The organism is Salinicoccus sp. Marseille-QA3875 (assembly GCF_054950095.1).
Map to the genome: position 1 here is coordinate 1,266,006 of NZ_CM143103.1, position 57,671 is coordinate 1,323,676.

The window sequence follows — 57,671 nt, forward strand, 5'->3', positions numbered from 1 at the left end:
GTAACACGGGTTCGAGTCCCGTACGGGTCATTTTTTTAATTTATTTATATTTAACATCATAATCATGGTCCTGTGGTGTAGCGGTTAACATGCCTGCCTGTCACGCAGGAGATCGCGGGTTCAATTCCCGTCAGGACCGTCTTTTGGAAGTCATCAACATCTCTGTTGGTGACTTTTTTGTAGTCTCTGCTTTATACGATAATGGATAATTTTTCTTAAAAATGATACATTAAGCTTGGGTTATTATATAATTTGGTTATAATTACGGACGAAAATTATACAGAATTGACGAGAAAAGTGAGGGAAGATAATGGCTAAGAAAATTGTAGTAGTCGATGATGAACGGCCGATTGCAGATATATTGGAATTTAATCTCGAAAAAGAAGGTTATGAAGTTCACAGTGCGTATGATGGCAATGATGCTCTCGAACTCATATTGGAAGTCGTGCCTGATATAGTGCTGCTGGATATCATGCTTCCGGGAATGGATGGAATGGAAGTCTGCCGGGAAGTCAGAAAGAAACATGATATGCCTATCATCATGCTGACAGCCAAAGATTCAGAAATTGATAAGGTGCTGGGGCTTGAACTGGGTGCGGACGACTATGTCACAAAACCATTTTCAACCAGAGAACTGATTGCGAGAGTAAAAGCGAATCTGCGGCGCAACACGGCTCAGGCCAAACAGGAAGCAGAACCCGAAAATAATAATATACAAATAAAAAACATCACGATTTTACCGGATTCCTATGCGATTAAAAAGAATGGTGAAAGCATCGATCTGACACATAGGGAATTTGAGTTGTTTCATTATTTGACCAAACATATTTCACAGGTGATGACGCGTGAACATCTGCTTGAAACTGTATGGGGTTATGACTATTTCGGCGATGTACGGACTGTGGATGTGACTGTACGGCGCCTGCGGGAGAAGATAGAAGATGATCCTTCTCATCCCGAATATTTAATGACACGCCGAGGAGTGGGATATTTCATCCAGGGCGACGAATAAAGGGGCATTTTATATATGAGGCAATTTTTCAGAAATCTGCAATCCCTGCATATTAAATTGGTTATTATATATGTGCTCCTGATTGTCATTGGGATGCAGATTATAGGTTTATATTTCACAAACACGCTTGAACGGGAACTCACAGTGAACTTCCAGGATAATATTGAAACCCAGGTCGATCTCATCGATACCAGGATCAAGGAACTACATACAGAATATGCCGATGATCAAGAAAGCATGGATGAGGAAGTTCAAAGTTTATTGAGTGAGTTCGGAAACCGTCCGGAAATTGAAGAGATCCGCTTTGTGAATACCGATAATATTTTGATCGGCACCAGCCGTATTTCCAATGAACCGAGCATCGGTTCACGTATCAACCAGTCACTGACCGAAGAAGCAATCACGACAGGTTCAAGGAATGAAGAGATTTTCGTAAACGTAAATCAGGATAATCAGCGGACATGGCTGCTCAATCACCCTGTAGTCAATGAAGAACAGATACTGGGTGCTATTTATGTTGCCTCGAATATTGAAACGGTCTATCAACAACTGGAAGCGATCAACAACACTTTCATTATAGCCACTATCATTTCACTGATCATCACCAGCCTTCTCGGGATTTTTATTGCGCGGACGATTACGAAACCGATCACGGATATGAGAAACCAGGCGCTGTTAATGTCCGAGGGTGACTATACTTCCAGGGTTAAAATATACAGTAATGATGAAATCGGCGAACTTGCCGGCTCATTCAACATTCTATCAAAACGTGTGCAGGAAGCTCAGGCAAATACCGAAAGTGAAAGAAAACGTCTGGATTCGGTCATTACGAACATGTCAGAAGGTGTTATCGCAACGGACCGTAAAGGGCGCATTACAGTTGTCAACGATATGGCGCTCGATATGCTGGGTATTGCCAAAGAGACGAATATTCACGGTAAAAATATGCTGGAAATATTAAGACTGGACGGCGAGATGACTTTAGAGGATATCCAGGAAATCAACGAGAGTCAGCTGTTGTTTACAGATGCTGACTATGAAGCTGCCATCCGTGTGAATTTCTCAACAATATTTAAAGATACTGGATTCATGAACGGTTATATCGCGGTGCTTCATGATGTCACAGAGCAGGAGAAGATTGACAGCGAACGCCGTGAATTCGTTGCGAATGTATCGCATGAACTGCGTACACCGCTGACTTCGATGCGGAGCTATATAGAAGCGCTTCAGGAAGGTGCCTGGGAAGATACGACACTCGCACCGCGTTTCCTCAGCGTGACAAGAGATGAGACAGACCGGATGATCCGTCTGGTGGAGGATCTGCTGCAGCTTTCAAGAATGGATAATGCAGCCGAAGAGATAAATAAAGAGATTGTCGACTTCAATCTATTTTTAAACCGTGTGATCGACCGCTTCGAAATGACCCACAAAGGTGAAGTGGAATTTATCAGAAACATACCTGAAACCGCGATTTTCTCTGAAATCGGCATGGATAAGATGAGTCAGGTGCTCGATAATGTCATTTCAAATGCCATCAAATATTCCAACAGGGAACATAAACGTGTTGAATTTCATGTGAAGCAGAATTCACTCTATAACCGCATGACCATTCGTATCAAAGATAACGGCATGGGTATACCCGGCAACAAAGTCGATCGTATATTCGAACGTTTCTACCGTGTGGACAAGGCTCGTGCGCGTAAAAAAGGAGGTACAGGTCTCGGACTTGCCATCTCCAAAGAAATTGTCGAGGCACATAACGGCCGTATATGGGCAAACAGCTTAGAAGGAGAAGGAACGACAGTATTCATCAACCTGCCTTGTGAAACGCTTGGGGAGGATGATTGGGATGAATAAAGAAAATATCAAATCCATCGCCCTCTTCCTTCTTGTGGTCACCAGCGCTGTGCTGACGATAATGGTCTGGAGCTATCAGCCGGAGTTTTCTGAAATAGATACGGATATTGAAAGAACCTCCAATATCGGCCCCGGTGAGCCTGTGTCCTTCGATTCGATCATGCGTGCCTATCAGCTCGTCTGGGTCGACGACTCAAATATTCAGGGAACGATAGAAGAAGAGGCTGTCATCGGGATACGTGAGTATATAGATGGAACGGAAATAACGGATATCAATGTCTATAACAGTATAAGCAGACTGACACCGGGCATTGACGAAGATAGTGGTGAAGAGTTTCTGATCGTTGACTATGCTTCAGACATGCCGACCAAGTCATTGTTCAAAGTGCTGGATTTCAATTACGAGGGAGACTACCCGGACTACAGCTATAACCGGATTGTCGTGGACCTTGTCGATGAGCATGTGACTTTTTATTTGATCAATGAGGATCTGGACAGAGTTGCGGTTGCAGAGACGAATCTGGAAAGTTCATACTTGAAATCACTGTTGTCGGCACATGATCATCTGTTTGAAGAATATTCTGGTGTCATCACAAATCAGCAGACTTCCAACAATAAGACTGCGATATACGGGCCGACAGATCCGGGCAGCATGCCGGTGGAAAACTTTTTATATAATGTATTCAGTGCAGATACGGTGAATAATATGCTGTTTTTAAATGACAGTTTCGAAACGGAAGTCAGCGATGAGACGTATGTCTATGAGGGTGACACGAATATTGCGACATACAACAGTGAAACATATGCTTACTCTTACAATAATCTGCGGGAGTCACTGACCGGTAACAGCAACCCGCACCAGACGATACAAAGCAGTTTTCATTTTCTGAACTCACATATCGGGCTAGATCAGAGAAATATATTATTTGATTACTTTCCTGATGAAAATAACTCTGTCTTTCGTGCTTCTATGAACGGTTATTTTGTATTCAGTGATCACATACCTTCGACGATATCTGTAAAATACGGGCAAAATGCTCTCTATGAATACAATAGGCCGCTGCTCAGAGTGACTGCACGGGTACCTGGCGGCGAAGATCAGACTTTACCGCCGCTTGAGAGTGTCAGGTATGAAATTGCATTGAACGAAAACTATGATCTGCAGGACGTCACTAAAATAACAATCGGCTATAATATGGCCTTTTCTACAGATCAGAGCGAGATAAATGTTGTGCAGTATACACCATCCTGGTATATCAAGTACGACGGAGAATGGATGAGGTTTGACGAGGGAGGTCTTGAGTAATGGATTGGAAGCTGACGAAATCCTTATACATCATCGTGTTCCTTCTGATGAACATTGCGCTCATCTATATATATTTGAATGAACAGCAGGAATCTGTAGAAGAAATCCAGGAATCGCGGGATATTTTGAGCACGACGGGAATAGATATGAGCAATATCGAAGAGTATGAAGCGGTCGAAATGAACGTTCTTACCGGGGCAGTCCAGGATTTTTCAAATGAAGACAATCGGGATGCCGATGTGGATAAAGATAATATTTCAGGGGCGAAAATTACAGAAGAATTTGAAGAAAACGGTCCGGCAATGATGGAACAGCCACTTCAAATTTATATAGACGAGAATGTTTACAGAGGTCATGATTACCAGTATGATAATGTAATGAGTACATCTGACCAGGTAGTATTCAACCAGTTATATGGAGAATTTCCGATCTTCAATCACGAAGCTGCAAGAATCATATTCAAAGGTGAAGGCAGACAGGCAACATCCATGGAGCAGACAAGATTGATGAATTTGGAAGAAAATGAATATACAATGAGTCTGACGGCAAAATCTCCGAAAGAAATCGTCGAGGAACTGTATGCACGCGATAGGATTTCTTCGACTGCTGTAATTGATGAAGCGAGACTCGGCTATTACATCATACTTACAGAAGAAAATAACGCGATTTTAAGACCGAAATGGGAAATGCATGTCACAGATCAGGATATATCCAAAACGATTTATGTAGATGCAACAACAGATTCAGGTGAAATAATTGAAAGTGAGTGAGTAGCATGAGAATGAGCGTGTTGGCCAGCGGATCTTCGGGCAACAGTACTTATATTGAAACAGAAAAAGGCAGCCTGCTCATCGATGTAGGGCTTACGTGCAAAAGAATAGAAGAAGGATTGAACCATATTGGTACATCCTTGAAAAATATTGATGCAATTTTGATCACCCATGAACATTCGGATCATATAAAAGGGTTGAAAGTCATTGCTAAAAGATATGAGATTCCAATTTTTGCGAATGAACAGACATGGCAGCAGCTGGACAGAAAAAATATAGAAGTGCCTTCAGAACAGAAATTCCACTTCAATCCTCTGGAGACGAAAGAAATCGTCGGAATGGATATCCAGTCATTCAACGTATCGCATGATGCGATCGACCCACAGTTCTACACCCTCATGAGGGATGATAAAAAGCTCTCGGTCATTACGGATACAGGTTATGTGTCAGACCAGATGAAGGGCATCATAAAGGAAAGCGACTGTTTCATCTTTGAAAGCAATCACGATGTGGATATGCTCAGAATGGGCAGATATCCATGGGTGACGAAACAGCGTATTCTCTCCGATGTCGGACACGTATCGAATGAAGATGCGGCACATGCAATGCGGGACGTGATCACTGCCAATACTAAACGCATCTATCTGAGCCACCTCAGTCTGGATAACAATATAAAAGAACTGGCAAAAATGAGTGTCGAGCAAGTATTGAATCAATACGACATCGATACGAAAAATGAAATCCAGCTTCATCATACCGATAAAAATACACCGACAGAAATATATACGATATAAGTTATACACACCTGTGGATAAGTCATGTGGATAACTGTGGAAAACATTATACAAAAGGAGCTGCATCTCTTGATTAAGATGCAGCTCCTTTTTATGTGGCCGGTTTTAAGTTGTGCGCCACAACTAGGATGTTTTCAGATGAGTTATAGCGCCGTCCTTTACACCAGGCTTCCCTACTTCACGATAATGACTGGAATATCAGCTCTTTTAGCGACTTTATGGCTGACGCTGCCGAGCACCATCTCCTGAAGACTGTTGAGCCCTCTTGTGCCGAGGATGACCGCCTGGTATTCTCCGCTGTTAGCGATTTTGACGACTGTTTCATTCGGCACACCGCGTTCCAGCCTCAATGTGTAATCGATGCCTTTTTCTTCGTATAAGCTCGTGATTTTAGAGAGTTTCTCTTTCTTTCTCGACAACATGCCGCTTGTACTGTGAAGTACATCATTTTTCGCGGCTCCTGCATCAAGTACGTTCAAAATTGTCACTCTGGATGTATGATCAATGAAATTCAAGCTCTCTTCAGCGGCTCTGAAGCTGTTTTCCGACCCGTCTGCTGCAAGCAGTATGGATTTATACATAAATGCCCTCCTATATGACTATGAAGTCAAATGTTGTTCATTCAAAGTGCTGAGTTCCTTGATGATTTTCCTGCTGTCTGAATTCAGACTTTCAACTTTCACACCAATGTCCCGTTCTTCAAATTTACGGACGATCGTATCTATTGCATCCACTGCGGAATCATCCCACAGATGAGCGTCGGAAAAATCAAGCTCGACCAATCCGACTGCCTGATTGAAGTCGATCTGGTCCATCATCGAATCGATGGACACGAAGAAAATCTGTCCTGCGATGTGGTAAGTGATTTTATCATCGTATTCTTCTTTTACAACATTCACTTTTGAAATCTTAGTTGCAAAAAATATTGCGGCGAATGCGACGCCTGCGATTACACCGACAGCCAAATTATTGGTGAACAATACCAGTATGACAGTGATGAGCATGACAAATGCATCTGTCCTCGGGGCTCTTTTCAAGAATCTGAACGAACCCCAGTCGAACGTTGTCAGAGAAACCATGATCATGATTCCTGCAAGAATCGGCATCGGGATTTGCACGACCCAGTCACCGAGCACGATGATCATGAATATCAACACTGCACCCGCAGTGAAGGTGGACAGACGTGTCGTTGCGCCCGCCCGTACGTTGATGATGGACTGTCCGATGACGGCACAGCCGCCCATCCCGCCGAAGAAGCCCGTGACGAAATTCGCTATTCCCTGCCCGCGTGATTCACGGTTCTTGCTGCTGAAAGTATCGGTCGCATTATCGACGATCCTTGCCGTGAGCAGTGTTTCAACGAGCCCGACGATGGCCATGGAGATGGAATACGGTAAAATGATCTGCAATGTTTCCATATTGAAAGGCACATCAGGTATGAGGAAGTTCGGCAATGATTTTTCTATCGTGCCGAGATTACCGACTGTCTGCAGATTGGCGCCTGTAAATATATACAGAGCGGTCAGTAAAACGACGACGATCAATGGAGCCGGCACGTTTTTAAGGAAATCTATTTTAGGCATGATATACAAGATGCCCATGGTTATCAGCAAATATATATATGTATCTATGGAGATGCCGAAAATATATTGAAGCTGGGACATGAAAATCATGATGGCAAGTGCATTGACGAAACCGATCATGACCGAATTTGGAATGAACTTCATCAAACTACCCACTTTGAGCAGCCCAAGTATGATCTGAATGACCCCCATCAAAATCGTTGCAGCGAGCAGGTAGTCGACACCATATTCACTGACCAGGGGCGTTACAAGCAGCGCTATTGCCCCGGTAGCGGCTGAAATCATTGCAGGACGCCCGCCGACAAATGAAATGATTACTGCAATCAGGAAGGAGGCATACAGCCCTACCATGGGGTCCACGCCCGCTATGATTGAGAAAGCGATGGCTTCAGGAATCAAAGCAAGTGACACGACAATACCGGCCAATATGTTTGTCCCGGGTTTGCTCAGCCATTCACTTTTAAATTTTTCCCACATTAATATTACACTCCTAAATTTATACACTAAATTACATTATACCAAAAACATGCATTATTGAATAGTTATCCACAACTTTAAAGGTTATTTGTGGATAAAGTGTATTTTATGTGAATAATTTGATAAAATTGTGGATAAGTGTTTATTTATTGAATAATCAATGGAGGAATGTAAAATGTCTGATTTACCAAACTGCCCGAGTTGTAATTCTGAATATACTTATGAGGACAGCGGCCTTCTGATCTGCCCGATGTGTGGGCATGAGTGGACGAAAGCGTCTGAAGTGGAAAAGCAGGAAGCGGCGCTGGTGAGGGATGTGAACGGCAATATTTTAAACGATGGGGATAATGTTTCTATCGTCAAAGATCTAAAAGTCAAAGGATCTTCAAATGTCATCAAGCAGGGAACTAAAATCAAAGGGATTAGAATTGTTGACCCTGAAGATGGTCATGATTTAGATTGTAAAGTACCCGGCTTCGGCAGGATGGCGTTAAAGTCATCGGTAGTAAAGAAAATCGATTAATCGACACTAATGGTACGGGGTGGTAATGTGACTAAAATATTAGTTGCGGATGATGATCCGAATATCTTGAAATTCATCACGATCAATTTGACGGATGCCGGCTATGAAGTGGTTGGTGCAACAGATGGTAGGGATGCACTCAGAAAACTTAAAAATGAAGCCTGTCAGCTTGCGGTCGTGGATATCATGATGCCGTATATGGACGGATTATCGCTGATCAAAGAGATGCGTAAAACTATGGATATACCAATCATCATATTGACTGCAAAAGGGCAGATCGATGATAAAGAAAAAGGATTTGAAGCTGGCACTGATGATTATGTGGTCAAACCATTTGAGGCGAAAGAGCTTCTTTTCAGAATCGAAGCACTGCTCAGACGCTATAATATTGATACGGACAAGCAAATGATACAAGTCGGTGATGTGCATATAGATATTGATAAATATCTGGTGACAGTAAATGAAAAGATACTGAAGCTGCCATTGAAAGAATTTGAATTATTGCATGTGCTTGCAAATCATCCGGATCAGGTGTTCACCCGTGAGCAGCTGATCGAGAGTATTTGGGGCATTGATTTTGAGGGGGACAACCGTACTGTGGATGTTCACATCAAACGGCTCCGTACCCGCTTCACCCACTTGACCGGTGCAATCAGATTCACGACTGTCAGGGGCGTCGGTTATACATTGGAGACGGTGGATCCATGAAATTAAGATCATTATATTCAAAATTTGCCGTGACAACCATCGGCATCATGATTGTGAGTTTCCTGTTTGCATTTTTCATCTCGAACACTTATTACCAGCAGTACCTGAAACCGGATAATGATGCCAAAAATACGGAGATTGCACTAAGTATTTCGACCTTTATAGAAGATAATCCGCAGATGGATATGGATGACTACCTCACCAATATGGCTGATGCCGGCTACCAGTTTTATTTGGTGGGCGCTGGTTCAGAAGGCAGTTTCTATGGGGCTGAATTCAGAGAGACGGTGCTGCCTGGAAGCACGATTGAAAGCGTCCAGAATGATAATGTGTATCATGGCATGCTGGAATTCCCGAGAGAGACCTTTGTGACAGGCTTCTTTGCAAATGAATTGGAAAATACGATTGGTGTACCTGTTGATACAGGTGACGGAGTATACGCTCTGTTTATGAGACCGGATATATCGATGCTTTTCAATGAAATGCATCTTTTATTTGGATGGCTTCTTATTTTAACCATTGTCATCAGTATCATCTTTGTTTTGATCAGCACAAAATATTTGGTGAATCCGGTGACCAGATTAAACCGGGCGACCGATACACTGGCAAAGGGTAATTACAATGTCAGCGATTTGAATACAAACAGGAATGATGAAATCGGCCAGCTGTCCAACAGTTTTGTGCATATGGCTGAAAAAATCGAACAGAACGAGGAGATGAGAAAGGATTTTATTTCTAACATCTCTCATGACATCCAGTCTCCGTTATCAAACATCAAAGGCTATAATGAGCTATTGAAAACGGCTGATCTGAGTTCGGAAGATAAGACGGAATACTATAATATCATCGACCAGGAAGTGACCCGGATCAGTACGATGACCAATCAGCTGCTGATGTTGTCGTCGTTGGACCAGGAAGCGCATGCTTTAAATATTTCAGAGTACCGGCTCGATAAACAGATCGAGCGGCTGATCCATTCATATGAATGGAAGATAAACCAAAATGACATGATGTTGTCCTATGACCTGCCTGAAGTGAGCATCTCTGCAGATGAAACGATGCTCAATATGGTATGGGACAATCTGATTTCAAATGCGGTCAAATATAACAGCGAAGCGGGCAATATCGATATCTCCCTGACTGAAGCAGACGGCACGGTCACAGTCAGAATTTCAGATACAGGCATCGGTTTGACCGAAGAGGAAAAAGATCATATATTCGACCGGTTCTACAGAGTGGACTCATCCAGAACATCAAGCGTCAAAGGTTCCGGGCTGGGACTGTCAATCGTCCACGAAATCATCCAGCGGCATGACGGTACAGTCAGAGCAGAGCCCAATGCTGCAGCGGGAACAACTTTCATCGTTGAATTGCCGCAAAATCATAAATGAATAAAAATAAATCCTCCTTGTTCATCCTGCGTTCATATTCGAAGTATAGAGTATGTAGTGCAGATGAATGAAGGAGGATTTTTTAAATGAATAAACCAGTTAAATTATTATTAGTTTTTGCAGGAATATATGGATTGATCGGCACGATCATGGGGGCACATATGGCAGGTGCGGGTTCATATGCACTCAGACCGATTCACGCCCACGTCCTTGTTGTCGGATGGCTCAGTTTATTTTCATGGTCGGTATTCTACCAGGCATTTGATGTTAAATATAATGCCTTGTCGAAGTTTCATGTATGGACGGCAATCATCGGTACCACAGGATTGATACTCGGAATGTTCATCAATAATGTTGCGTCACTCGGACTGCCCGACATCGTCACATTGATCGCATATATCGGCGGGGGTGTCATTCTGTTACTCAGCTTTGCAGCATTTTTTGTACAGACATTACTGTATAAATCTGAAAAATAAAGGACGTGTGACCATTGAAAATGGCATGGAAAGAAATGATGAAGTATAAGACGAGATATTTGATACTCGGCTCGATCATATTTCTGATCAGTTTTTTGACATTAATTATTTCAGGCCTTGCGAACGGATTGTCTTATGATAATGCCTCTTTAGTGAAAAATATGCCTGAAGGCACGTATTATATGGAAAGTGAAGCTGAAGAGGAGTATAACTTTTCAGAGATCAGCGAGAGTCAGAGAGAAGAGATAGAAGGCACCCATCCGGATGCAGTCTTCATGTCGGTCCAAATGGGGGAACTTGAAGACGAAGATGAACAAAAGCACGGTATTACGTATGTTACAGCAACAGAAAATGATATTTTTCCAAACGTGGAAAAAGGAGAAGTCATTTTAGATGAATCGATAAAAGAAGACGGCATCGAAGCGGGAGATGAATTATCTACCAATTTGATGGATGATACGTTTACTGTGAGTGACTTTGCAGAACAGGAGAAGTTCAGTCACTCGGCCGTCGCCTTCATCCATCCGGATGATTTCATGAATATGTACCAGTCAGAGACATATCAGCTGGCCTTTACAGAAGATGAGGAAGAAGATATCGATGAGATGTCAGCATTCAACCAGAACCAGTTTTTAAATACGATTCCGAGTTATTCTGCAGAAATGCTGTCACTGAATATGATCATCGCATTTCTGTTTGTAATAAGCGGTATGCTGTTTGCGATCTTCTTCTATATGATCAACGTTCAGAAACTCGGCACTTACGGCATATTGAAAGCAGTCGGCGTAAAGACGATGACGCTGCTCAGACTGATGTGGGTACAGATGATACTCGTCACTTTGATATCACTCATAATCGCCATATTCTTAAGCCAGCTGATTACACTGATACTGCCTGAAGGCATGCCGTATCAGCTGACGCTTGAAACTTCGGCAGTCATGGCAGCAGGGTTCTTTATTATCGGATTTATCGGGGCGACATTGTCCGGAGTCCAGATCAGTAAAGTGGAACCGATGGAAGCAATCAATCAGGGAGGCGCATAATATGTCATCACTACAGATCAAAGAATTGGAAAAGTCATTTAAGATCGGCAGAAATGAAGAAAAGATTTTAAAAAGCATCGATTTTGAACTTGAAGAAGGTAAAATCACCGCGCTCGTCGGCACTTCAGGCTCTGGTAAGAGCACACTTTTAACAATCGCAGCAGGCCTTCAAAAATCAAGCGGCGGTAAAATAAAATTCAATGATAAAGATTTGACTGACATGAGCAGCAACCAGGTGAGAGACGTCAGAGCAAAAGCATTCGGCTTCGTCTTCCAGCACGCCCACCTCGTGCCGTTCTTATCAGTCAAGGATCAGCTGAACCTGATGATTGATACTGCAGAATTAAAATGGCGCAAAAAAGAAAAGCAGCAGCGTATACAGGATATGCTGGAAGCGGTGGATATGTGGAAACATAGAGACAGCGACCCGGACCAGTTATCAGGCGGTGAAAAGCAGCGTGTTGCAATCGCAAGAGCAATCATCCATGAACCGAAACTCCTGTTTGCAGATGAACCGACGGCGAGTCTGGATTCAAAACGTTCAACAGAAGTCATGGAATTGCTACGCAACCTGTCAATAGAAAGAAATATCACTGTACTGATGGTGACGCATGATGAGGATATGCTGGTGTATGCAGACCGGACCGTAGAAATGAAGGACGGTAAAATTAAAGAAAAAAAAGCTCCACAGAAACATGTGCATAACCTGTTGACAACTGTGGATAACTATGAATGATCCGTGGATAAAAACATGAGTGAAAACCCGAATAATAGGGTCTTCACTCATTTTTATGTTTTAATATAAGTAATAAACATAATTGGTGATGTATATGGATGAAATAATTCAAAAAGAAGAAAAAATAAAAGATGTCGTTATGCTTGCTGCCCGCATATTACTTGAATCCGGAGCGGAAGGGACGCGTGTCGAGGATACGATGACGTACATTTCGAATGCCCTCGGTTACAGGGGCTCCAACAGCTTCGTCACGAATACGGTCGTCACCTACCTGCTGCATGATGAAACACATCCGCGCATATACAGGATACAGACAAGGGACACCAACCTGATTCGTATTTCAGAGGCGAATCGTGTTTCCCGCAATATCGTCTCGGAAAAGATCACGCTGGATGAAGCGATGGAAAGGCTGAGATATATAGACAATGAAATAAAAGACCATTCCCTGCCGTTCAAAGCAACAGCCGGCGGCATGGTGGGCCTCAGCTTTCTTTATCTGCAGGGCGGCCTTCTGATAGATATCCCGACTGCGGTCATCGCCGGTGCCGCGGGTTACTTTGTGACGGAATATATTTCACAAAAGATGGAAACACAATTCATCCCGGAATTCATCGGTGCGTTTATCATCGCTTTGCTCGCTGCAATCGGCAATATGCTGATTCCGGGCGGTGAACTCGGTGTCATCATCATTTCATCAGTCATGCCGATCGTCCCGGGCGTACTCATCACCAATGCCATCCAGGATCTGTTCGGCGGTCATATGCTGATGGCCATCACCAAACTGCTTGAAGCCCTCGTCACTGCATTCGGTATCGGTGCCGGTGTCGCGACTGTGCTGATACTTTTATAAGGAGGAGAGATTATTATGGAATGGCTGTTGCATCTGTTATTCAGTTTTACTGCGTCGTTCTTCTTCGCCGTATTATTCGACGCCCCGAAACGTCTCTTCTTCTCTGCCGGTGTTGCCGGGGCCATAGGCTGGACGGTCAGCCGCATCCTGCTTGATCTGTTCAGCATGCACGAAATCTATGCGACGATGTTCGGGACTCTCGTGCTCGGCATCGTGTGCCATCTGATGGCGCGTCTTTTGAAAGAACCGGCGACAATGTTCATGGTGCCGGGGATCATCCCCTTCGTCCCCGGCGGTCTTGCCTATGAAGCGACCAGCCTGCTCGTCCAGTTCGAATATAATCAGTCGTTGAACACGATGCTGGAAGTGATACTGATTGCAGGTGCGGTTGCTGTCGGGCTGCTGTTTGCCGACCAGCTGTCGAAGATGTTCATCCATAAGAAGCGCAACTACTCGGATCTGCGCACAAGGAAAATGCCATGAAACGAAAAAGGCCATTTACAATTATTGTAAATGGCCTTTTTGAATACATATTAGTGCCAGTCTGGACGGCCTCAATAGAGAATGACTGGGCATTCGAAATCATAAACTTCATATATACGTAATTTACCACGATAAAAGAATTTAAACCGGATTGGGTTTCCGGTATGTAATTTTATCAGTGCGCAATCCATCAAAAACCCCCGGGGTTTCATTTCAAATACCTTGATTAAATTTACATACTAAGGGGAAGAGAAGTATAAATTGAGAATGAAAGGGGGCATGGATATTATGAGCGCCGACCAAATAGGATTTGCATTACTTTACTTAGGGTTGTTTTTGCTGCTTGGAAAGTGGATCAGGATGCATTCGAAATGGATGCAGAATCTCTTCCTTCCCGCATCTGTCATCGGCGGATTCCTCGCTTTAATTTTAGGACCGGAAATTCTAGGCCGTATCATGAGTAATATCACCGGGGGAGATTCCTTCTGGGCGACAGGCCTGGCCACACCTGAAATCATGGAGGTATGGGGCACACTCCCCGGCCTGATGATCAACATTGTGTTTGCGACGCTGTTCATCGGGACGGTGCTGCCGAACCTCCAGAGGGTTTGGGATGTCGGTGGGCCTCAGCTCGCTTTCGGCTGGACGCTCGGCTGGGGTCAGTATGTGATCGGCCTGCTGCTCGCGATGCTTGTACTGGTGCCGTTTTACGATATGCCGCCGTTCATCGGGGCGTTGATTGAAATCGGGTTCGAAGGCGGACATGGTACGGCAGCCGGCCTGGAGGACACATTTGAGGAACTGGGCTTTCCGGAAGCGTATGATATCGCTGTCGGACTCGCCACCGTGGGTATTTTGACAGGGGTGATCGTCGGTATTGCACTGATCAACTGGGGCGTCAGAAGAGATAAGACGCGTGTCATCACTGATGTCAAAGGTTTATCACCGACTCAAAAAGCAGGCATCGTCGAGCCTGAAGACCGTGGAAAAGGAGCACAGAAGACTGTGAGACCCGAGTCAATCGATACCTTCACTTTCCACTTCACCATCGTCGGTCTCGCCATCCTCATCGGTTACATCATATTACAGGGCATCACGTGGCTGGAAGCGACACTATTCGGTTCTGACTTTATGACATACGTGCCCTTGTTCCCGCTTGCGATGATTGGTGGTCTTATTGTACAGATATTCGTGACTAAATTTGATACCTCGGAACTGATGGACAGAGAGACCATCACCAGCATACAGGGATTCTCACTCGATATACTGATTACAAGTGCAATTGCGACCGTCTCGATTGCGGTCATCGGTGATTACCTTGTACCGTTCCTGCTGCTCGCAGCATTCGGAATCGCCTGGAACGTATTCGGCTTTTTCGTCTTCGGGCCAAGAATGATGCCGGATTACTGGCTTGAAAGAGCTGTCGGTGACTTTGGACAATCCACAGGTGTCACTGCAACCGGTCTGATGCTGATGCGCGTGGCCGACCCTGAGATGAAATCACCTGCAGTCGAAGGTTTCGGTTATAAGCAGCTTGTCTTTGAACCATTCCTCGGCGGCGGTCTGGTTACAGCATTATCCGCCCCGCTCGTCTTCATGTGGGGGCCGTGGCCATTCCTGATCTTCGCAAGCGTCATGACAATCATCGGCATCGTCGTCGGACTGTTCTACTTCGGTAAGAGGAAACCGGATTATGACAAATGATTTTAAAACGAGTATGAACGCTCACCGTGAAATGAGTCCGGGGAGCGTTTATATTATCTTATAAAAGACGTGTTAAAATAGAAAACAAGCAGTAGTATGAACGGAAGGACGATGACAGATGAAAATCACTTTAATCACAGTGGGCAAGCTGAAAGAGAAATACTGGGTGCAGGCAGTGGATGAATATAAGAAGCGGATCAGCAAATATGCGAAAATCGAGCTCATCGAAGTGGCGGATGAAAAAGAACCGAACAATGCCGGCGGGAAGGATATTGAACAGATTAAAGATAAGGAAGCAGACAGGATACTGTCGAAGATAAAAGACAACCAGCACGTCGTGACGCTGGAGATACACGGAAAGACATATACGAGTGAAAAATTGGCGTCTGAATATCAGAGGTGGATGAACACCGGAAAAAGCGATGTAGTCTTTATTATCGGCGGCAGCAACGGCCTTGGAGAAGCGGTGAAGAAAAGAAGTGACCAGGAAATCAGCTTTGGCACCCTCACCTACCCCCATCAGATGATGAAAGTCATGCTGATGGAGCAGCTGTTCAGGGTGAATAAGATATTGAGGAATGAGAGTTACCATAAGTAGTGCCAAAAATGAAAAGTCATCTCAAAATATCCCTGAATCATTTCAACGATTTTGAGATTAACTTTTTAAAAATCTATTAATATTCATTACGTGTATTTCGCCAGTAACTGTAGGATATCCAGGTGGATACAAGTACTGTAATCCAGGCAGTGACAAGGACGATGCCATTAAAGAGAGACTGATTGACTGCGAAAGCGCCAAGAGCAACGAGCGAGATTTGTCCCGGCAGGGAAGCAATAAAGGTTGCTGACAAGAAGGAATACTGGCTGACACCCAGAGCACCTGCGCCGTAATTGACCGGCCAATACGGTAAGCCCGGCATCAGTCTTGCTGTACACATTGCTAAGAAGCCTGCGTCACCCAAATACTTTTTAACCGCTGGTCCATGACGGCCAAGGAGTTTGAATGTCAGGTCCTGACCGGTAAGTCGAGCTAACCAGTATCCAATCCAGGAGCCAATAAATATGCCTGTAAAGGAAAACAAGCTGCCGGCTATGACACCGTATAGAGAACCCGCGACTAAGGCCGGGATGGTGACAGGAATCGGGGTGATAGCAATGAGGGCTGTGATGCCGATAAAAATCAGCCAGCCAGCCCAGCCATAGCCTTGAATCATCTCTCTTAGAACTTCGGGTTCCGGGACATTTACATTAAAACTCAACCATATTAACGTGCCTATGAATACAACTAAAGTTAATAAGGAAACTATTGAACGTGGAGAAAAAACATCATTAAAATCTTTTTTTGAACTCATTATGTTTCCTCTTTCCTGAATGCTTTATTAAAAATTTAATTTTATCGGGTTATACACTCACTGTAACTTTAAACGGGTCATTAATAAAAGGGAATAGATTTTATGTTTTAAATTTGGAATTTCAAACCTTTCACCATTGATAACCGTAATGCTAGAGATTAAGTTGTGTATAATATGATTAATGAGCTGAAAACCATAAGGTGGCAGTTATTTTATGCGTTTATCTCAGGATTTGCAGAAGATCATAGTTTACATATACTTTGTTTCTGGTTCGTGATGAATCAGTATCTATCATTTCAAGTGAAACAAGTTTATTTAAATGAGTTCTGGTGGTGTTTTCACTTATATTCAGATCTATTGCGGCTTGTGACACTGTAATATTTGGGCGGTTAAAAGTATATAGCCAAATATTATTAATCATAGAACCGGACGTTGAATTTAAATTCTGAATGCCTTCGCGTGCAAGGAGGTCAACTTTTTCAAATTTATCCTTTAAATTGATGGTCATTCTCCTACACGCTTCCAAAAAGAAATGAATCCACTTATACCAATCCGGATTTTCCCCACGAATACTGTTCAACAAGTTATAATATCTTAGTCGTTCCCGCTCGAGCTCTCCACTCACAAAGAATATGGGGGAGGTAACCGCACTTTCAGCCATCATATTGAGCATAATGAGTATTCGGCCCATACGCCCTTTGCCATCTAAATAAAGATGAATAGATTCAAACTGAGCATGCATGATCGCTGTTTTGATTAATGGATCGGAAGTTTCATCAAGCAATGTATTACCTGCGGAAATATCATCATTAAAGCTTGAGTGTCCGGTTGAGATTAACTATTTATAATAAAGGAATAGAATAAATACTGACATAACAAGGTTTATAACGCTTCATTTTAAAATTCCACTATTTTTACTGACACAAAGTCTTTGTGCCAGGTCTGAGGTATCAAGTGGTTTTTATTTTATCAATTCAATTAAAAGATACAGAGCAGCGCCCCAAATAAATAGAGCAGAACTTTTATTGAAAACATTCATTAAAATACCCTGATTATCCAGTCTTTTCATAGTCGAAACTGCAATAGTCAATCCTACAAACCAAACCCGGGAGACTGTCACACAGGGAACAGTGAAAGTATAAGATCCAGCCCGATATATTTCAAAGCAACTGTAGTCGCACATGATGATTTCTTAATGAATACTGAAGATGAAATCATCCAGGCTTATCGGGATTATCAAGAAGGTAAATTCACAGATTTGGAAGATTAAAAATGACGATAAGCCCAAAGATTCTAAAACAGATTCTTTGGGCCTATTTTTTCAACTGGCTTTTGCCATTAATATTTACTTGTATGTTTTGATATTTAAAATAACAAAATTGATAAATATAACGACAGTGTAATGAAAAACATTGAGAAGGATACGCTAGAAACTACGATTGATGTAGTAAGCGGCTTTTTCAATGTGGCGTTTCTGATTAAAACAATCAGGGGGATGAGGCTGCTGATCAACCAGAGTATTGTAAGTTGTAAAGCAACATTTTCTAAGTTTGTGTTTAAAAATAAAAAGTCATTAAAGGAAAAATAGATTAATACTCCAATTGCTGCAATGAATAAAACTGTACTGTACAGGAAGGGGAAAAATGGATCTTCTTGTCTGATTGAATTTACAGCGCCTATTACTAAAAAATAAAGAGCCGCAGCTGTAATGATGAATAGAAATATGGCTAACATTTTAATCTCTCCTATATGATTTCTGGATATATCGTGAGGCTCGTACTTCAGGTTGAATGCTTATACTGAGGAGGGTATTTCTCTCTTACAGTATTTTATATGTAATCATTTTAAGGGGCTGATTAATTTGGCGGGCGGCAACTACATCTGAAGAAAAATCGTAACGTCTACGTTTTGTAATTTAACATTTAATAATTGATGATGCAATTGATAAATTGTGAACTTTTTTTCAAATCAAATAAAATTGAACTATCCGGAAAAATCGGATAGTTCAAACTCAAAATCATTCATCTTCTTTGACGCGCATCAGCCTCATACTGTTCAATGCGACAAGCACTGTTGCGCCCATATCTGAAAGTATCGCAATCCAAAGCGTCAGCCATCCGGGGATGACGAGCAGCAGTGCGATGATTTTGATGCCGATGGCGAAAACGATGTTCGCTTTAATGATGTTCAGTGTTTTGCGGCTCAGTTTTATTGTGAATGGGAGTTTATTCAGATCATCTCCCATCAATGCAACGTCTGCTGTTTCCAGTGCGGCATCCGTACCGGCACTGCCCATTGCAATTCCGACAGTAGAGGCAGCGAGAGCCGGTGCGTCATTAACGCCGTCTCCGACCATGGCTACCCGCTTGTGTCTGGATTTTAACTGTTTGATGACTTCCAACTTATTCTGAGGCAGAAGTTCGGATCTTACATCTGTCACTCCAACCTGCTCGCCAATCGCATTTGCAGTACTCTGGTTATCTCCTGTGAGCATGACAGTTTCTTTAATACCCGCATCATGCAGTCTGCGCAGTGATTCCTGACTGGTCTCACGGACTTCATCTGCAACAGCAATAATGGCTTCGATACTGTTGGATGTGCCTGCCAGCATGACAGTTTTACCCTGCTGCTGAAGTGAAACGATAATATTTTTAATTGCATCGGTCAAATGAATTTCCGGCAACTTTGAAAATAGTCTGGAGTTGCCGATATAATAATGAGTGCCATCTATTATTCCGCTGATCCCCAGTCCCATAATAGAAGAAAAGTCTTCTACGGGCACATCTGAATAAGAAATATTTTCATCACTTGCCCTGCTCATAATTGCAGAAGCAAGTGGGTGCTGAGAACGGTATTCAAGTGCAGTAATGATCGACATCATTTTATTTTCATCCGTCTGATCATTAATCATTTCAAAATCAGTCATCACAGGTACGCCTTTAGTCAGAGTACCTGTCTTATCAAATGCGATTGCATCAAGTGCACCGATTTCTTCAAGGTATATGCCGCCTTTGACAAGCACACCTTTCTTCGCCGCATTACCAATCGCAGATACAATTGATATCGGTGTCGAGATGACAAGTGCGCACGGACAGCCGACGACAAGGACAGCGAGGCCCTGATAGACCCATGTGCCCCATTCAGCTCCAAAGAACAGCGGAGGAACGACAACAACAAGCGCTGCCACTGCCATGATGGCCGGTGTATAGTATCTTGCGAATTTATCGACGAATGCCTGTGCAGGCGCACGTTCGCCCTGTGCTTCTTCAACAAGATGTATGATTTTTGCAATCGTCGTATCTTCAACAAGTTTGGTGATCTTTATTTCCAGGAAGCCTTCCTCGTTGAGTGTTCCCGCAAATACTTCATCTTCTTCATGTTTTTCAACAGGTACCGACTCGCCGGTAATTGCTGCCTGGTTGATGGATGAAGAACCATCGACAATGACGCCATCCATCGCAATCTTCTGACCGGGTTTGACGAGCATGATATCACCGATTGCAATATCATCCACATGCACAGTCATTTCCTGGTTATTGCGTCTGATCAAAGCTTCGTTCGGTGCAATATCCATCAATGAGGTGATGGACTCCCTTGCCCGGTCCATGGAGAAACGTTCGAGTGACTCACTGATGGCAAAGAGAATCACAACTACCGACACCTCTGCCCATTCACCTATGAGCACACCGCCGATGACAGCAATCGTCATCAGTGTTCTCATATCAAACTCGAGACGGACGAGATTCTGCAGCCCAGTTTTCATCAATGAAGTGCCACCGACGATCATTGATGTAATGAACAGAGCAGCTGTCACTATATTCTCATTACCGTTGACAGCCATGGAAAGAAAACCGAGGGCCATAAACAGCGCAGAATAAAGTAATATACTATGCTTTTTGTAAAATGGGATTTTATCTTCTTTTGGCTCGTTTTCAGCCCCGGGTGCACGGTTCGGTTTTTCCGGTATGACTTCCAAGTTTTCAAATGCCCCGGCTTTCTCGAGTTCTTCAATGCTCGCTTCGCCATACACTGAAATTTTGGAGGCACCGAAATTGACCTTGGCATCGTGCACATTGGATAGCTTTTTAACATTGTTCTCAAACTTTCCTGCACAGTTCGCACATGAAAAGCCGTTTACATGATATACGTTTTTATCTTTAATGATTTCCGGCTCCTGTCGTTTCGGTTTCTCCGGCATCACTTTAAGATTTTCAAACGCGCCGGCCTTTTCCAGTTCTTCAATCGATGCTGCACCCTCTACTGAAATTTTGGACGCACCGAAATTGACTTTGGCATCTTGAACATCGGGTAAACTCCTGACGTTGTTTTCAAATTTTCCTGCACAGTTGGCACATGAAAAGCCCTCGACCCGATAAGTGGTCTTCTGTTCATCCAATTCTTTCAACTGCTGTTCAGACATTGGCCATCACTTCTTCCCTGTGGGTTAATGCGATCATCATGATCTGTCTGATATGGTCATCATCCAGTGAATAAAAAGCGAGTTTGCCCTCTTTTCTGAACTTGACGATACCCTGTCTATTGAGTGTGCGGAGATGATGGGAAGTATTCGCAATCGAAGCATCGATAATATTCGCGATATCACAGACACAGAGTTCCTCTTCCTGGCACAAGGCATATGTAATTTTGGCTCTCGTTTCGTCAGCAACTGCTTTCAGGAGCTGGGAAACTCCGCTGATATCCGCTTTTTCCATATCATCCTGTATTCTATTGACCTTCTCTTCGTCATAGCAGAAAATTTCACAAGTATCTTGTTTATTCATGACAATCAGCACCTCATTCAAATATTGATTTGAATATAGTATAACTGTTGAGAATCCATTATTCAAGTTTCTGCTTGAATGAGGAATGTCCATATAGACAGCAGGTTTTGCCATTCAATGTGCGTTAAATAAAACTCGAACGACCCGGTAAATCGAATCGTTCGAAATGAATAACTTACAGCTGCCCGTATTTTATTTTTCATTCAATTTCTCATTGATTCTTCTGCTGTCGAGAACAGAAATGATATAGAACACGAGAAATATGAGGAGCATGATAACAAATGTTGCACCAGCATAGAAGATGATATCTGCCGGATTGAGTGTTATCCATCCATTGAAGACTGCAATGGTGGTAAACGCGATGATGCCTGTTCCGAACTGGACGACAGTTACGAGGGTGCTTTCCATTTTTGTATAGTACAACGCCGATGCAACACCAATCAGCGCCGAAGCGATCCATACTGAAATTATTTCTTGCGGCGTCACTTCTACAACAGCACCGGTCACACCGTTCAACAGATAGATGAAACTTCCGAGACCTATGGATATTGCTATACTTTTCAATAGATTTTTTAACATCATATTCCCAGCCTTTCTTTTAATGATAGTACGTAACGTCTTGAAATATTTACTTTTACACCGTTCTTCATGCGTGCGGTCAGGTTACCGGAAAAAGATGGCTCCACACGTTCAATCATCTGGATATTCAGCATCCCGGATTTTGATACTTTCAAAAATGTTTCAGACTTTATTTCTTCCATCAGCGCACTCAAAGTTTTCGTTGTAACAATCTCATCGGCTGACGTATAAATCGTTAATGTCTTATCCTGCACTTCGGCACAGATGATATCCGACCGCTGAATCATCAGAAATTCTTCATCTGATCGGATGGCCAGATTTTCACGGTCAGTCGTGAAATGATCTATGAAAGACAAAATACGTGCGCCGGCCGTGGTCGTCTTTGCATGAATTATTATTTCATCATCATTTAATTTTTCGTCTATAATTAATTCCGTCTTCATGGAAATCCCCCTTACCTGTTAACTTATTCTGCATAGAAGCCCGCTAATTTTGCAAGGGGCTTAATATGATAGATGCGATGAACGTACTTTTATAATTGTCACCACAGCCTGCATCTCCTTTGTTTGCTGCTCACAGTATATAATGGAAAAACTGACTGTTGGTTGGTTTTTCCGCAAGCGGTATGAAATCGTCCGTAACCGGTAAGTATATTTTATTCGGTGTGATGCTCCCCTTAGGTTTTCTGTGTTTTCTAAGGTTTTTAAAATGGTATATGTATTATGAAGATATTTTTATCAGAGGGTGAATCTATGATGGATGCCGAGTCACTTGAATTTAAATTGAACACTATTAAGGAGGATGTGTCATGAATATACTAAGAAACGATCAATATTTTCGTTATGGTGGCAATGAGTTCCAGGTGTATACGAAACGACCAGGTTTAATCTTTCAGGACTTTGACCGGGAAGATTATGCATTCGGCCCTCTCAGCCGTATTGACCATGTGAATCTGACACAGGACTATTGCATTGATATGCATCTGCATCATAACGATGAAATTTTGAGCTATCTGTATAAAGGAGAGATGCTCCACCGAGATACAGCTGACAATAAAGTGCTGCTCACACCTGACAAGTTAATGGTCATGAATGCTGGACATGAATTTTATCATGAAGAATCGACACCGAACGAAGGCAATGAAATGCTGCAAATACTAATCCGTCCTGAAAAAGCAGATTTGGCAGCCGATGTGCAGTTTTGGGATAGGGAAATCGAGTTTGATTCCGAGTGGAATCTGATTGCGGGACCTGCATCAATGGACCCGCCGATGGTCGTGAGGAATGACGTTGCGGTAATGGATGTACATGGGCGTGCCGGTGACGAGCTCCGGGTGCCGGCTGAGAAAGGCATGACGCCCTGGATGTATGTGATGGATGGGAGTATTGAAACTCTGGGAGAAACGTTTTATAAAGGAGATGCAGTTACGAGTGACGCTGAACGATTGACAACCTTGAAGCTAAGGGAAGATTCAACGCTCGTCCTTTTTCTCGTCAATCTGAATGCACCGATGACTCTTAAAGGGAATTTCAGCGGACATAAACGAAATAATATGAAGCGATATCAGAAGTAAATATAAAAAAGGCATCCATAAAATTTCAATGGATGCTTTTTACTGTGTGATTGTTTTTATTTATTGACCTGGTGATCCAAGGCTTCGCCTGTCAGAGCTTTTACAGCCTGATCAGCCGCGGTTTCTGCCATTTGATCTCTCGCTTCATAAGTATCGTTACCGATGTGAGGTGTCAAAATCACATTATCGAGTTTGGCGAGCTTTTCATTGATATGGGGTTCTTTTTCATGCACATCAAGCGCTGCAGCCTGAATCTCTTTATTTTCCAAAGCTTCAAACAGAGCTTCTTCATCCACTACTCCGCCGCGTGCAGTATTGATGAAATATGCGGTATTTTTCATCTGTTCAAATTCCTTTTTACCGAACAAATGATGGGATGTTTCATTATAGTTCACTTGAGTAACGACATAATCGGACTCTTTCAAAGCTTTTTCAAGTGTCACTTTTTCAGCATTGATTTCCGTTTCTTTTTCTTCGTGGTCTACATATAGGATCTTCATATCAAACGCTTGGGCGAGTTTGCCGATGTACTGTCCGATCTGGCCGAATCCGACAATCGCAAGTGTTTTACCGATGACTTGGTTGCCGCCGAGGTAACCCATGACCTGCCAGCCTTCAAACTCATTTTTCTCCGCCATTTTCTGCCCCGGGAGGACACGGCGTGATAATGCGAGCATTAATGTAATTGCGAGTTCCGCCGTGGATGCGACAGATTTATGGACAGGTGTATTCGTTACAGCGATGTTGTGCTTCTTCGCTTCTTCAATATCGATATTATTGAAGCCCGCACCTACGGTTGCGATTACTTTCATGTCCGGATTTGCATTGATGACTTCAGCCGGTGCCTGAACGTTCACTCCTGTAATCAGACCGTCCACATCTTTAATATTTTCGATAATCTGCTCCTGTTCCGGAGTGGTCAATTCATCGTGCATATTCAATTCAATATTTTGATCTTTAATAATTTTTACTGCTGACTCAGGCAGTTTAACTGCGCTATAAATTTTTGACATCATTCAACCAGCTTTCTTTTTAATTAATTTAGTTTTATTATAACTATTTAAAATTTGAATAACATTTCAGATAAATTAGAGTTATTAACTTGATAATATATCAAGAGAAGCCACATAGTTGAACGCACTTCAACCTTTGTATTGGGAAAAGCACTTGAAATTAAAAGAATATTTTGGGTTTATGCTAATTAGTATAATATGTTTAACTATTATGTTAACATATTTCATTGATGTAATTTATGAATATTAATTAGAAAGCTGGATAGTATGTCAAATTCTGAATCATTTGATTTTAAAAAGAACCTGCCTCTCCTGATAGTTTTACTGTCAGGTGCTTTCGTTACAATTTTAAATCAGACACTTCTCGGTACCGCGCTCCCACCTATTATGAAAGATCTTAATTTAAGCGGGAGTACTGCACAGTGGCTGCAATCTGTATTTATGCTGGTTAATGGGATTATGATTCCTGTGACCGCTTTTTTAATTGATAAATTTACTACACGCAAACTGTTTTTAACTGCGATGGGTTTATTTACACTTGGTACTTTCATATGTGCCATAGCACCCAGCTTCTCTATACTAATGGCCGGGCGTGTGCTGCAGGCTTCAGGTGCGGGCATCATGATGCCTTTGATGCAAACTATTCTTTTCTTGTCCTTTCCTATACATAAAAGAGGAACGGCCATGGGTCTGTTTGGTCTGATTATCGCTTTTGCTCCGGCAATCGGGCCGAGCCTTTCAGGATTTCTGGTCGACCAGTTCCCTTGGCGCAGCGTGTTCATCGTTGTGCTGCCTATCGCGGTCATCGATATCATCGCTGCATATTTTCTGCTTAAAAACGTTACGGAACTTAAAAATCCGAAAGTGGATGTTGTGTCCATCATACTTTCTACCCTCGGATTTGGTGGTATCTTATATGGATTCAGTGTTGCCGGTGATACCGGCTGGCTGAGTTACCAGGTATTGTTGCCAGTAATCGGCGGCGGATTGATTCTTTACTTCTTTATCTCCAGACAGTTGAAGTTAAAAGAACCACTGCTCGAGTTTAAGGTATTTCAGAATAGGACATTCAGTCTGGCGACTGCACTTGGTATGATCGTCTTTGCTGCGATGATCGGTACGAATGTGATACTTCCGCTGTATATGCAGAATATGGTCGGTTTTTCAGCATTGGAATCAGGGCTTGTCCTTTTACCGGGTGCAATTATAATGGGCTTTTCAAGCCCGATTACCGGGTATCTTTTCGACAGGTTCGGGGGTAAATGGCTTGCAAGAGCCGGAATGTTCGTACTTGCAATAACCACCTTTGGATTCACAGACTTAAGTACAGAGACCAGCTTTGGTTATTTGGCAATCATGCATGCACTGCGTATGATGTCTATATCCATGGTCATGATGCCGATGACGACACTGGCACTCAATCAGTTGCCAAATGATCTGATATCACATGGTACGGCTGTAAATAACACTTTCCGTCAAGTATCCGGTGCGATTGGTACTGCGATTCTTGTAACAGTCATGAGCACTGCCGCCCTTCCTGCAGAAGGTGTGGGAGGATCGGTCCATGGTGTGAATGTGTCCTTCATCGTTGCAGGTATCGCATCACTCCTTGGCTGTATTCTGTCATTCAGATTGAAGGAAGATGTAAAACCTGGAGATGCAATAAGAGAAAAATAAAAGTCTATTAAAAACAATCTGTCATATCTTCCAAATGGACGCCGACTTTTAAAATTTTGGTTACAATGTCACATGCACTGGAAATCTCACCGGCAATCACTCCAATTGCCAGATTGTTGAATCATTTGATGAGTAAAAAAGGATGGTCCAGATATCTGGACCATCCTTTCGTATTTTATATGATAATTTCTGACCATATCTTTACTGCAGTTGCCAAAATGAGCAGTGCGAGCATCCATCGAAGCACTTTTGTATTCATCTTCTGACCGGCTTTGGCACCAAGTGGTGCAGCAATCAGACTGGCAATAATCATTATCACTGCTGGTCCGTACAGCACCTGATCTGTGAAGACTTTCCCTATTGTCGTACCGATTGATGATATGAATGTCACTGCAAGACTGGTGGCAATCGTCACCCGAGTAGGTATTTTAAGGACGACCAGCATGATCGGCACCAGTATGAATGCACCAGCTGCACCGACCACCCCGGCAGCAACACCTGTGATGAAAGCAAGAATTGCTGAGAGAGCGGCGTTGAAGTTCAATTCTTCACCTGGAGAAAAAGCGATTTCTTTTTTAGGCAAGAACATCATCACTGCAGCAATTGTTGCAAGTATTGCATAAACAGCATCGACCTGACCTTCCGTTAAAAACTCAGAACCGTACCCGCCTGCAAGACTGCCTACTAAAATCGCACTTCCCATATAGATAATCAATTTCTTATTGAGATAACCACTGTTTTTATAAGCCCAGACGCCGCTTATGGTGGCGAAAAAAACCTGTACTGCACTGATGCCAGCCACTTCGTGTGAAGTGAATGCTGCGACACCTAGCAGTGCAGGGATATAGAGCAGCATGGGGTATTTGATGATGGAACCGCCAATCCCCACCATGCCGGAAACAAAAGAACCAATGAAACCGATTAGAAATATGACGATAATGAATGTTACATCCATTATTTCATCGCTTCTTTAATGCCTGCATACCCTTTTTCGATATTGACGATATCATCAAAACCATTGGCTTTGAGTACACTTGCTGCAATGGCAGAACGCACGCCGGACTGGCAATGGACATAGATTGTATCTTCTTTATCGAACGGTACATCTTTTTTATCCAATTGTCCAAAATGAAGATGTCTTGCATTTTCCAAGTTTTCCGAATTATATTCGGAAAGAGAGCGCACATCAAGTATATTATTATCTTTATGGTTATTGACGAGGTCTTCCGGTGAGATATTTTCATAAGAATCATTAAAATACCTCTCGGCCTGATCAGCCGGTACAATAAGTTCAATATTGTCAAAGCCGATGGAGGCAAGATCTTCCTGAAGTTCTCTGCTGTCTTTCGGATCGGCAATCATTGTCATCGGCTGATCATAATCGATATACCACCCTGCAAACTGCAGGAATTTTCGGTTATAAGGAATATTGATTGCTCCTTTTTTAAATCCTTTTTTAAAGTCTTCTTTACTTCTCAAGTCGAAAATCTGCCCGGGAAGTGTATCCGGTGTTCCGACTGGCACTTCTCTGACTTTGAATTCCGGCAGTCCTTCTTTGTTGACCTTCTTCATCTGTGCAAAGTAAGTCGGCGGTTCGGGCTGGTCACTGGTCAGTTCTTTGATGAATGCATCTTTGTCATCATATTTAAATACCCAGTTATTTTTAAGTTCGTATCCGAGAGTGGATAAAGGTACTGCGCCTAGAGATTTACCACAAGCACTGCCTGCGCCGTGTCCAGGCCAAACTTGCATGAAATCAGGATAACCTTCCATTTTCTTTAAAGAATCGAACATGGCATTGGCACCTTCTTCAGTCGTACCTTTCATATTTGCAGCTTCTTCGAGCAGGTCCGGACGACCGATATCACCGACGAATAAAAAGTCTCCGGTGAAAACGCCCATCGGTTCATCACTGCCTCCGCCGCGGTCGGTCAGTACAAATGAAATACTTTCCGGTGTATGTCCCGGAGTGTGGATGACTTTGAGTTCAACATGTCCGACGTTGATGATATCTCCTTCTTTAAGGAAGACTGTATTCTCTGGGACGTTCTGATACTTCCAACCCTCATCGCCTTCATCTGAAACATACAGTTTTGCGTCAAAGCGTCTTGCTGCATCACGCAGTCCTGATGCAAAATCTGCATGTATATGGGTTTCAGTTGCCTGGACTATATTGAAGCCTTCAGTCTCTGCGACCTCTTCATAATCATCAAGTACACGTTTTGGATCAATGATGATTGCTTCATTTGTCTGCTGACACGCTACCATATAGGAAGTCTGTGAAAGTTTGTAATCATAAAATTGTTTAAAAAACATTATATACACTCCTTAATTTCAATTTTTGAGCTTGATGTGGTTTAGATAAAAAGGTTGAGATTGGCATTTTCAGTATCACCGAGATACGTTCCGACTCCGCCAAAATTAACATTCGACAGCAGTTCGTCGCTCTCAATGGCCATAATGTCCATGCTCATAGTGCAGGCGACCATTTTAACGCCGAGTGCATCCGCTTTTTGAATCATTTCTGACAAAGCATCCACCTTTTTCTTCTGCATGACATATTTGATCATTTTCGCACCCAGTCCAAACATGTTCATATTTGAAATCGGAAGTTTGGAAGCCGACTTCGGCATCATCATGCTGAACGCTTTATCCAGGCCCCTTTTATTCCTTACGGGTGCATTTGGATCTTTAATTACATTCAGCCCCCAGAATGTGAAGAACATCGTGACTTCTTTCCCCATACTTTTTGCACCGGTCGCAATGATGAATGAGGCAAGTGCCTTATCCATGTCACCACTGAAAACGACCATTGTCGTCCCATCTTTCGTTTCAACCATCTGATGTCCTTCTGACGAAGATTTTTCCAGTGGTGCTTCTTTCTGAAGAACTACAATGAGTTTTTTGTCTGTCTGTTTATTTGTCAGTATTGTATTCCCCGTCTTTTTCGCCCAGGCTTCGATATCGGTTTTGAAGCCGAAATCAGTCACGGTGATTTCCAACTGCTGTCCGGGTCTCAACTGTTCCATGGCACTGTTGACTTTGATTAGCGGACCAGGGCATTGGAGACCGCTGGCTTCAATTTTCATCCTATCAGGATTTAGATTGGTTGTTGAGTTGTCACTCCCGGATACTTCAGATGCTTGACTGTAGTCTGCAAATCCTCCTTCAAGATTCACCGGGTCAAAGCCGTGCTGTTTTATTATATCTGTCGCCTCAGCACTGCGTTTCCCCCGCTGACAGTATACGTATATCTTCTTATCTTTCGGTAATTCTTCCAGACGACTTTCGAGTTCACCCAAAGGGATGTTTTTTGCAGAAGAGATATGGCTTGTTTCATATTCGAGAGATTCCCTTACATCCAACAGAAACTTACCCTGCTGTGCTAATACATCCGCATCATTAATATGGTGTACTTTTTTACTGTTTGTCATAATTATAAATCATCCTCCAATTTCATATACCATACAGGGTATATTACAGGCTCATTTACAAATTGTCAAATACGGGTGGGGGTATTTATTAAAGGAAATAAAAACAGATGAAGTCATCTGCTTTTATTGAGCAGTTCAACAGCTTCTTTTACTAAAACATCTGTATCTTCATCTGAACTGTCCATACTTTCTTTCACACATTGAACGAGATTTTCACTGACAATGATATTCATAGTACGATTAAGGGCACTTTTTGCCGCACTCAGCTGCATGACGACTTCTCTGCATCCTTTACCTTCTTCAATCATTTTCAAAGCGCCATTGATTTGTCCCTGCAGACGGTTTATACGATTGATAATTGCTTTATCATATAATTTTTCATTTTCCATAATCATCTATATCACCTTCCATACTCATTATATTTGATATTTTCTCTGAGGTCAAATACCCCAGTAGGTATACTATGTGCAGAAATGGAGGACCTTCGTTAAAATGATGATTAGAAACCATTTTAAAGGAGAATTAAAATAATCATGAATCATTGGGATGAAAAATTTAAGTCGGTAGAATATATATATGGTGTTGAACCCAACGAATGGGTCCGTTCAGTTTTTAATGATGAAGAGAGCTTGGAAATAGCTCTGCTTGCGGAAGGTGAGGGAAGGAACGCTGCCTATTTGGCTGACCTTGGACACCAGGTCACTACATATGACTATTCGAAAGAAGGCATTGAGAAAACGAAGCTGCTGGCCGTTTCCAAAGGGGTGGATATTAACACAAACCTCCAGGATATTACTGTGAGAGATGCACTTCCATTTGAAAACTTCGATGCAAGTGTCAACGTTTTTGGTCACGTGCCAAAAGAAGGAAAAGAGATTATGTTTTCCAATTTGGTGAATTGTGTCAAACCTGGAGGGGTGATCGTGTTTGAACTTTATTCAAAACAGCAGCTGGAATTCAAAACAGGTGGACCTCCGAATACAGACATGCTATTCAGTATTGATGAAATTAAAGGATATCTTGAAAAGTTTTCAGTTGATATTATTAAACTGGAAGAAATAATCACTACTAGACATGAGGGCAAGATGCATAATGGTAAAAGTGCTGTCATTCAAGGTGAAATCAGGAAAAGATGAGTATTACTAAAGGGAAGGTTTTCAATAAATAAAAAACCTGCAGTGTCTGAAATTATACAGACACTGCAGGTTTTAGTATTAGATGATGAAATCTTACCACCAGTTATTTGCTTCACGGAATTCAATTGCTTCTGAAACTGAACCATAACGTTCGTTTGCATAGTCAATCATGCCTTCAGTCTGTGTTTCAACTGATCCTGTACCCCAATGCTCTTTAGTCTGTCCAAGGCCTTGGTAACCAAGAGGATTGACTGCATTCGGATCACCGCTTGATTCAGGAATAACGATTGAGTTCCACATCGCTTCACTGCCGCCGGCTGCTAGGAACTGCTCTTTAGTAGAACCGTCAGCTGTGGGTTCTGACTGCTGAGTGTTTTGTTCCGGTTGTTCAACGTTCTGAACAGGCGCTGCAGGCTGCTCTTCTACAGGCTGTGCTTCCTGAGTTTCTTCAGTTACTTGAGGTTCAATTTGTTCCTGCTGTACATTTTCTTCTGCAACTGGCTGTTCTTCCTGAACATAGTTTTCAGTTACTTCAGGTGCAGTCTGCTCTGGAGCTTCTGTATTTTCAGCTGTTTGGTTATTGTAACCATTGTATGCCCATGAGTAGTTCACGCCATCTGACTGAAAATCATAATTTACCTGATCAAGATTGAAATTATAGTGATACTCGCCTTCATGAAGTGGCGCATTGTTTAACTCTTCTGATTCAGCCTGAGCCATTTCAGAAAGTTCTTGTTTATCAATATTCTGCTCAGAAGCTTCTGCATCATCAGTTACTGCTAATCCGCCGACACCCAGGCCAAGAGCAAGAGTTGTAGTTAGTATTGTTTTTTTCATAAAATAATTCCTCCAAAAAGCTAACATTATTATCAGTGATTTTATATTAATCCCTAAAGATTAAGAAATCACTGTGAGTCTTAAATTCCAAGACAAGACCCAATGTAACACAGAATTATTCTTTGCAGGTTACAGTCGGATAATAATGAGGTTACAATTATAATTTTGAATGTAATACTGAAATCTGACTGTATTATTTCTGAATACTGCCATAGGGAGGACATAATTTATCTTCATATCTTATTATGACTGGTAGGCAGGTGGTTAATGTTAACGGTATTTACAAATCCTCTTCATCAATACCTGCATCTTTTCGTTTCTGGTACTCTGCTTCTTCTTTAGTGAGGTACTCTTTCATCCGGTGTTTATTTGGAGTAAGCGTGAGTCCTAAATATTTCCGTTCTTCGTTCGCATCTTTATAGAATGATAATATCATCATGATAATTACAAAGCTGAACGGCAAGGCAGCGATGATTGCAGCAGACTGAAGGGCTTCAAGCCCCGTCTCGCCTCCAGACAGAAGCAGCACATATGCGATGGATGACAGTGCAATCCCCCATACAATTTTAATTTTTGCAGATGGACGTAATGAGCCATGGGATGTCTGCATTCCTAAAACGAATGTTGCTGAGTCGGCAGATGTAATAAAGAATGAAGCAACGAGAATGACTGCTAAAATTGACAGCGGTACACTGATCGGCATTTCATTAAATATGGCAAAAAGTTGTGTTTCCGGTCCGAGATCAACTATTTCAGGCACTTTGCTGGCTATTTCAATGCCGGTGACTCCAAATACCGTAAACCAGATGATTCCGATTGTAGTTGGTACCAAAAGAAGTGCCATGATGAATTCCCGTACTGTCCTGCCTTTTGAAACTCTTGCGATGAAAATACCTACAAACGGACTCCAGCTCAACCACCATGCCCAGTAATAGATTGTCCACGTCTGCAGCCAATCATTTTTTTGATTGTTCATTGGTGCTGCGTCCAATGTTCTTGCAACAAATGTGTTGATGTATTCACCTGCAGCGGTAGGAAGCATATTCAATATCAGCATGGTAGGACCTAATATTAAAATAGATAAGAGCAAAATTGCTGCCATTATCATATTCAAATTACTTAAGTATTTGATACCTTTACTTAAACCGCTCCATGCACTCGCAAGGAAAAGCACAGTTACAATGGCAATGATAATTCCCTGTATTGTCAGATTGATGGGTACACCAAATAAATAATTGAGGCCGCCATTGATTTGGGTTGTACCAACACCAAGTGAAACAGCGACACCGACGACTGTTGCGAATACAGTAAGAACATCAATGACTACACCGACAGGCCCGTCAACTCTATCTCCCAGTATCGGGCGTAGTGTTTTGGAAAGTAATCCGGATTCCCCTTTTCTAAATTGAAAATAAGCAAGGGCGAGGGCTACTGCTCCGTACATCCCCCATGCGTGTGCACCCCAGTGGAAGACAGTTGCCCTGATAGCTTCAAGCATTGCTTCCTCTGTCTCAGGGTCTGCAGTTGCGGGCGTGAAAAAGTGTGAAATAGGTTCAGAGGTACTGTAAAATACAACACCGATTCCCATCCCTGCACTGAACAGCATCGTCAACCATGAACGCGTACTGAACTCCGGTTCATGATGCGGTTTGCCCAGTTTCAATTTACCGATGGGACTGAAGACAAGAAAAATACAAAAGAATAACATGCCGGATGTAATTATCATGTAATACCATCCGAAATAATTACTGACCCAATTTGATATTGTGCCTGAAACAACTCCAAACTGGTCGGGATTCATGACCCCGATGACGACCAGCAGCGCGACGATAATTACAGAGTATATAAAGACATTCGATAATTTTTTGGTGCTGGAATTTGAAGGACCCTTCATTAATTTGCTCCTTAATATTTTGTAAAACATTGAATCAGTATCAATATTATTACTATCTTCTAAATAAATAACCTATTGATGATATCAAATATAAACCTATTGCGCAATTTGATATCATAGATGCAATAGTCATCGATGATGGCCAGCGTTATTATGGCGTTATAAAATTTACATAAACATCAATATATTAAGGGTTTTCGGAGTATCGACCGGCGTTATAAAGGTATAGTTTTTTAATGACCAATGAGGATTTGCGCTCAAGGAACGGTCGAACCTTAATTTTTACTCTTTCACTTCTTCAGCCAAACCATTCAATCCAGAGAGAACTTCTGACTGATAAAATAATTTCCATATATCCTTCTTTAAAATGTGAAAATTCATTTATTATTTTATTTTTCGTCTTCTTGCCGATGACATATCCTCTGCGGCATAGCAATAACTTTTTGATTCATACTGTTCTATCTGAAAAACTTTTTTATGAGAATTTAATGAGAATAAAAGAATATGTAATTGTAAGCGCTGTCAAAATAGTGTTATAATAATTTTGGACGGTACATAAATGATATGACAGTGTCTATGAATCAAATATTCTAATAACTGTATAATTATGGCTGTTAAATAATTTACAGAGTATTGACAATTTTTTGAAACAAGGTAAAATTTCATATAAGAATGTATATAAGGGGGATGTCAAATGAAATTGAACAAATTTTGGTTATTGGCTACAATGCTAGTGTTCATGCTGGTACTTACAGCATGTGGTAACGGAGATGACGCAGCTGAAGGTGAGGCAGACTCAGAAACAACAGAAGAAGGTACTGAAGAAAGTGGGGATGACGGTTCAGGCGGTGATGAAGAAGCTGAAGGAGAAACGCCTGACTTCCTGACATTATTGACAGGTGGGACAAGTGGTACTTATTACCCACTTGGCGGTGAAATGGCATCGAACATAACTAATGAGGCGGGCATCCAGACAGATGCACTTTCCTCTAACGCTTCAGCAGATAATATAATTGACCTGCAGGCTGGCGAAGCAGACCTTGCGATGGTTCAGACAGATACAATCGCTCAGGCTGTTGAAGGTACAGGTGCATTTGAAGGCGAAGCTGTCGACAACGTATTGGCACTGGGATCACTCTATCCGGAAACAGTACAGATTGTAACGACTGCTGATTCCGGCATCGAGTCTGTCGAAGACCTTGAAGGCCAAACTGTCTCAGTAGGTGCACCGGGATCCGGTACATTCTATAACGCTGAACAAATCCTTGAAATCCATGGTCTGACTATGGATGATATTGACGCTCAAAATCTTGATTTCGGTGAATCGACAGGCGGCATACAAGATGGGAACATTGACGCTGCCATCATTACGGGCGGTACACCTACTGGTGCTGTAGAGGAATTAACTGCAACAGTTGATGTTAAAATTCTGCCAATCGAGCAGGAAAAGATCGATGAACTTGTTGAGCAGTACCCATTCTATGCTGAAGACACTGTAGCATCCGGCACATACGGTATCGATGAAGATGTCACTACAGTTGCAGTACTCGCAATGATTGCAGTGACAGACAGCTTATCTGACGATGTCGTTTATGATATTACAGCGGCTATCTATGAAAATACAGAATCAATGGCACACGCGAGAGCTGAAGATATTACAATCGACAGTGCTCTGGACGGTATCGGTGTTGATATGCATCCAGGAGCAGAGAGATATTTTGATGAACAGGGTGTAAGCGCTGAATAAAATATACAGTGAATGATATGACCGGCGGTCGATCACAGATTCAGGTGGTTGCCTCCGGTCAATCATTATTTTTGAGTGTCTTTATAACATTGGAAAACATAGTTTGGATGGATGATACATGAAAAAAAATTTACTGATATTATTACCTGTCATCATCCTGGTTGCAGTATTAATACTTTTATTTGTTCCTATCAAACAATCACTTGTGTTTTACGATGAAAATACAAGTGATATTGAAGCATACCTGCCATTGGAAAATCAGGAGACTTTCCAAATTATATTTACCCATTCCATTCATTTGACTGATGTAGTGGAAAAATATATTGTTCTGGAAAATCAGGATATACAACAGTATGAAATAATTTATGAAGAATTTGGAATCGGCATGCCTTCCAATGCATATGGGGATGAAGAATTTGTCCATGAAGATGGTAAATATCACATCAGGAACATGGAGAATATATTTCCCGAAATTAAACTCAGAAATGGTAAAACGGTGTCAGAACACAGGCTTGTCTGGGGATCGGACCAAGAATTTATGGCAGAGTTTAATGACTATTTTGAACCGGGAGCATGGTTTACCATAAAGATTGATAAATTGTCATTATGGCAAATGATACAAGGGGTGAGGATTCATGAGTAAATCAAGAAAAGAACGTGAAGAACAAAAAGAGATGGAACAACAGGATGCGGAAACTGATAAAAAACTGGCTGAAGGGGAAGAGCTTTCCCAGGAAGAACAGGACAGACTGATGGAAAAATATGATACCGAATCCAATACGAGAGATCTCACCGGTATCATGGCAAAAGCTGTATTTGTAATACTTATTGCATTTTCTCTATTCCAAATATATACAGGAATATTTGGGCAATATACTGCATATGTTCAACGGACAGTCCACCTGGGTTTTGCACTTGTACTGATTTTCATGCTCTTTCCTGCAAGAAGAGGCGGTCCTAAAGGAAAAATTGCATGGTACGACTATATTCTCGCTATTTTATCTATAATCGTTGCAGGATATTGGCCGGTATATTATGACACTATTGTTCAACAGCTTGGCGGAGTCACAGAAGCTCAGCTGGTTATTGGAAGCTTGGGAATCCTGCTTGTTCTGGAAGCTTCAAGAAGAGCTGTAGGTCTGCCGATAGTCATTGTAGCAGTAGCATTTTTGGCCTATGCATATTTCGGGCCTTACATGCCGGGGGCTCTGGCCCACAGGGGTCTCAGCCTGAATCAGCTGGTAAACTCGATGTTCTTTACAACCGAAGGTATTCTCGGTACCCCACTGCAGGTATCCTCCACTTACATATTCCTATTCCTGCTTTTCGGTGCATTTTTAGTACAGACAGGGGTCGGAATGTATTTCAATGATCTTGCGCTGGCCATTGCCGGTAAACGAACCGGCGGGCCGGCTAAGGTAGCTATTTTCTCAAGTGCTCTGAACGGTACCATTTCCGGGAGTTCTGTTGCCAATACAGTAACGACAGGTTCTTATACGATACCGATGATGAAAAGGCTCGGTTACCGGAAGAACTTCGCCGGTGCAGTTGAGGCTGCTGCTTCTACCGGTGGACAGATCATGCCGCCTATAATGGGTGCTGCAGCATTTCTGATGGTTGAATTTGCCGGGGAAAGTTATTGGAACATCGCTAAGGCTGCAGCAATTCCGGCGCTATTATACTTTGCAGGAATATGGATTGTCACACACCTTGAAGCAAAACGGACAAATCTTCATGGCCTTCCAAAGGATCAGCTTCCAAAATGGAGTGTTGTTCTGAAGAAGATCCATTTATTACTGCCGATCCTGGCTATCATCTGGCTTCTTTTTGAAGGATTCAGTATTGAAAGGACAGCACTGTACGGCATCGCCATTACGATACTTGTCAGTCTGTTCCGGAAAGATACGAGAATCACACCGAGCAAGTTCATCGTCGCATTGACATCCGGTGCACGAACAGCACTTGGCGTAGCAGCCGCTACAGCATGTGCGGGCATCATTGTCGGGGTCGTGACAAGAACAGGTCTCGGATTAAAGTTTGGGAATATGCTGGTCGACCTGGCGGGTACACTTGCTGTGAATACAGATATGCAGTTGATCTTGACGCTCGTATTTACAATGATTGCATCCCTTATACTGGGCATGGGTTCACCGACCACAGCGAATTATATCATCACTTCAACGATTGCGTTGCCGGCCATCCTGGCATTGAACGATCAACTTGATGTTGCGGTGCCGGTGCTTGCGGCTCATATGTTCGTCTTCTACTTTGGAATTTTGGCGGATATCACCCCGCCGGTTGCCCTGGCGGCTTTTGCAGCCACTGGAATATCTGGGGGAGAACCGATGCGGACCGGAGGGAACGCAGTGAAGCTTGGGATAGCGGCCTTTATCATTCCATATATGTTTGTACTCCAGCCACAGCTATTGATGATCGATACGAATGTTTGGGAAGTCACCTTCATCGTATTCAGTGCCTTGCTCGGCATGATTGCAATCGGAGCAAGTATGATCGGTTACTGGTACAGGAAGATCCCGTGGTATGCCAGGATAGCGGCCTTTGTGGTAGGATTAATGCTTATGTACCCTGGAACGATGTCCGATATCATAGGTTTTGGCGGATTCGCAATATTGATCATTTTACAGTTTGTCATTAAAGGCGGCCCGAAAGTAAAAGAAGAGATCCCAATCATGAAATAATAAGAAGCATCCTCGGATGCTTCTTATTATTTTATATCTGGCTTTAATCATGACTGACCGTTCTTTTGAAACTTGTAATGGGAAGCGGCCACCATGCAGTAATCAGTTCGATTTTCCATAGATTTAAATACTGTCCAGCCTGAAAATGCCACGGTCTTTTATTACTGAATGAATAACTTTGTCTCAAACGATATGAAAGAGCTCCGGCAGTTGTAATTTGCCGGAGCTCTTTTAACTTCATTTATTAAAATGATCTATCGTCACGTCATGTCGTGCTGAATTCTGTATTCTTCCATTTAAAATAATTTATGCCCAGGACGATAACAATAATTGTTATACCGGCAATATCGGTGAAAGGTTCAGGCACCACCGACAGTATCGCCGCAGCAATCAAGATGAGCCTGGATATTGTATTCAGATGAGTTTTAAAGAAGCCTTCGAGGCCTGCTGACAATGCAATCAGTCCGATTATGGTGGTCACCACAACTATTGCGACATCCAGGAATCCTGCTAACGGATATTCTCGTGCGGTCGTTGCGAGCCCTTCTACATCGACCATGAGAAGCGCCGGCTCATATATGAATATGAATGGAATGAGAAACCCTGCTATGGATAATCTGAGTGCCTGGAAACCGGTTCTCATCGGATCTCCCCCGGCGATTCCCGCTCCGGCAAATGCAGCGAGTGCTACCGGAGGTGTAACGTTCGCGAAAATTCCGAAATAGAAGACAAACATATGTGCAAGTAAAATAGGTATGTCGAATTCTGCTAAGGCTGGAGCTGCCATTGTCGCTGTAATGATATATGCAGGGATTGATGGCAGTCCCATACCAAGAACCATCGATGCAATCATCGTAAAGAATAATGTCAGGAACAGTGAGCCTGCTCCGACACTGGCGATTGCAGACGTCAATACAGCACCAAATCCAGTAAGTGATACCACACCGATGATAACACCAACAACAGCACAGGCGATCATTACAGATAATGCCTGTTGCGCCCCGTTTGCCATGGCATCAAATATATCTCTGAATGACATGCGGGTGGACTTTCTTAATGTTGCAACAATAATTGTCAGGAAGATTGTAAAAATGGCTGCTCTAGGGATTGGCATATTCATGAATAACATGACAATCAGACCTAAAATAGGGATGAGCAGGTGTCCTTTTTCTGCAAAAACTTCTTTGACTCTCGGTAAATCGGCTCTCGGTATCCCTTTTAAATCCCGTTTACCTGCACGATAATGTACCTGCATGATGACTGCAAAATAATATAACAATGCAGGCAGAACGGCAGCCAGCGCGATTACACCGTAATTGATACCCGTGGTTTCAGCCATGATAAATGCGCTGGCACCCATGATCGGCGGTAAGATCTGACCACCGACTGAAGCACTGGCTTCAACGGCACCGGCAAAATTCCTGTGATAGCCCACTTTCTTCATCAGAGGAATCGTGAATGCTCCGGTACTCACAACGTTTGCGACTGCTGCCCCGTTAATGCTCCCCATAAATCCACTGGAGACAACGGCAACCTTCGCCGGTCCGCCCCGGTTTGCACCGGCAAGGGCCATTGCAAGATCATTGAAAAACTGCCCCATCCCCGATTTTTGGAGAAATGCACCAAATAAGATAAACAGGAATATGAAGTTGACTGATGCTGCAATTGCCGTGGAATATAAGCCTTCAGTACTTAAATATAACTGCCCGAATATATCGCCGACACTGTACGGACGGGTCATCATCATATTTGGCAGAAACTCCATATGACTGAAGAACGGATATATTAAGAATAACAGTGCAAGAATCGGCAGGATTAAACCTGTTACTCTTCTTGCTGCTTCCAAGATCAATGCTACTGATAAAATAGCCATTGCAATATCCATATTATTAGGAATACCGCCGCGTTCTGTTACAATCGCCTGATATTCAGTAAAAATATATATTGCCGTATACAGACTCAATGCAGCGAGTATCCAGTCAAGAATTGGAAGTTTCGCGCGGTTCTGTGTTTTAAACATTGGATAGAGCATATACACGAGTGCCAGGCCGACAGCAACGTGGATTGAACGCTGCTGCAGAGCTGGCATAGGATTGAACACCATGTACAGATGGAATAATGAATACAATACGGCGACAATGGTGACAATCCAAAAAATCGATTTGTGTTCAAATTGTCTGGTTGTTGCATCCTTATCATATTTTTCCAAAACTTCCTGGGTGTCCGGTGCTACCTGTGGTTCTTTTGTCATATTAACCCCCCTGTTAATTGCATAAATAATGGCCGGTTTCCAATACTGACTTCAACAGAGGTGTGTGAATCAAACATCTCATACAGTAAATACTCTTGCCCATTTTGGATGATTTTAGTCTTCACATTTTCTGAGACATTCATATGGAGTTCGGGATAAGTATCATTTACTGTAAACTTGACGAAGCCGTCTTCAGTGATCTCAGGTGGTTCATCAGAGTCCGAGGGAACTCCGGCGCCGAATGTTTTAAAATATGTTTCTGTCAGAAGCAGATTCCCATCCTGAATCTCATATACTTCATACCATTCTTCGTGTTCAATGGAATGGATCCAGTGTAATTCAAATGTTTCTGACTCCAAATAAACAGGATCATGACCTTCTGCCTCGATGATAAGTGAAGATTGCGGCCATATTAAAAATAAGAGGAGCACTGTAACAATGCTCCCGGATAAGATCCATTTTATTTTACTGCTCATCGTAGAAGCGCTGTGCCCCAGGATGAACATCTATTACCATGCTTTCCATTGAGTTTTCAATACTGATATCAGCAGCTGCCTGGTGTGAGTTTTCAAGAGAATCGAGATTTTCGAATAGATATTTCGTCAAGTTATAGACATCGTCTTCACTGATGTCTTCCCTCACCACTAAAGCGTTCATGATCGCTACTGTAGGTACTGCTTCGTCGTTGCCATAAGTATCGGCCGGAATCTCCATAGATTCGAAGTAATCTTCTTCCATACCTTCTACCACTTCAGGGTCGATGGAGACGACTTTTAAATCAACAGAATTTTGAAGTTCCATAACAGAAGCATTTGGCAATCCGCTGGTCAGGAATGCAGCATCCAACTGACCGCCTCTCATGGCTTCAGCAGCTTCTGCATAGCCAAGATAATCGACTTCCAGGTCATCATATGACATATCATGTGCATCAAGTACAGACCTTGTGGCAATTTCTACACCCGAGTTCTGGTCACCGACTGCGACTCTTTTTCCTGCCAGGTCTTCTACGCTGTCAATCCCGGCATCTTCAGTAGTGATCAGTTGTACGAAGTTCGGATATAAAGCTGCGACCTGCTGAACATTTTCTATCGGTTCACTGAAAGACTCTTCGCCGTTTACTGCCTGAACAAGAGCATCACTCATGACAAATGACATTTCAACGCTCTCCTGATCCATAAGATTCAAGTTTTCTGCAGAAGCGCCTGTCGTTTCTGTCCTGGAGTTCACTCCGAATTCATTACTGTAACCGTCTGCTAAAGTAGTTGCGATGATGTTGTACGGCCCTGATGAGCCACCAGTTGCGATTGTAACTATATTAGTCTCCAATTCGGCCGAACCATTGTCGCCTTCTTCTGATGATTCACCTGTATCTTCTTCGGTGCTTTCCTCTTCTGCCGGCTCGGATTCTCCCCCTTCATCCCCGCAGGCCGCCAGGAAAAGGCTTGCAGCGAGAATTATACTTAAATATTTACTGAATTTCATAATTTTATCCCCCTTTACCTTATTAAGTAAAATTATATCAGAGCCGCCAACAAATGAAAACGCTATCTGTCAGAATAAACAAATTATTATTGTATTTAAAATTAAAACCATACTTCATGGTTTTATTAATGAAGTATGGTTCACAGTCAATCTTCTATGATTGCGACCGGATTACATATGCTGGCGTCTCTTCCGACAATCCTCAATGGCGTACAGTAGATTTTCCTGATTGTTTTATCAACAATCGGCTCAAGGTTTACGTCTTCATAGATCAGAATCGTATCATTGGGCTTGTCCGGATCGAGAAATGCTTTATGAGTCCTGAAGCCATTTGTCTTTCCGACTGGTATATTTTCGATGCTCAGTGTATCGATGGCCACTGCTTTCACTTTTGTCAGATTTTCTCTGATGTATTCAGCCGCTTCGGGGCTGACCGTGCTGAAACCGTTGGAGTAATCTTCAAAGTCGTTATTTCTTTTCCTGTAAGAATGAGTGTTAAAGATTAATATATCAGCTTCATGCAGCTGATCTCCGTATTCTTTCAGCTGTTCTATCGTGATCATGTCATTTTCCTTTTGAGCAGGTACGTCCAGCATCAAAGGGTTGTCATAAACAAAGTTTTCTGCAGGAATACTGTCGATGCCTACATTTTCATCACTGAAATGATGGAAAGGCGCATCCACATGCGTACCGGCATGTAGATATGTTGTCAGTACACTGCCGTTCCAGTGATCCCCTTCCTCCTTATTTTCCCTTAATTCCACTTTTACTTCAGGCAGGCCCAGGAAGACCGGACTGCCGTCATAGATCGGATAACCAAGATCGACATACTTTTCTGTCATCATCCATCCCCCTCATTTCTTTTAATATCATTAAAATGACAATGTCTTCAACTCTGATTATGACATACAAAATATCGCTTCGTCAGTCTATTTTCAGAAAATTGTGATGTTACAATATAATGATACATGCGTATGAAAGCTTTTCCAACAGCAGGATTTAAATTTTATTTCGGCTGTAGAGAAGGTATACTGGAATATGAACAGTGAATACTATCCTTAAAGGAAGTTATGTGAATGACTAACAGATACAGACAGGCTCAAAAAGCTACAATAATCGGCATAGTGGTCAATATCATCCTGACAATTATAAAAGGGATCGGCGGCATAATGGGGAACAGCCGTGCGCTTGTTGCTGATGCTGTACATTCTGCTTCAGATGTCGTCAGCTCAGTTGCCGTCTTTATCGGTGTCAGAGCAGCACAAAAACCGCCGGACAAAGAGCATCCATATGGTCACGGAAAATCAGAAAACGTTGCTACACTCATCGTGGCGATTCTGCTGGTGGTCGTCGGCTTTGAAATCATGTATAACTCCATCACCTCGATTTGGACCGAAACCGCTAATGAAGTGACTTCCATGATGGTACTCTACATCATCCTCTTCTCATTGGTTGTAAAAGAAGTGCTTTTCCAGTATAAGTTCCGGCTTGGCAGGAAGATCAGCAGCCCGGCCCTCATTGCGGATGCCTGGCACCACCGTTCTGATGCAATATCATCTGCCGTGGCACTCGTCGGCGTAGGTTTGACAATGATCGGCTCCCGGTTTGACATCCCCTATCTTGTTTACTTCGATCCGATTGCGGGTGCAGTGATTGCAATCATCATCATGATCATGGGCTTCCAATTAGCCAAGGAAGCGGTAAGTATGACGCTTGAAGTGGTATTGAATGAGGACGAAACGCGGAACATGATGCAGACGGTGAAAGCTGTGGAGAAAGTGGTACAGATCGACACTCTCAGTGCCCGTTCCCACGGTTCATATGTCATCGTGGATATAAAGATTTCAGTTGATGCGAATATTTCTGTGGAAGATGGCCACAGAATCGCAAGAAATGTTAAACAGAAACTGATCAGAGAACACGATATCGTAAGAGATGTCAATGTCCACGTCAATCCGTATGATCTGAAATATAAAAGCGATATTTAATATAAAAAGATGCACGCCGGTAATATGGTGTGCATCTTTTTATTTGAAAGGTTTTAAGTCTTATTATTTTTTTGATTTATAGATTCTACTACTTATGAATTACCCGGGAAATAAATGATTAGACGGGGATATTGGCAAGTGCCTGCTCAAGGTCTTCTTTTAAATCTTCAGGGTTTTCAAGGCCGACGGACAGACGCAATAGATTATCTGGTGCCATTGTCAGCTCTTTTTCAACTGATGCACGGTGTTCGATGTAAGTATGGGTGCCGCCGAGACTTGTCGCCTGTGTAATGATTTCGACGGTGTTGGCCACTTTTAAAGCGTCTTTGTCACTGCCTTTGACTTTAAAGGACAGCAACCCTCCGAATCCGCTCATCTGTTTTGAAGCAATGCCGTGGCCTGGGTGGGTTTTAAGCCCTGGATAATAGACTGCTTCAATCTTATCATGGGCTTCCAGAAATTCAGCGATGTTTTTTGCACTGCTGCACTGCATCATCACTCTGGCTGATAATGACTGGACACCGCGGAGTGCGAGCCAGCAGTCAAATGATGACGGCACAGCGCCTTTGGCATGCTGCCATGTTCTTAAATTTTTAAGCATGTCATTATCTTCTTTTGCAATGACTGCACCAAGCAGTAGGTCGCTGTGTCCGCCGATATATTTCGTCACTGAATGCAGTGAGAAATCAACTCCGAGTGCAAGCGGCTGCTGGAGCACTGGAGTGGCAGCAGTGTTGTCGATCACTGAATATGCCCCCGCTTGTTTTGCTATTTCGGCAACGGCTTCAATATCAATGATTTTAATCTGCGGATTTGAGGGTGTTTCCATCCAAACCAATCCTGTCGGTTCACTTTCAATCGTGCTTTTCACTTTATCGAGATCCGTCATATCGACAGTGACGATATCGAATCTTCTGCCGATATCAGTTTCCATCAGCATGGTGCGGACACCGAAGTACATATCATCTGCCATGACGATTCTTTTTGGTTTTTCTTCCGGCAGTGCTTCGATGACTGATGATATGGCGGCCATCCCTGATGCGTAGGTCACACAGTCATGACCATTTTCAAGGGAGGTCAGACATTCTTCCAGCGAGCGGCGGTTTGGATTGTCCCCCCTGCTGTACATAAATCCATCTGTATAAGAACCATCCGCTGACCTCTCGTATGTAGTGGAAAGATGAATCGGTGTGGTTACAGCTCCTGTCGTCGGATCAATCTCACGTCCAGCATGGACAGCTTTTGTTTCAAAACGCATATATATCCCTCTTTTTTTCATAATATATCAGTATTATATAGCTTATTGACAGACTAATCACTAAATTCAAAATAAAAAAGCCTTAAAAGACTTTTTTATTTCTGCGAAATGCTCTCCAGCCCCTAAATATTGAGCACCATTCCGGCTTCAGCCAGCTGGATATCCTCTTTTCCATGCTGCTTTGCACTGTCGAGTAAAGCTTCCAGTGCGCCGCGATGAGGAAGGTTGGTTAAAATAGTCAGCCGGGCATCTGATCTTGCTGCGAGCAGACCCGCCTCCCCGGCATTCATATGTCCATCCGTTCTAGCATCAAAACCTTCATAGAAGCTGCAGTCGGTGACCAGCAGATCGGCGCCAAATGCAAATCTGACGAGTCCGGTATTGTAGCTTGAGTCCGACGTGTATACGAACGTTGAGCCGGAATCATCCACTGTCCTGACTGCATAAGTTTCCGCCGGATGCACATTGCGGTGGAAATCAAACTTGAATGGACCAATTTCAACTTTACTGTTTTTCCTGATGGCGTGGAATTTGCTGAACTTCGCCCGTTTCATCAGTCTGACGGGTTCGCCGCTTTCAGGACCGTATAGATTCAGAAGCTGATTACGGTGTTTAAAACGTCCTGCCAGCCTCCGTGCCAGCATGAATGCTTCCAGATCTGCAGCATGATCATGGTGATAGTGCGTCAGTATAATGTGATGAATGTCATGGATGCTGATATAATCCTGTACATGAGCAGCGACACCGCTTCCAGCGTCGATGAGTACAGAAAATCCATCTTTCTCCAAAAGATAGCCTGAAGTCGCTTCATTATTTTTAGGGAAACTGTTCCACAGACCGACAACAGTAATTTTCATGGCCTCATCTCCCAGTTTCATTTATTATCTATACCCGCATTAGTGTATACACAAGCAATATTTTTATAATTATACAATAAACTGCAGATTAACTCATGAATGGACATCAAAACCTCCTGCAAATACATACTTGCAGGAGGTTTTGTTTCAGGTCTGATGGTTTTTATTTATCAGAACGGTTATTTTTCATTTTATCGATTAATCTCTGCATTTCATTGATGTAGTCCTCTTTAGACTCATCACTGTCATATTCTTCAATTTCAGGCGCTTTCTCGTTGTCTGAGTCATGATAATCATAATTGCTTTCATCATTCTCTTCACTCATTTTATGCGCTTCGGCTTCTTCCCGTTTTTTAGCATCAATGTCTTTTTGAGTGATGACCTCGCCGTCAGGGGTCATATATTTCTTATGCATATTACGGGTTTCCTTATCTATATAGCTGTAGAAGATAGGTATGACGAACAGTGTAAATACGGTGCTGCTCAGAAGTCCGCCAATGACTACTGTACCCATCGGTGCAATCATATCTCCGCCTTCGCCGATGCCCATGGCAAGCGGCAGCATGCCGAGTGCCGTAGTGAGGACGGTAATGACAATTGGTCGGAAGCGGTGCTGTACGCTGAGTTCCAATGCTTCAAGTGTAGACATGCCTTTTGCTTTCTGCTGGTTGGTATAATCCACAAGCAGTATGGAATTATTGACGACGATACCGAGCAGCATGATAATACCTACGAATGAAACGACACTTAATGGACTGTCGGTAATGAACAATGCGGCCGCTACCCCGATAATGCTGAGGGGCATGGCAATGATGACTATGAATGGGTGTCTGAATGATTCAAACTGTGCAACCATTACAAGGTATATGAATATGATTCCAAGTATCAGAGCGAGCAGCATCTGCGGCAGTGCATCTGAGAGCATCTCCAGATCTCCGCCGATGGAATAGGATGTTTCATCGCTGTAATCTGCACTTCCTATAAGATCTTCAATATACGGACCGGCCTGGTTCAAAGACATGCTGGAAGAATAAGTAACGGTCAGTTCACTCGTCTCTTGTGAATCAGCACGTGTAATCAACGGCAGCATCTCTGCTTCTTCAAGATCGGCTACATCACTGATAGCTACATAATCACCTTCAGCATTCGGAATTTCCATGCTTTCGAAATTCTCCACACTTTCAAGAAATGCTGACGGGTACTTCACAACAATGGAAAGGAAATCATCATCGGTTTCTAAAGTTGTTGTCTCAATACCGTTTGATGCTTCGTATAGCGCTGAACCGATCTGTGCCGGCTGCAGGCCATTTTCTCTTGCAGCCTCTTTGTCGACGACGACCTGCAGTTCTTCAACCATGTCTTCACGGCTGGAAGAAACATCTTCAATCTCACTGTCTGCTTCAAGTTCATCGATGATGATTTCTTCTGATTCCTCCAGTCTCTCTGCATTGTCATCAGAAATACTGAACGTCATCGTATTTGGTTCTGAACTCATGCCTGACTGGGACATCGGAATCACATTGATATCCGCAGATTCATCCTGGGATTCAATATCCTGTTCTATATTGCTGATGAATTCATTTGTAGTGACATTACGCTCGTCCGGACTGACGAGAGTTGCAGTAATATTGGCTTTATTCGTTTCTTCTGACATGGACATCGGCTGGGTGGAGCCTATGTTACTTAAATAAATATCAATCTCAGAATGATCTTCCAGCTCTGCTTCAATATTTTCAACAGTTTCCAGGGTATCCTGGTAGATTGTACCCTGTTCCTTTTCAACTTCGATGGTGAAGGCACCTTCGTCACTTTCAGGCATCAACGTCATACCTTTTGTATATATGCCGAAGATACCTATGACCATTAACAATCCAGTGATCAATAGTACTATGACGCGGTGTTTCAGCGTCCAGCGTGAAACTTTTCTTAAAATCTTCATATAAGATCTTTCACTTCTGATCTTTTCAAGGTTTTCCTTCGGTGCAGTAAGTATGCGGCTCGCAAGCATCGGAACCACTGTCAGAGCGATAAACAGTGATGCAAATAAACTGAATACCACAGTAATGGCAAGCGGTGTGAACAGCTGACCGACCAGACCGCTTACGAAAACTACCGGTAGGAACACGGCACCCGTGGTCAATGTTGCTGCGATGATTGCAGAAGCCACCTCTTTTGTACCGTCACTGGCAGCTTTTTTAGGGTTCTTGCCCATCGACAGATGGCGGTATATATTTTCAATGACGACGACTGAATTGTCCACCAGCAAGCCGATACCGAGTGTCAATCCGCCGAGAGTCATCAAGTTTATACTTATATCGGTAAAGAACAACAGTGCAAACGTAGTGATTACAGAGAACGGGATGGCCAATCCTATGATTAAAGGTGCTTTCAAGTTTCTTAGGAAAGCGAACAGAATGACCATTGCCAGAATCGCCCCCATAATCAGGGCAGTGTAAACACTGTCTATGGCAATATCGATGAATTCACCTTCATCATAAAGCGTTTCAACGTTCAAGTTGCTGAATTCATCTTCATCCAGTTTCTCATCTAAAACATCGTTGAATTCATTATTGACATTTGAGGCATTCGCATCGGATGCAAGCATCACATCAATGGAAAGCGCATCTTCCTGATTCAGCCTGGTGATGGAATTGCTGTCCTCATTTTCAATAGAAACATCCGCTATTTCATTAAGTGTCAGCGTCTCACCATCAGGCAGATCAGTGATTACGAGTTCTCTGAGTTCGTCAACCCCGTCTATCGAGCTGATCGTACGGGTTGAGATTGAATCACGTGCTTCCTCATCGACAATTGTAGCGTTCGGAATGGAGATGTCATTTGCCTCTATAAGGGAAGCGACATCAGATTGACTGAGGCCGTAATCTGCCAGTGCATCTGTATCCAGATTCACCTGAATCTCTTCAACGACTGAGCCGTTTTCTGTAATTGAAGCGACACCTTCGATATTCTCCAGATCTGAAATCAGATCACTTACCTGGTCCTGATATTCTGCGACATTTTCTCCACTCGATGATACAGCCATCTGAATACTCGGCATCATGGAAATGTCAAATTCCAGGAATGAGGGATCTCCTGCCTGTTCAGGTAGATCAGCCGCGTCCATGGCCTTTGTTATATCGCTTTCGACATCTTCTATTGTCATATCATAGCCAAATTCCAAAATGACCACAGAAGAGCTTTCCTGTGATTGAGATTGGATATTAGTCAGGCCATTGATTGAAGAAAGTTCTGTTTCAATAGGTATAGTGACATCTTCCATTACTTCCTCTGGACCTGCGCCCTGGTATGTAGTGGCTACGGCTGCAATCGGCGGCTGGACGTTTGGCATCAGCTGCAATGGCAGTCGTGTAAGTGACACAGCCCCGAGTAACATAAGAATAATCATGACGACGATAGTGAATTTAGGGCGTCTTATGGAAAAATCCGATAATTTCAAATTGTTTTCGCTCCTTGTTTTATATGCTTATTTTAAGTTAATCAGTCATTTGTTTAACCCAACAACGTGTTGTACAATATTAAATAATACCTATTTCAGGCTGTTCAATCAATAAACAAACTCAAGGAAAGTGTTGAAAAGAGGGGGATGTGTCGAAAATGAGTCAGACAGAAGAGACAAGAAACCACTTGATCGAGGCATTCTGGGAATTATATAAAGTGAAGCCCCTAATGAAAATAACTGTCAAGGAAATAACCGATAAAGCAGGTTATAACCGCGGTACATTTTACACTTACTTTTCCGATGTCTATGAGATTCAGGATATACTAAAGAAATCTTTGATACCAGAAAAAGATATGATACTGGATCCTTTAATGTCTCTTGAGAAAAGCGGCGGAAGAGTATTTGAGTCATTTGAAAAAACGAACACATACATCAGGGAAAACAGTGAAAAAATAGCTGTGATGATCGGGCCGGAGGGCGACCCGAGTTTCGTACATGATTTCAAAATGGAAATAAGAAAAATTATCTTGGGCTATGTTACGGATATTGGTATTAAAGAACCGCAGAAGTTTGAGTATATTATCGAATATCAGATATCTGCATTGATAGGCATATTCCAATTATGGGTCGAAAAGAAAGGAAGCATGGACGAACAGGCGTTAGCTGAATTGATGGAGGATGTTTCACGGAACGGTGTCACATCAATGATGGAAACCATGTTAAATGATAAACCATGAAGAAAACACCTCTTTCCAGGGCGGGAAGAGGTGTTTTGCCATCTTATTCTGCTGGTTCGAGCTCTTCAATCGACTCGATATCCATATATTCCGGTACAACGATACCGTTTCTTGTATCTGTTGAGTTGGCACCGAGGTCTTCAAAGTTACCTTCATGCTCTTCATAGTGGTGACCTTGGGTTACCGGTAACCAGGGAGCGACAGTCGCGTCAGCTTCACCATTGGCAATTGCCTGGAATACTACTGCAGGGTCCACATCAGTCACTGTCACATCATAGCCGATTTCTTCAAGTACCACACGCACTACCTGTGCGGATGCCACTTCTGATTCCCAGGACATCGAGACAAGTTCGAATGGTTCACTGTCAACGGGTTCTATTCCATCTATCCATTGGTCGACTTTATCCCTATTATTGTCCACCCAGGATTGTGCTGATTCAGGATAACTGCTGTCTTCACCTTCGTACATGACCTGTTCCATGTCCTCAAGCTCCCAATTGAACGAATTGAGCATCTGATATGCTTCCGGCTTATCTTCTTCAAGTCCAAGACGGGCGATGGTATGTACGTCTTCAGTGTCTCCCATACCGCCTTCCGGATCGTCAAGATACTTTAAATCAAATTCCACAAATTTGTAATGCGGTGACCATCCTGTGATAAAAATAGGTTCTTCGTTGTCAATCGCATCTCTTAACTCTGTCATCATACCGCCTGTGGAACTCTCTTCCAGCGTCCAGCCTTCAAGATTATCGTATGTATCCAAAGTATTGTGAGCAAGTTCAGTAATACCTGCACCCGGCTCAATACCGTATATAGTGTAGTCTACTGCCTCACTGTAGTTCGTTTCTTCTCCATTGTTTTCTTCCGCCGCACCGTCATCAGTACCTTCTTCGCCGTTACCGCAGGCTGCCAAAAACAGAACTAACGCGAATACTGTAACAAAACTCAAAAACTTCTTAATAGAAAATCCCTCCATAAATTTTGAAAATACAGAAATTAACATACAAGATTAACCGTATCACAGTAAGCTTTACTGTCAAGTTCACGGTTTGGGGTGTTTTATGGATGAGGGTCATATGTTAATCGGTCGTTGAGCAGTTTAAATGCCCGATGAACTTTAGTATATAGATCTGGAAGAGATTGACTCAAAAAAATCGGTACAGCATACTCAGCTGTACCGGTTCTCATCTTAGTATGATGAATTGTATCCGATTATACCCTGGGTTACATGGCCGTCTTCAACTTTCAGTGCCATTTCATTCTTTTCTTTATCATCTTTCTGATCACCTAAAAGGTATACGTAAGTTTCATATGTGCCGTCGTGGCCAGGATGGACTTCATAGTCTCCTCCGTATACATCAATGACATCTTTAATGGGAAGTTCACCATTTTGTATAGGGAAATCGACCTTTGTAGAGTTGTTTGAGTTATCGTGCAAAGTGATTTCCTGGTCATAAACTTCTTTGACTTCCACAAAGTCACCTTCTTTTACACTTTCGATGTAATCGGCTTCTGATGCTTCAATATTATATCCGTTAAAATACAAGTTGCCGTCTGTGTCCAACGTTTTTTTAAAGTCGGAATCAAGTATGAAACTGCCGTCTCCGTATCCTGTGTCGCCTTCATAATTATAATGATGATCCTGGGATTCTGTTTCCGATGCTTCTGCTGTATTTTCTTCGTCCTCTCCGTTAACAGCATCTGGGCCAATCACTAATGATGCTGCGACACCTGCTGATGTCAGTGCTTTTAGTAATGTATACTTATCCATATGGAACAACTCCTAGATTTAATCTATATTCAATTTTCAACCAGAGTATTACATACGTTCTGGAAAAGTACAATCAATAACTGTGAAATGTAATTTCATCCCAATCATTTTCTTGATTTTAATCTATTACCAATGAAAATCTCATAATTTACAAGTACAATTGAAGAAACAAATTTTTTTATTTTAAGCAGCGGGTGAGAATATGACGGAAATAAAGCTCAGTAAAAATAAACTGATGATCGATGAAGCATTGAATATTAAAGTGTTCACATCAGAACCTGAAGAGCAGGTGACCATCAGGATGGAACTTGTTGACGATGAACATAAAACGTTTCATTCCTATGCAGATTTCACATCAGACGAAAGCTATGAAATAGATTTGAATACTGCAGTGCCTGTAAACGGGACGTATCAGCAGGCTGATGGTGCAGGCCTATTATGGTCGATGATCGGTAAAAAACATAATAAAGATGATTATTTCGTTAAAAAGTCAGATGCAGATCTGGAAGCAACTTTATATGTGATTACAGATGATGAAATTCAGGCGACAGAAACCATCACCCTTAAGTTTAAAGATGATTCAGTCGAAAAGATTGAGATAGAAAATGCTGATATAAAGGGCGGTCTATATGCGCCCCGAGAACCGGGGAACTATCCTTCAGTCATGATTTTAAGCGGTTCCGATGGCGGGAATGAGTCACATGCGGCATCATTTCTTGCGGGGAAAGGTTATCTGGTGCTCGCTTTATCCTACTTTAACGATGAAGGGTTGAATGAACATCTGGAAAAGGTTGATCTGGGCTACTTCAAAGTGGCTTCAGATTATTTATCCACCCACGATAAAAGCAACGGTAAGGTCAACCTGATCGGATACTCCAAAGGTGCAGAACTGGCACTGCTGCTCGGACGGACATTCAATTGTTATCAGTCCATCGTGGCCGGTGCTGCGTCGAACTATATCACTTCAGGAATGAAAGGCGGCATATTTGCCCCTATCCCCGGCTGGATGCTGGATGGTGAATCACTGCCTTATTTAAAGATGAAGTTTCCGGTCAGCTTCATGTTTTCGACAATCATGAATTATATAAAGAAGCGGCCGATGTACTTTCTTGAAATCTGGAAAAAATCTCTGAGCAGGAAAAATGCATATGAATGTAAAATCCATGTGGATGAGATAGATGCACCGCTGTTCATAGTTTCAGGCGGTGATGACAAGTTATGGCCATCTGTGGATTTCAGTGATGAAATTCAGCAGGAGAGAAATAATGAGAATGATATATATCTTTCTTACAGGAATGCAGGCCATTTTATCTCTTACCCATACAGCTTCTATCAATTGCCTGCGAATGTTCATATGGATGTCGACGGTATGATTATTGATTTTGGAGGTACAAAATACGAAAATGCACAGGCAGCGGAAGACTCGCTGACAAAAATACTTGCATTTCTTGATGGAAATAATAATTAAAATACTCTAATTTAAAACTAATGACTTCATTGAAGTTATATACGATACGAATATAACCACCTTATATAGTAAACTGAAAAAGAGGCGGACCCTGCTTTAGGAAGGTCCGCCTCTTTTAATCATGTCAGCTGCTGTTTGAACATATCATCGTAATGGGCCAATGTAAATGCGGCATAATATGAAACTAATGGTTTTTGTATAAGCTGGTCTTTCCAGACTTTTTCAAAAGCATTATCAATATTATAATTTAAGACTGTCTCATAGTAATTAGTGTTATAAATTTTGCTTAAAATATGTGGATTGTCATTCACAAGAACATCCATCACAGTTTTAAACGTCTCGTTGAAGTCTCCAGTATTCTTCTCGATCAATTGGAGGAATGGTTCCATACTTTTGGTGAATTCAATAATTTTATTTCTGGCTTCAATATTAATTCTTTCCAATGCTTCAGGCAGCTGCAGTTCATAAAAATCAATTTCATTTTTATTTAAAGTGAAATCATCAAGCACTTCATGGTCCATCGGATAATGAGGAGTGTCCCCTTCTGAAAAAATCCCATGTGTACTCTGTATCAGTGATAATTTTAACAATTCCACTTTGATGAATGTCCGGCACAGTTCAACTACAGAAAGATGGTTGAATCCTTCTTCTTTATAAGTTTCCTGAATTTCTTTGAAGCGGGCGGATTCTTGATTTAGCATCTCCGGCAAATGGCGGGAACGCATTGTAAAACTTCTATAATCCTCTGATTTAAGCAGTTTTTCTTTCGTTTTTTTATAGCGTTCCATTGAAATCCCCCTCTTTTTTTAATCTCATTGCCAGTATTTTAACACACCTATTAAGACCGTATGAAAAATTAAAGTCAGATCATCTTTTAAAATTAACTAATTATTAGGCAAAGTACTAATATTGCGTGTAATCGGTAATACGAGGGTTAATTTATTTATTTTAATGCATTTTATAAATGGAGTGTATATAATAAATTTGAAGTGAAGTTTGTAAATGATATATTAAGATTGTAAATATAGAGTAAAAGCTTCTCAAGTACCAAAGTGGAGGTATTTAAATGGAACTCAGCCCGATGGAAGTCCTGTTCACGTTTTTAGGTGGACTCGGTATATTTCTTTACGGTATTAAAAGCATGGGGGACGGTTTACAGGCAGCGGCAGGAGACAGGCTGCGCGAAATCTTAAATCGTATGACGACAAACCCTTTTCTTGGGATATTAGCAGGTATCATCATTACTGCACTGATACAAAGCAGCTCCGGAACAACTGCGATAACGATTGGTTTAGTTTCTGCAGGCTTTATGACTTTAAAACAGGCGATCGGTGTGATCATGGGTGCCAATATCGGTACGACAATCACAGCGTTTGTCATCGGTCTTGATATCGGCGCTTATTCACTGCCGATACTGGCATTCGGTGTTATTTTAATATTTTTCTTTAAAGCGCCTAAAATTAACAACTATGGACGTATATTCTTTGGTTTTGGTGCTCTTTTTTACGGCTTGGAACTGATGGGAGACGGCGTCGGACCTCTTGCGGACCTCGCATGGTTCTCCGAGCTCATGCTGACACTGTCCGATAATTCTTTACTCGGTTTTGGTGTCGGTACGGTTCTCACGGTGATCGTTCAAAGTTCAAGTGCAACAATCGCGATTTTACAGAACTTCTATATGAATGACCTGGTTGATTTAAATGCTGCACTGCCGATTCTTTTGGGTGATAACGTCGGTACGACAATTACAGCGGTACTTGCAGCACTGGTCGGTACAATCGCTGCAAAACGTGCAGCCGCAGTACATGTTGTCTTCAACTTGATCGGTGCATTCATATTCATGCTGATCTTGCCGTTCTTTACAATGTATGTAGGATACTTGGAAACGGCACTGGATTTAAATGGCCGCATGACAATCGCCTTCGCACATGGTTCTTATAACATAGCGAATACATTGATCCACCTGCCCCTTATTGGATTTCTGGCATGGATTGTCACCAAAATAGTACCGGGGAAAGACTTTTCCGAAGATTATAAGCCGGTGCATCTGGATGAAGCTTTAATGAGACAGTCACCTTCACTTGCTCTTCAGGCATCCCAAAAAGAAATTCAAAAACTTGGGACGCTCACTGAGAGTATGTTTGAAGATGCGAAGGAATTCACTTATGCAAATGAGCAAAAAGTAGAGAAGCAGATAAGAGAAAAAGCAAACGTTGTGGATGGATTGAATGAAAGTATCAGAAAGTATTTACAAAATCTTTCCAAATACGACATTTCAAATGATGATGTAATCAGACAGACAAGACTGCTGGAAATTAATCGAATGCTTTATAAAGTGAGCGAACAAATCGTACAGTATACAGATTTGAATGTCAGAAAATATAATAAAGAGATTGAACTCTCCGAATCTGCACAAAAAGGTTTGAAAGATTTCCTCAAACATGTCGGAAAATCGTATAGAAAAGCAGTAGATGCGATAGATATTTACAATCCTCAGGAAGTAGAAGCGATATTAGAAATGACTCAAAAGTCTACCAATATTGAAAAGAAGCTGAGGAAACAGCATGTTAAACGTATGAACAAGGGTATATGTTCGACAGACGGCGGACATCTGTATGTCGATCTGATCAGTACTTTGGAAAGAATCGGCTATAATACAAGAAATATTACAGAGCTGAGCCTCGAAGATGACGATGACACTAGCATTGATGAAGAAATAATTTTTGAAGACTAGAAATGGCACCCTGCAGCGGAAAATGCTGCAGGGTGTTTTTCTAATTGTCAGTAGAAAGAGATGTTTTCCTGCATACTTAGAAATAATTTTCGGTCAAGCACGCCGGATGAGGTGTATCTAGTTGTATGATACAATCAGGATACTATTTAAATGATGTGAGGATATATAAATGAATCAATTATTGGATGTATCTGATGTTAACAATGTGAATTTTACAGGTGTGTCATTCATCGATGATATTGTTGGTCTTGGGGAGAAAAAGATTGCACTTGATATCAAACATTTTAACGACCTGAACTTGGAGTCGGATAAAGTCGATCTGGTCATCAACCGGGAATCGCTGGCCAAGTTCATGGATGGCCGTAATGAAATCTTATTGGAATATGAAAATTATCCCGAGTTCGATCATATGAACAGTATGATTGTTATGCTCGAATATGATTTCAACAGTATCGACAGGATCAAGCTGTTCTATAAGGATGAAAACAACTTGTCTGGTGAATATGTCATCGATACTTCCGACGAAGATATAGTTGCTATGAAGAGTGAGACGCATGACGGTGAATTGATATTGAACTTGGGCATTAAATCATGAATTGAATATAAAAAGGGCGAAGCTGTCAAAAGCTTCGCCCTTTTTATATATTATACTTTCACTCTGTTTGAATATCTGTTCTCTTTAAATTTCAATCCGAGTTCTCCTCGTAAAGTGTCACTTTCGTAAGATGTATCGTAGTAGCCTTTTTCAACCAGGATCGGGATGACTTTATTTAAGAAGTCATCATACAGTTCACCGAGTACATGCGGTGTAAGGACGAAGCCGTCAGCTGCTTTTTCATCGACCCACTCAATGATCTTATCAGCAACTTTTTCAGGGGTCCCCATAAATGGTGTTTCACGAGTTGTCTCCTCGAGAGCAACTTCACGTAATGTGAGATTTTCTTCCTGCGCTCTTCTTTTGATCTCATCTGTCGTAGACTGGAAACTGTTTTTACCGACATCACCGAGTTCCGGAAATGGTGCGTCAAGATCGTACTGTGAAAAATCATGATGATCGAAATATCTCCCCAGATAGGCCAGCGCTTCTTCTGTCGTTACAAGGTTCTGGATTCCTTTATATTTTTCCTGAACTTCTTCGTCGGTATCTCCGATAATCGGTGACAGGACGGGGAATATTTTAATGTCATCAGCACTTCTGCCGGCATCGACCGCTTTTTGTTTAACATCTTT

At 42.3% G+C, this 57,671-nt stretch carries 53 protein-coding genes and 2 tRNA genes (2 of these 55 cut by a window edge); 28 read left to right on the forward strand and 27 right to left on the reverse strand.

Annotated elements, in window-relative coordinates:
* The 7 genes from ACY8DT_RS06455 to ACY8DT_RS06485 form a co-directional block, all read left to right on the forward strand.
* Positions 1-30: transfer RNA gene (locus tag ACY8DT_RS06455), tRNA-Glu, on the forward strand (it extends 42 nt beyond the left edge of the window).
* A gap of 36 nt (positions 31-66) precedes the next feature.
* Positions 67-139 (forward strand) — tRNA-Asp (locus ACY8DT_RS06460).
* A 171-nt stretch (positions 140-310) separates the two neighbouring features.
* A complete protein-coding gene (gene yycF / locus ACY8DT_RS06465) occupies positions 311-1,012 on the forward strand; it encodes a response regulator YycF (protein WP_462422093.1) in 702 nt (233 codons plus the stop codon).
* A gap of 15 nt (positions 1,013-1,027) precedes the next feature.
* On the forward strand, positions 1,028-2,869 hold the full coding sequence (gene walK / locus ACY8DT_RS06470; protein WP_462422094.1) for a cell wall metabolism sensor histidine kinase WalK: 1,842 nt from the start codon (positions 1,028-1,030) through the stop codon (positions 2,867-2,869).
* Entirely contained in the window at positions 2,862-4,175 is a 1,314-nt protein-coding gene (locus tag ACY8DT_RS06475) for a YycH family regulatory protein (RefSeq protein WP_462422095.1), read from the forward strand. The genes walK and ACY8DT_RS06475 overlap by 8 nt, the downstream gene beginning before the upstream one ends.
* A complete protein-coding gene (gene yycI / locus ACY8DT_RS06480) occupies positions 4,175-4,945 on the forward strand; it encodes a two-component system regulatory protein YycI (RefSeq protein ID WP_462422096.1) in 771 nt (256 codons plus the stop codon). Before ACY8DT_RS06475 ends, yycI begins: the two co-directional genes overlap by 1 nt.
* Before the next feature lie 5 nt (positions 4,946-4,950).
* Positions 4,951-5,739, forward strand: a complete 789-nt coding sequence (locus tag ACY8DT_RS06485) for an MBL fold metallo-hydrolase (protein ID WP_462422097.1) — start codon at positions 4,951-4,953, stop codon at positions 5,737-5,739.
* A 173-nt stretch (positions 5,740-5,912) separates the two neighbouring features.
* On the opposite strand, the gene ACY8DT_RS06490 is transcribed toward ACY8DT_RS06485, so the two are convergent.
* Together ACY8DT_RS06490 and ACY8DT_RS06495 are read right to left on the reverse strand one after the other, a co-directional pair.
* Entirely contained in the window at positions 5,913-6,320 is a 408-nt protein-coding gene (locus ACY8DT_RS06490) for a universal stress protein (RefSeq protein ID WP_462422098.1), read from the reverse strand.
* An 18-nt stretch (positions 6,321-6,338) separates the two neighbouring features.
* Positions 6,339-7,799: a SulP family inorganic anion transporter gene (locus ACY8DT_RS06495; RefSeq protein WP_462422099.1), complete on the reverse strand. Its 1,461-nt coding sequence runs from the start codon at positions 7,797-7,799 to the stop codon at positions 6,339-6,341.
* Between the two features lie 175 nt (positions 7,800-7,974).
* Between ACY8DT_RS06495 and ACY8DT_RS06500 the strand changes: the two genes are divergently transcribed.
* The 10 genes from ACY8DT_RS06500 (at position 7,975) to rlmH (ending at position 16,311) form a co-directional block, all read left to right on the forward strand.
* On the forward strand, positions 7,975-8,322 hold the full coding sequence (locus ACY8DT_RS06500; protein WP_462422100.1) for a zinc ribbon domain-containing protein YjdM: 348 nt from the start codon (positions 7,975-7,977) through the stop codon (positions 8,320-8,322).
* 27 nt (positions 8,323-8,349) lie between these two features.
* Positions 8,350-9,030: a response regulator transcription factor gene (locus ACY8DT_RS06505; protein ID WP_462422101.1), complete on the forward strand. Its 681-nt coding sequence runs from the start codon at positions 8,350-8,352 to the stop codon at positions 9,028-9,030.
* Entirely contained in the window at positions 9,027-10,421 is a 1,395-nt protein-coding gene (locus ACY8DT_RS06510) for a sensor histidine kinase (protein WP_462422102.1), read from the forward strand. The genes ACY8DT_RS06505 and ACY8DT_RS06510 overlap by 4 nt, the downstream gene beginning before the upstream one ends.
* A gap of 86 nt (positions 10,422-10,507) precedes the next feature.
* Positions 10,508-10,897 (forward strand): hypothetical protein, encoded by a 390-nt coding sequence (locus tag ACY8DT_RS06515; protein ID WP_462422103.1) that lies wholly within the window; start codon positions 10,508-10,510, stop codon positions 10,895-10,897.
* Positions 10,898-10,917: 20 nt separating this feature from the next.
* On the forward strand, positions 10,918-11,940 hold the full coding sequence (locus ACY8DT_RS06520) for an FtsX-like permease family protein (protein WP_462422234.1): 1,023 nt from the start codon (positions 10,918-10,920) through the stop codon (positions 11,938-11,940).
* A gap of 1 nt (position 11,941) precedes the next feature.
* Positions 11,942-12,676: an ABC transporter ATP-binding protein gene (locus ACY8DT_RS06525; RefSeq protein ID WP_462422104.1), complete on the forward strand. Its 735-nt coding sequence runs from the start codon at positions 11,942-11,944 to the stop codon at positions 12,674-12,676.
* A gap of 88 nt (positions 12,677-12,764) precedes the next feature.
* The gene (locus ACY8DT_RS06530) at positions 12,765-13,526 is read left to right on the forward strand and encodes a threonine/serine exporter family protein (RefSeq protein WP_462422105.1); all 762 of its coding nucleotides are present in this window, start codon (positions 12,765-12,767) and stop codon (positions 13,524-13,526) included.
* Positions 13,527-13,541: 15 nt separating this feature from the next.
* Positions 13,542-14,009 carry a threonine/serine exporter family protein gene (locus ACY8DT_RS06535; protein WP_462422106.1) on the forward strand — a complete coding sequence of 156 codons (468 nt, stop codon included), beginning with the start codon at positions 13,542-13,544 and terminating at the stop codon, positions 14,007-14,009.
* A gap of 288 nt (positions 14,010-14,297) precedes the next feature.
* Entirely contained in the window at positions 14,298-15,713 is a 1,416-nt protein-coding gene (locus ACY8DT_RS06540; protein ID WP_462422107.1) for a sodium/glutamate symporter, read from the forward strand.
* A 118-nt stretch (positions 15,714-15,831) separates the two neighbouring features.
* Complete coding sequence (rlmH, locus tag ACY8DT_RS06545) at positions 15,832-16,311, forward strand: 23S rRNA (pseudouridine(1915)-N(3))-methyltransferase RlmH (RefSeq protein WP_462422108.1); 480 nt, start codon at positions 15,832-15,834, stop codon at positions 16,309-16,311.
* A gap of 76 nt (positions 16,312-16,387) precedes the next feature.
* On the opposite strand, the gene ACY8DT_RS06550 is transcribed toward rlmH, so the two are convergent.
* The 7 genes from ACY8DT_RS06550 to ACY8DT_RS06580 all read right to left on the reverse strand — a co-directional run bounded on the left by ACY8DT_RS06550 (position 16,388) and on the right by ACY8DT_RS06580 (position 22,868).
* On the reverse strand, positions 16,388-17,065 hold the full coding sequence (locus ACY8DT_RS06550; protein ID WP_462422109.1) for a TVP38/TMEM64 family protein: 678 nt from the start codon (positions 17,063-17,065) through the stop codon (positions 16,388-16,390).
* Positions 17,066-17,285: 220 nt separating this feature from the next.
* Entirely contained in the window at positions 17,286-17,849 is a 564-nt protein-coding gene (locus ACY8DT_RS06555; protein ID WP_462422110.1) for a Fic family protein, read from the reverse strand.
* A gap of 581 nt (positions 17,850-18,430) precedes the next feature.
* Positions 18,431-18,799, reverse strand: a complete 369-nt coding sequence (locus ACY8DT_RS06560) for a hypothetical protein (RefSeq protein ID WP_462422111.1) — start codon at positions 18,797-18,799, stop codon at positions 18,431-18,433.
* Between the two features lie 283 nt (positions 18,800-19,082).
* Positions 19,083-21,485, reverse strand: coding sequence for a heavy metal translocating P-type ATPase (locus ACY8DT_RS06565; protein WP_462422112.1), 2,403 nt, complete (start codon positions 21,483-21,485; stop codon positions 19,083-19,085).
* Positions 21,478-21,846 carry an ArsR/SmtB family transcription factor gene (locus ACY8DT_RS06570; protein ID WP_462422113.1) on the reverse strand — a complete coding sequence of 123 codons (369 nt, stop codon included), beginning with the start codon at positions 21,844-21,846 and terminating at the stop codon, positions 21,478-21,480. Before ACY8DT_RS06570 ends, ACY8DT_RS06565 begins: the two co-directional genes overlap by 8 nt.
* A gap of 192 nt (positions 21,847-22,038) precedes the next feature.
* A complete protein-coding gene (locus ACY8DT_RS06575) occupies positions 22,039-22,425 on the reverse strand; it encodes a DUF3021 domain-containing protein (RefSeq protein WP_462422114.1) in 387 nt (128 codons plus the stop codon).
* Complete coding sequence (locus ACY8DT_RS06580) at positions 22,425-22,868, reverse strand: LytTR family DNA-binding domain-containing protein (protein WP_462422115.1); 444 nt, start codon at positions 22,866-22,868, stop codon at positions 22,425-22,427. The genes ACY8DT_RS06575 and ACY8DT_RS06580 overlap by 1 nt, the downstream gene beginning before the upstream one ends.
* A gap of 365 nt (positions 22,869-23,233) precedes the next feature.
* Between ACY8DT_RS06580 and ACY8DT_RS06585 the strand changes: the two genes are divergently transcribed.
* Positions 23,234-23,998, forward strand: a complete 765-nt coding sequence (locus tag ACY8DT_RS06585; RefSeq protein WP_462422116.1) for a pirin family protein — start codon at positions 23,234-23,236, stop codon at positions 23,996-23,998.
* 56 nt (positions 23,999-24,054) lie between these two features.
* Here ACY8DT_RS06585 and ACY8DT_RS06590 read toward each other — a convergent pair whose 3' ends face one another.
* Positions 24,055-25,011 (reverse strand): 2-hydroxyacid dehydrogenase, encoded by a 957-nt coding sequence (locus tag ACY8DT_RS06590; protein WP_462422117.1) that lies wholly within the window; start codon positions 25,009-25,011, stop codon positions 24,055-24,057.
* Between the two features lie 267 nt (positions 25,012-25,278).
* Here ACY8DT_RS06590 and ACY8DT_RS06595 point away from each other — a divergent pair, with 267 nt between their 5' ends.
* Positions 25,279-26,688 carry an MDR family MFS transporter gene (locus ACY8DT_RS06595; RefSeq protein ID WP_462422118.1) on the forward strand — a complete coding sequence of 470 codons (1,410 nt, stop codon included), beginning with the start codon at positions 25,279-25,281 and terminating at the stop codon, positions 26,686-26,688.
* Positions 26,689-26,863: 175 nt separating this feature from the next.
* Here the strand turns inward: ACY8DT_RS06595 and ACY8DT_RS06600 are convergent, their stop codons facing one another.
* From ACY8DT_RS06600 to ACY8DT_RS06615, 4 genes are all read right to left on the reverse strand, one after another.
* Positions 26,864-27,643 (reverse strand): sulfite exporter TauE/SafE family protein, encoded by a 780-nt coding sequence (locus ACY8DT_RS06600; protein ID WP_462422119.1) that lies wholly within the window; start codon positions 27,641-27,643, stop codon positions 26,864-26,866.
* Positions 27,643-29,004, reverse strand: a complete 1,362-nt coding sequence (locus ACY8DT_RS06605; protein WP_462422120.1) for an MBL fold metallo-hydrolase — start codon at positions 29,002-29,004, stop codon at positions 27,643-27,645. The genes ACY8DT_RS06600 and ACY8DT_RS06605 overlap by 1 nt, the downstream gene beginning before the upstream one ends.
* 41 nt (positions 29,005-29,045) lie before the next feature.
* Positions 29,046-30,122 carry a DsrE/DsrF/DrsH-like family protein gene (locus tag ACY8DT_RS06610; protein WP_462422121.1) on the reverse strand — a complete coding sequence of 359 codons (1,077 nt, stop codon included), beginning with the start codon at positions 30,120-30,122 and terminating at the stop codon, positions 29,046-29,048.
* Between the two features lie 113 nt (positions 30,123-30,235).
* Positions 30,236-30,511 (reverse strand): metal-sensing transcriptional repressor, encoded by a 276-nt coding sequence (locus ACY8DT_RS06615; protein WP_462422235.1) that lies wholly within the window; start codon positions 30,509-30,511, stop codon positions 30,236-30,238.
* A gap of 144 nt (positions 30,512-30,655) precedes the next feature.
* Between ACY8DT_RS06615 and ACY8DT_RS06620 the strand changes: the two genes are divergently transcribed.
* A complete protein-coding gene (locus ACY8DT_RS06620; RefSeq protein WP_462422122.1) occupies positions 30,656-31,258 on the forward strand; it encodes a class I SAM-dependent methyltransferase in 603 nt (200 codons plus the stop codon).
* 93 nt (positions 31,259-31,351) lie between these two features.
* Here the strand turns inward: ACY8DT_RS06620 and ACY8DT_RS06625 are convergent, their stop codons facing one another.
* Together ACY8DT_RS06625 and ACY8DT_RS06630 are read right to left on the reverse strand one after the other, a co-directional pair.
* Complete coding sequence (locus ACY8DT_RS06625) at positions 31,352-32,095, reverse strand: aggregation-promoting factor C-terminal-like domain-containing protein (protein WP_462422123.1); 744 nt, start codon at positions 32,093-32,095, stop codon at positions 31,352-31,354.
* A gap of 280 nt (positions 32,096-32,375) precedes the next feature.
* Positions 32,376-33,989 (reverse strand): BCCT family transporter, encoded by a 1,614-nt coding sequence (locus ACY8DT_RS06630; RefSeq protein WP_462422124.1) that lies wholly within the window; start codon positions 33,987-33,989, stop codon positions 32,376-32,378.
* Positions 33,990-34,683: 694 nt separating this feature from the next.
* Here ACY8DT_RS06630 and ACY8DT_RS06635 point away from each other — a divergent pair.
* From ACY8DT_RS06635 to ACY8DT_RS06645, 3 genes are all read left to right on the forward strand, one after another.
* On the forward strand, positions 34,684-35,736 hold the full coding sequence (locus ACY8DT_RS06635; protein ID WP_462422125.1) for a TAXI family TRAP transporter solute-binding subunit: 1,053 nt from the start codon (positions 34,684-34,686) through the stop codon (positions 35,734-35,736).
* A gap of 118 nt (positions 35,737-35,854) precedes the next feature.
* Positions 35,855-36,379, forward strand: coding sequence for a DUF1850 domain-containing protein (locus tag ACY8DT_RS06640; protein ID WP_462422126.1), 525 nt, complete (start codon positions 35,855-35,857; stop codon positions 36,377-36,379).
* A 157-nt stretch (positions 36,380-36,536) separates the two neighbouring features.
* Positions 36,537-38,435, forward strand: a complete 1,899-nt coding sequence (locus ACY8DT_RS06645; protein WP_462422236.1) for a TRAP transporter permease — start codon at positions 36,537-36,539, stop codon at positions 38,433-38,435.
* A 265-nt stretch (positions 38,436-38,700) separates the two neighbouring features.
* Here the strand turns inward: ACY8DT_RS06645 and ACY8DT_RS06650 are convergent, their stop codons facing one another.
* The 4 genes from ACY8DT_RS06650 to ACY8DT_RS06665 form a co-directional block, all read right to left on the reverse strand.
* On the reverse strand, positions 38,701-40,686 hold the full coding sequence (locus ACY8DT_RS06650) for a TRAP transporter permease (protein ID WP_462422127.1): 1,986 nt from the start codon (positions 40,684-40,686) through the stop codon (positions 38,701-38,703).
* Positions 40,683-41,162, reverse strand: a complete 480-nt coding sequence (locus ACY8DT_RS06655) for a DUF1850 domain-containing protein (protein ID WP_462422128.1) — start codon at positions 41,160-41,162, stop codon at positions 40,683-40,685. Before ACY8DT_RS06655 ends, ACY8DT_RS06650 begins: the two co-directional genes overlap by 4 nt.
* Complete coding sequence (locus ACY8DT_RS06660; protein WP_462422129.1) at positions 41,152-42,168, reverse strand: TAXI family TRAP transporter solute-binding subunit; 1,017 nt, start codon at positions 42,166-42,168, stop codon at positions 41,152-41,154. Before ACY8DT_RS06660 ends, ACY8DT_RS06655 begins: the two co-directional genes overlap by 11 nt.
* A 146-nt stretch (positions 42,169-42,314) precedes the next feature.
* Positions 42,315-43,010 (reverse strand): cyclase family protein, encoded by a 696-nt coding sequence (locus ACY8DT_RS06665; protein ID WP_462422130.1) that lies wholly within the window; start codon positions 43,008-43,010, stop codon positions 42,315-42,317.
* Positions 43,011-43,244: 234 nt separating this feature from the next.
* Between ACY8DT_RS06665 and ACY8DT_RS06670 the strand changes: the two genes are divergently transcribed.
* Positions 43,245-44,156, forward strand: coding sequence for a cation diffusion facilitator family transporter (locus tag ACY8DT_RS06670; RefSeq protein WP_462422131.1), 912 nt, complete (start codon positions 43,245-43,247; stop codon positions 44,154-44,156).
* A gap of 118 nt (positions 44,157-44,274) precedes the next feature.
* Here the strand turns inward: ACY8DT_RS06670 and ACY8DT_RS06675 are convergent, their stop codons facing one another.
* The 3 genes from ACY8DT_RS06675 to ACY8DT_RS06685 all read right to left on the reverse strand — a co-directional run bounded on the left by ACY8DT_RS06675 (position 44,275) and on the right by ACY8DT_RS06685 (position 49,728).
* A complete protein-coding gene (locus ACY8DT_RS06675; RefSeq protein ID WP_462422132.1) occupies positions 44,275-45,414 on the reverse strand; it encodes a trans-sulfuration enzyme family protein in 1,140 nt (379 codons plus the stop codon).
* A 122-nt stretch (positions 45,415-45,536) separates the two neighbouring features.
* On the reverse strand, positions 45,537-46,271 hold the full coding sequence (locus ACY8DT_RS06680; RefSeq protein WP_462422133.1) for an MBL fold metallo-hydrolase: 735 nt from the start codon (positions 46,269-46,271) through the stop codon (positions 45,537-45,539).
* Positions 46,272-46,434: 163 nt separating this feature from the next.
* A complete protein-coding gene (locus ACY8DT_RS06685; RefSeq protein ID WP_462422134.1) occupies positions 46,435-49,728 on the reverse strand; it encodes an efflux RND transporter permease subunit in 3,294 nt (1,097 codons plus the stop codon).
* 158 nt (positions 49,729-49,886) lie between these two features.
* Between ACY8DT_RS06685 and ACY8DT_RS06690 the strand changes: the two genes are divergently transcribed.
* On the forward strand, positions 49,887-50,468 hold the full coding sequence (locus tag ACY8DT_RS06690) for a TetR/AcrR family transcriptional regulator (protein ID WP_462422135.1): 582 nt from the start codon (positions 49,887-49,889) through the stop codon (positions 50,466-50,468).
* Positions 50,469-50,511: 43 nt separating this feature from the next.
* Here ACY8DT_RS06690 and ACY8DT_RS06695 read toward each other — a convergent pair whose 3' ends face one another.
* Together ACY8DT_RS06695 and isaB are read right to left on the reverse strand one after the other, a co-directional pair.
* Complete coding sequence (locus ACY8DT_RS06695; protein WP_462422136.1) at positions 50,512-51,417, reverse strand: glycine betaine ABC transporter substrate-binding protein; 906 nt, start codon at positions 51,415-51,417, stop codon at positions 50,512-50,514.
* 240 nt (positions 51,418-51,657) lie between these two features.
* Positions 51,658-52,239: an immunodominant staphylococcal antigen IsaB family protein gene (isaB, locus tag ACY8DT_RS06700; protein WP_462422137.1), complete on the reverse strand. Its 582-nt coding sequence runs from the start codon at positions 52,237-52,239 to the stop codon at positions 51,658-51,660.
* Positions 52,240-52,441: 202 nt separating this feature from the next.
* On the opposite strand from isaB, the gene ACY8DT_RS06705 reads away from it, so the two are divergent.
* Entirely contained in the window at positions 52,442-53,707 is a 1,266-nt protein-coding gene (locus tag ACY8DT_RS06705) for an acyl-CoA thioesterase/bile acid-CoA:amino acid N-acyltransferase family protein (protein WP_462422138.1), read from the forward strand.
* 119 nt (positions 53,708-53,826) lie between these two features.
* Here the strand turns inward: ACY8DT_RS06705 and ACY8DT_RS06710 are convergent, their stop codons facing one another.
* Entirely contained in the window at positions 53,827-54,495 is a 669-nt protein-coding gene (locus ACY8DT_RS06710) for a hypothetical protein (protein WP_462422139.1), read from the reverse strand.
* Between the two features lie 278 nt (positions 54,496-54,773).
* Here ACY8DT_RS06710 and ACY8DT_RS06715 point away from each other — a divergent pair, with 278 nt between their 5' ends.
* Both ACY8DT_RS06715 and ACY8DT_RS06720 read left to right on the forward strand, forming a co-directional pair.
* Complete coding sequence (locus ACY8DT_RS06715; RefSeq protein ID WP_462422140.1) at positions 54,774-56,441, forward strand: Na/Pi cotransporter family protein; 1,668 nt, start codon at positions 54,774-54,776, stop codon at positions 56,439-56,441.
* 169 nt (positions 56,442-56,610) lie between these two features.
* Positions 56,611-57,036: a hypothetical protein gene (locus tag ACY8DT_RS06720; protein WP_462422141.1), complete on the forward strand. Its 426-nt coding sequence runs from the start codon at positions 56,611-56,613 to the stop codon at positions 57,034-57,036.
* A 50-nt stretch (positions 57,037-57,086) separates the two neighbouring features.
* Here the strand turns inward: ACY8DT_RS06720 and ACY8DT_RS06725 are convergent, their stop codons facing one another.
* Positions 57,087-57,671, reverse strand: the end of a protein-coding gene (locus ACY8DT_RS06725; protein WP_462422142.1) for an LLM class flavin-dependent oxidoreductase. Its footprint extends 741 nt past the window's final position; only the last 585 of its 1,326 coding nucleotides appear in the window; the start codon falls outside the window, past its right edge — the gene reads right to left on this strand; its stop codon occupies positions 57,087-57,089.

Coding starts and splice junctions, on each gene's coding strand:
- yycF (WP_462422093.1), top strand. CDS start 311: ATGGCTAAGAAAATTGTAGTAGTCGATGATGAACGGCCGATTGCAGAT.
- walK (WP_462422094.1), top strand. CDS start 1,028: ATGAGGCAATTTTTCAGAAATCTGCAATCCCTGCATATTAAATTGGTT.
- ACY8DT_RS06475 (WP_462422095.1), top strand. CDS start 2,862: ATGAATAAAGAAAATATCAAATCCATCGCCCTCTTCCTTCTTGTGGTC.
- yycI (WP_462422096.1), top strand. CDS start 4,175: ATGGATTGGAAGCTGACGAAATCCTTATACATCATCGTGTTCCTTCTG.
- ACY8DT_RS06485 (WP_462422097.1), top strand. CDS start 4,951: ATGAGAATGAGCGTGTTGGCCAGCGGATCTTCGGGCAACAGTACTTAT.
- ACY8DT_RS06490 (WP_462422098.1), bottom strand. CDS start 6,320: ATGTATAAATCCATACTGCTTGCAGCAGACGGGTCGGAAAACAGCTTC.
- ACY8DT_RS06495 (WP_462422099.1), bottom strand. CDS start 7,799: ATGTGGGAAAAATTTAAAAGTGAATGGCTGAGCAAACCCGGGACAAAC.
- ACY8DT_RS06500 (WP_462422100.1), top strand. CDS start 7,975: ATGTCTGATTTACCAAACTGCCCGAGTTGTAATTCTGAATATACTTAT.
- ACY8DT_RS06510 (WP_462422102.1), top strand. CDS start 9,027: ATGAAATTAAGATCATTATATTCAAAATTTGCCGTGACAACCATCGGC.
- ACY8DT_RS06515 (WP_462422103.1), top strand. CDS start 10,508: ATGAATAAACCAGTTAAATTATTATTAGTTTTTGCAGGAATATATGGA.
- ACY8DT_RS06520 (WP_462422234.1), top strand. CDS start 10,918: ATGGCATGGAAAGAAATGATGAAGTATAAGACGAGATATTTGATACTC.
- ACY8DT_RS06525 (WP_462422104.1), top strand. CDS start 11,942: ATGTCATCACTACAGATCAAAGAATTGGAAAAGTCATTTAAGATCGGC.
- ACY8DT_RS06530 (WP_462422105.1), top strand. CDS start 12,765: ATGTATATGGATGAAATAATTCAAAAAGAAGAAAAAATAAAAGATGTC.
- ACY8DT_RS06535 (WP_462422106.1), top strand. CDS start 13,542: ATGGAATGGCTGTTGCATCTGTTATTCAGTTTTACTGCGTCGTTCTTC.
- ACY8DT_RS06540 (WP_462422107.1), top strand. CDS start 14,298: ATGAGCGCCGACCAAATAGGATTTGCATTACTTTACTTAGGGTTGTTT.
- rlmH (WP_462422108.1), top strand. CDS start 15,832: ATGAAAATCACTTTAATCACAGTGGGCAAGCTGAAAGAGAAATACTGG.
- ACY8DT_RS06550 (WP_462422109.1), bottom strand. CDS start 17,065: ATGAGTTCAAAAAAAGATTTTAATGATGTTTTTTCTCCACGTTCAATA.
- ACY8DT_RS06560 (WP_462422111.1), bottom strand. CDS start 18,799: ATGTTAGCCATATTTCTATTCATCATTACAGCTGCGGCTCTTTATTTT.
- ACY8DT_RS06565 (WP_462422112.1), bottom strand. CDS start 21,485: ATGTCTGAACAGCAGTTGAAAGAATTGGATGAACAGAAGACCACTTAT.
- ACY8DT_RS06570 (WP_462422113.1), bottom strand. CDS start 21,846: ATGAATAAACAAGATACTTGTGAAATTTTCTGCTATGACGAAGAGAAG.
- ACY8DT_RS06575 (WP_462422114.1), bottom strand. CDS start 22,425: ATGTTAAAAAATCTATTGAAAAGTATAGCAATATCCATAGGTCTCGGA.
- ACY8DT_RS06580 (WP_462422115.1), bottom strand. CDS start 22,868: ATGAAGACGGAATTAATTATAGACGAAAAATTAAATGATGATGAAATA.
- ACY8DT_RS06585 (WP_462422116.1), top strand. CDS start 23,234: ATGAATATACTAAGAAACGATCAATATTTTCGTTATGGTGGCAATGAG.
- ACY8DT_RS06590 (WP_462422117.1), bottom strand. CDS start 25,011: ATGTCAAAAATTTATAGCGCAGTTAAACTGCCTGAGTCAGCAGTAAAA.
- ACY8DT_RS06595 (WP_462422118.1), top strand. CDS start 25,279: ATGTCAAATTCTGAATCATTTGATTTTAAAAAGAACCTGCCTCTCCTG.
- ACY8DT_RS06600 (WP_462422119.1), bottom strand. CDS start 27,643: ATGGATGTAACATTCATTATCGTCATATTTCTAATCGGTTTCATTGGT.
- ACY8DT_RS06605 (WP_462422120.1), bottom strand. CDS start 29,004: ATGTTTTTTAAACAATTTTATGATTACAAACTTTCACAGACTTCCTAT.
- ACY8DT_RS06610 (WP_462422121.1), bottom strand. CDS start 30,122: ATGACAAACAGTAAAAAAGTACACCATATTAATGATGCGGATGTATTA.
- ACY8DT_RS06615 (WP_462422235.1), bottom strand. CDS start 30,511: ATGGAAAATGAAAAATTATATGATAAAGCAATTATCAATCGTATAAAC.
- ACY8DT_RS06620 (WP_462422122.1), top strand. CDS start 30,656: ATGAATCATTGGGATGAAAAATTTAAGTCGGTAGAATATATATATGGT.
- ACY8DT_RS06625 (WP_462422123.1), bottom strand. CDS start 32,095: ATGAAAAAAACAATACTAACTACAACTCTTGCTCTTGGCCTGGGTGTC.
- ACY8DT_RS06630 (WP_462422124.1), bottom strand. CDS start 33,989: ATGAAGGGTCCTTCAAATTCCAGCACCAAAAAATTATCGAATGTCTTT.
- ACY8DT_RS06635 (WP_462422125.1), top strand. CDS start 34,684: ATGAAATTGAACAAATTTTGGTTATTGGCTACAATGCTAGTGTTCATG.
- ACY8DT_RS06640 (WP_462422126.1), top strand. CDS start 35,855: ATGAAAAAAAATTTACTGATATTATTACCTGTCATCATCCTGGTTGCA.
- ACY8DT_RS06645 (WP_462422236.1), top strand. CDS start 36,537: ATGGCAAAAGCTGTATTTGTAATACTTATTGCATTTTCTCTATTCCAA.
- ACY8DT_RS06650 (WP_462422127.1), bottom strand. CDS start 40,686: ATGACAAAAGAACCACAGGTAGCACCGGACACCCAGGAAGTTTTGGAA.
- ACY8DT_RS06655 (WP_462422128.1), bottom strand. CDS start 41,162: ATGAGCAGTAAAATAAAATGGATCTTATCCGGGAGCATTGTTACAGTG.
- ACY8DT_RS06660 (WP_462422129.1), bottom strand. CDS start 42,168: ATGAAATTCAGTAAATATTTAAGTATAATTCTCGCTGCAAGCCTTTTC.
- ACY8DT_RS06665 (WP_462422130.1), bottom strand. CDS start 43,010: ATGACAGAAAAGTATGTCGATCTTGGTTATCCGATCTATGACGGCAGT.
- ACY8DT_RS06670 (WP_462422131.1), top strand. CDS start 43,245: ATGACTAACAGATACAGACAGGCTCAAAAAGCTACAATAATCGGCATA.
- ACY8DT_RS06675 (WP_462422132.1), bottom strand. CDS start 45,414: ATGCGTTTTGAAACAAAAGCTGTCCATGCTGGACGTGAGATTGATCCG.
- ACY8DT_RS06680 (WP_462422133.1), bottom strand. CDS start 46,271: ATGAAAATTACTGTTGTCGGTCTGTGGAACAGTTTCCCTAAAAATAAT.
- ACY8DT_RS06690 (WP_462422135.1), top strand. CDS start 49,887: ATGAGTCAGACAGAAGAGACAAGAAACCACTTGATCGAGGCATTCTGG.
- isaB (WP_462422137.1), bottom strand. CDS start 52,239: ATGGATAAGTATACATTACTAAAAGCACTGACATCAGCAGGTGTCGCA.
- ACY8DT_RS06705 (WP_462422138.1), top strand. CDS start 52,442: ATGACGGAAATAAAGCTCAGTAAAAATAAACTGATGATCGATGAAGCA.
- ACY8DT_RS06710 (WP_462422139.1), bottom strand. CDS start 54,495: ATGGAACGCTATAAAAAAACGAAAGAAAAACTGCTTAAATCAGAGGAT.
- ACY8DT_RS06715 (WP_462422140.1), top strand. CDS start 54,774: ATGGAACTCAGCCCGATGGAAGTCCTGTTCACGTTTTTAGGTGGACTC.
- ACY8DT_RS06720 (WP_462422141.1), top strand. CDS start 56,611: ATGAATCAATTATTGGATGTATCTGATGTTAACAATGTGAATTTTACA.